Source organism: Rugamonas sp. FW305-51 (assembly GCF_058786935.1).
On record NZ_JBYSZG010000020.1, the window covers coordinates 1 to 57,671 of the forward strand.

Genomic DNA, 57,671 nt, shown 5'->3' on the forward strand with positions numbered 1-57,671 from the left:
CCCCTGCCGCCCCTGCCGCCGGCGCCGGCGCCCCGGCCAGCTGGGTCGCCACCGTGAACTGGAAGGTGGAACCGGCGCCCGGCACCGACTGCACGGTCAGCGTGCCGCCCATCAGCTGCACGAATTCGCGCGAGATGGTCAGGCCCAGGCCCGTACCTTCCTTGGCGCCGGGACCGTCGGCCTGGATGAAGGGCTCGAAGATGCGGGCCTGGTCCGCCTCGGCGATGCCGGGCCCGGTGTCGATGACGGCGAACGTCAGCTCGCAGCACTCGCCCCGCGCCACCCCGCGCGCGCGCAGCGTCACCTTGCCCCGGCTGGTGAACTTGACGGCGTTCGACATCAGGTTCAGCAGCACCTGGCGCAGCTTGGTACCGTCCACCCGGGCCGCCGTCGGCAGGCCGGCGCTGTCGAGCACCAGCGCCACCCCGCGCTGGCCGGCGCGCATGCTGACCATGTCCATCACTTCCTGCAGCATGTCCTGCGGGTTGAGCAGCTCGGTCTGCAGCACGGCCCGCCCGGCCTCGATCTTGGACAGTTCGAGGATGTCGTTGATCAGCGTGAGCAGGTGCTCGCCCGAGCGGTGGATGATGGCCAGGTTGCGTTTTTCCTCCGGCAGCATGTGCTTGGAGTCGGCCATCAGGCGCGAGAAGCCGATCACCGAGTGCAGCGGCGTGCGCAGCTCGTGGCTCATGTTGGCCAGGAAGGTGCTTTTGGCCTGGTTGGCCGCCTGCGCCTGCAGCACGGCCACCGACAGCGCCGCCGTGCGTTCGGCCACCAGCTCCTCGAGGTGGATGCGGTGGCGCCGCAGCTCCTGCTGGGCCACCTTGTGGGCCGTGATGTCGTAGTTGACGCCCACCATGCGGGCCGGCCGCCCTTCGGCGTCGCGGAACACCATGGCGTCGCCCTTGATGTGGTGCACGCTGGCGTCGGCCCACACGATGCGGAATTCGGCATCGAACTCGCCGCTGCCCTGCAAGGCCTGGTCCAGCAGCGCCTGCACCGGCAGCGCGTCGTCCGGATGGAGCATCCGGGTCCACTGCGCCATGGGCAGGCCGCCACGCCCCCCTTCCATGCCGTGCAGGCGGAACATCTGTTCGTCCCACACCACGTCGCCGGTGAGGATGTTCCAGTCCCAGATGCCGATGGCCGCCGCGCTGCTGGCGATCTGCAGCCGTTCCTCGGACGCGTGCATGGCCACGTAGCGGCTGTCGAGCAGGGTCACCATGTCGCGGATGGCCGCGTTCAGCGTATCGAGTTCGCCGAAGAACCAGTCGCTGGGCGGAATGGCGCCCGGGTTCATGCCGGCCTTGACGTTGACGGCGTAGCGTCCGATCGAACTTAAAGGCTTGAGGATCAAATGCCACAGCAGCAGGTACAGGCTGAACACGAGCGTGGCGTCGAGCACGATGATCATGCCGATGATGGTGATCAGGCGCTGGCGCAGTTGTTCCAGCATCAGGGCCGGCGTGGCATACACGCTGATGGTGCCGATGTTCTGGCCATTGGCCATGATGGGCCGCGTTGCCACCAGCTGTTCCGGCTGGGTCGGCAGCTTGGCGGCCGGCCGCAGCAGGCCGCCCGGTCCGCGCACCAGGATGTAAGGGTGGTTGCTGGCGACCGGAGTGACGGCGCTGGCATACAGGTCGCGGTTGCTCAAGCCGCTCTTCATGATGGTGAGGATCTGGTTCTCGTCGAAGTTCCAGGCCGGCAGGGAAACGGCCGCCGCCAGTTCGTCGGCGCTGGTGGCCACTGTCTGGTGCAGCTGCTCGTGGCGCTGCGCCTTCTCGGCCTGATAAAAGTACCAGGCAAAGGCCGTCAGGACCGCCGTCACCACGGCCGTCATCGCCACGCTGACAAACAGCGCGATCGACACGCGTCCCGTACGGCTGACCAACTTGCGCAACATCGTGAGCTCCCCGGGCTGTAAAAAGTGCAGGAAAAACATCCTGCCGCCTGCCGCATCATAGGGGCTAACGCCCGTCGCGTCCAACCATTTATTGCTTTGAAGGATGATTTTGGCCCGCTTCAGGGGGCCGTTTGCGGGCCGGCCAGGCACTCCCAGGCCATGGCCATGCTGAGGAACAGCTGCCCGTTGAGCTGCTCCAGCAGGTCGCTGCGGCGCAAGCGGTCCAGCACCGGCCCCTTGACCTCGGCCAGGTGCAAGCCTATGCCCTGGCGGCCCAGCATCTGGTTCAGTTCGGCCAGTGTGAACAGGGCCGTGGTGTCGATCGAACTGACGGCCGTCATCACCAGCACCAGGTGGCGCACGCCGGGACGGCCGCGCAGCTCATCCTCGATGCGGGTGGTGACCGCTTCCACGTTGCCGAAGAACAGATTGGCGTCGATGCGCAGCGCCAGCAGGCCGGGCCGGGTCTCGCCCGGATAGCGCTCGATATTGCGGAAATGCTCGGTGCCGGCGATCCGCCCCAGCACGGCGATGTGGGGCCGGCTGGCGCGCCAGATCAGCGTGCCCAGCGACAGCACCACGCCCAGCATGACGCCGGCCTGCACCCCCAGCGCCAGCACGCCGGCCGCCGTGGCCAGCCAGGCCAGCGCGTCGCTGCGGTCGTAGCGCCAGGCCGTGCGCAGCGACCCCAGTTCCAGCATGCCCAGCACGGCCACGATGATGGTGGCCGCCAGCGTGGGCAGCGGCAGCAGCGCCAGCCAGCCGGTGGGCGCCGCCAGCGCGCAGGCCAGCAGCGCGGCCGTGATCAGGCTGGCCAGGGGCGTGTGGGCCCCGGCCGCGAAATTGACGGCCGAACGCGACATGCTGCCCGTGACGGGCAGGCCGCCCGACAGGAAACTGGCCACGTTGGCCGCGCCCAGCCCGATCAGCTCATGGTTGCTGACCAGCTTTTCGTTGCGCCGCAGGGCCAGCGACTGGGCCGCCGACATGCTCATCAAGAACACCATGAAGCCGATCAGCATGCCCGGCTGCAGCAAGGGGCCCCAGTGGCCGCGCGAAGTGGCCAGGTTCAGCTGCGGCAGGCCGGCCGGCACGGCGCCCGTCAGGTGCACGCCCTGGGCCGGCAGGCTGGTGGTGGCCATCAGCGCCGTGGCGCCCAGCACCACCAGCATGGGCGCCAGCCGCGCGCCGATCTCGGCCGCCGCCGGGCGCAGCCCGCAGCAGCGCAGCAGCGGCGCCAGGTAGCGCCGCGCCAGCACCAGCGCCAGCAGCGAGGCCCCGCCCAGCGCGGCGCTGGGCAGGTGGGGCCGGCTCACGCTACCGCCCAGCAGCACGGCCAGCTGGTCGCCGGCGATCACCAGGGCCGAGCCCACGGTGAAGCCGGCCATGACGGGACGGGAAAAGAAATTGGCCAGGAAACCCATGCGCAGCGCCCCGCACAGCAGCAGCATCAGCATCAGGCCGGCCACCAGCGCCAGCTGGGCCGCCAGCACGCCGTACAGGCCGGAGCCGGCCGGCGCCATCGGCGCCAGCACGGCGCCCGTCATCAGCGACACGATGGCCATGGGCCCCACCGATTGCGTCATACTGCTGCCGAACAGCGCGTACAGCACGGGCGGCAGGATGCTGGCGTAGATGCCGGCCACCGGCGGCAAGCCGGCCACCAGCGCATAGGCCATGCCCTGCGGGATCATCATCATCGCCACCACCAGTCCGGCGCTGATATCGCCGGCCAGCAGCGCGCGCCGGTACTGCCTTAGCCATTGCAGCATGGTCGGTTCCTGTCGTTGCGTCGCCATCCCGCAGCCTACGGCATGCGGCGCGGGCCGTCCAGCCCGGCGGCGCGCGATGCATTCAGGCCAGCTGCAATTCCCAGTAGCCCACGTCGATCCACTGGCCGAACTTGCGGCCCACGCGCCGGAAGTGGGCGACCTTCTCGAAACCGAGGCGCTCGTGCAGCGCCACGCTGGCCGGGTTGGGCTGGGCGATGCCGCCCAACACCACCTGGATTTCCCTGGCCCGCAGCGCCTCGATCAGCGCGCCGTACAACTGGCTGCCGATGCCCCGGCCGCCGCAATCGGGCGCCACATATACGGACGACTCGACCGAATAGCGGTAGGCGCTGCGCACGCGCCACGGCGTGGCGTAGGCATAGCCGAGCACCTGGCCGTCCGTCTCGTAGACGTACCACGGAAACTGGGCACCGACGGTGGCGATGCGTTGCGCCATCTCGGGCACGGCCACCGGCTGTTCTTCAAACGAGATGGTGGTCGTGGCCACGTAATGGTTGTAAATCGCGGCGATGGCGGCCGCGTCGCTGCTGGTGGCGTGTCGTATCATGGGTAAGCCTGGTGCGGGCCGGCCTTACTGCATCGCCAGTTCCACGCAGTTGCGGCCGGCGCGCTTGGCGCGGTGCAGGGCCGCGTCGAGCCGGTCCAGCACGGAGATGGCGCCCTCGTCCAGCCCGACCTGGGCCACGGCCAGGCTGATGGTGACCATCTCGCAACCCGGCAACGGCGTCCCGGCGATGGTCTCGCGCAGCTTCTCGGCCAGTTTCAAGGCATCCACGGCGCAGGTGTGGGTGGCCACCACCATGAATTCCTCGCCCCGCATGCGGGCCAGCGTGTCGGACCCGCGCAGGCGCGTCTGCACCGTCTCGGCCACGATGCGCAGCGCCTGGTCGCCGATGGGATAGCCGTACAGGTCGTTGACGGAGCGGAAGTTGTCGATGTCAAAGGTAATCAGGGCCAGCGGCAAGGCGTAGCGGCGGGCGCGCCGCATCTCCGTCTCCAGGATATCCTCGCCGCGGCGGCGGTTGACGGCGCCCGTCAAGGCATCGACCGTGCTCATCTGCATCAACTGGCCGGCCAGCGCGTCGTTCTGGTGTTTCAGCTCGCTCATGCCCAGGCCGAAGCTGATGAACTGGGCCAGGCTGGCGAAGCAGGCGAACTGCTCGCGCGAGAACTGCAAGTAGCGGTCGAACATCAGGCAGACGGAACCGAGCACGGGGCCGCCCGCCTCGCTGCGCAGCGGCAGGGCCAGCACCATGCGCACCTCGCGGTCATGCAGGCTCAGGGCCAGCTCCGGGTCGCCCGCCTTTTCCGGCGCGTCGAGCAGCACCAGCTCGCCGTTGCTGACGGCCAGCAGCGGCGGGAAGACGTCGCTCAGCGGCGCCTGCAGCAGATGGTCGCGCCGTTCCAGCAGCCGGCCCAGGTCCAGGTGGTTGCGCGATTCCTGCGCCACCAGCTGCAAATCGCCGCGCTGCTTCATGTGCAGCAGCGCCGTATGGCGCACGCCGGGGAAGCTGCACAGCGCCAGGCAGACCTGCGAGGCCATGGTGGGAATGTCATCCACGCTGCCCAGCGCCCGCTGCAGGCTGCGCTGGATGGTCAGCAGGTCGCGCAATTCCTTTTCCTTGTCCAGCAAGGTTTGCTGGGCTGCCGCGACGGGGTTGGCGGACACCGCCATCGCCTGTTCCACGGCGACCTGTAACTCGTCTTGCAACATGGGCAGGATACGGTATTGCAGGGGGCCGCTGGCCATCAGCTCGGGAATCCAGGCGCTGCACACGTAAGGACACAGCACCAGCACGGGGGCGCCATTGCGGCTGCGGATCAGGGCGCCCATGCCGGCCATGTCGGCCAGGCTGGCAAAGCCGCTCAAATCGAGTACCAGCAGATCGACGCGTTGTCGTCCCACAGCAACGGTGGCCGCGTCAATGTTATCGACCAGCAACAAACGGGAAAATTGTTCGCCGCAACTAGCCTGAAATTCGGCGCGCCGCTCGCCGTTTGTGGTCAAAAACACGCCAACTATGTCTTTTCGGCTATCGATATCCGCCATAATATTCGCCCCCAGCTATTGTCGCTATTATTAGAATTGCTATCCTAACAGTGTGCCATAAAGTTCATAATTAGCAATATTATTTGTAACACAGACTCACAGTTTTTCATCCGTCATGTTAAACAGCGCACGGCCAACGGCCAGCGGCGCCGGCATCATGGGAGGCAACAAGGCCTTGCGGAGGACGCTACCATGGCACGTGCTTTGTGGAAAGGCGCGATCAGTTTCGGGCTGGTCCACATCCCGGTCGAACTCCATGCGGCCGCGCGCCGCGACGAACTGGACCTGACCATGCTCGACCGGCGCGACTTCGCGCCCGTGGGCTACCGCCGCTACAACAAGCGCAGCGGCGAGGAAGTCAGCTGGGACAACATCATCAAAGGCTATGAGTACGAGGACGGCGACTACGTCGTGCTGTCGGACGAGGATTTGCGGCGCGCCAACGTGGCCGCGACCCAGACGATAGAAATCCTGTGCTTCGTCGGCGCCGGCGAGATTCCCCCCACCTTTTACGAGCAGCCCTACTATCTGGCGCCGGTGCGCGGCGGCGCGCGGGTCTACACCCTGCTGCGCGAGACGCTGCGCAAGTCCGGCATGGTGGGCGTGGCGACGGTCGTGATCCGCACCCACCAGCACATGTGCGCCCTGCTCTGCCTGGACGACGCCATCGTCCTCAATACCCTGCGCTACGCGACCGAAGTGCTGGATGCGGGCGAGCTGGCGCTGCCGTCCGCCCATGCGGGCGAAATCAAGCCGAAGGAACTCGATATGGCGCTGGAACTGGTGGAAGGCATGGCCGCACCCTGGCGCCCGCAGCAATACCACGACACCTACCGCGACGACCTGATGGCCCTGGTCGACGAGAAGGTCAAGGCGGGCAAGACCCACACCATCACCCGGCCTTCGCACGCCGAGCGGGAACCGGGCGCGGACAATGTGATCGACCTGGTGGAACTGCTGCAGCGCAGCCTGCGCGGCAAGGATGGCGCGGCCCGCAAGAGTGGTAGCGCTGCCGGGACAGGTGACGGCAGCAAGACGGACAATGCGGCCAAGCCGGACAACGTCCGCAAGACGCACAGCGCGGCCGGCACGGGCAAGACCAGCAGGACGAGCGGCACGGCCGGGACGGCGGCCAAGGCCCGCAAGACGGGCGCCGCGGCCAAGACTGGCGGCAGCCACAAGGCGGAGCGCAGCCGCGGCGCCGGCACCGCACGCAAAGCGGGTGCTGCACGCTCGACGAGGGCTTGACGGTCCGCACCCGGCGCTTCAGGCCTTGCCGTTTTCTGCGCCCGCCCCTTCGTCGCATCCCAGCTGGCGCATGGGTCCGGTCAAGCTGCGTGCGCTGCGCGCGTAATCCTTCCACGGCGTGTTGCCCACGTCGAGCCGCTGGTCCACCGTTAGTACGGTCCAGTGATCGCCACCGCTCAGCCGGTCCAGCTCATCCCATGCCACCGGCACGGAAATGCCCAGCCCCGGCCGCGCGCGCGCCGACCAGGCGCACACGGTGGTGGCGCCGCGCCCGTTGCGCAGGTAATCGATGTAGATCCGGCCGACCCGGTTGCGTTCACCGCTCTTGTCCGCGAAGCGGTCCGGTATCAGGCGCGCCATATGCGCCACCACGGCCTGGGCAAACCCCTTCACGGCGTCCCAGCCGTGCTGCGGCTTGACCGGCACGACCAGGTGCAGGCCGCGCCCGCCACTGGTCTTGAGGAACGCCGGCAAGCCCAGTTCCTCGAGGAAGGCGCGCACCAGCACGGCCGCCTGCTGTACCTGCGCCCAGGCCACGCCTTTGCCCGGATCGAGGTCGAACACCACGCGGTTGGGCCGCTCGTAGGCGCGCGCCAGCGCGTTCTGGGTGTGGATTTCCACCACATTCCACTGCGCCACCGACAGCAACCCTGCCGTCCCCGCGATGGTCAGCATGGGCGGATGGTCCGGGTCCAGCGCCCGGTCCAGCTGATGCACGCCGGCCAGGCGGTTGCCGGCGTGCTTCTGGAAGAACAATTCGCCCTCCACCCCGTCCGGCGCGCGCAGCAGTGCCACCGGCCGTTCCCTCAGGTGGGTTTGCATCAGCGTCCCCACCTGGGCGTAGTAATGCACCAGTCCCAGCTTGGTCGTGCCGCTCTGGCGGTCGATGACGCGCTCGGGATGGGTCACGTGCAGCTGGGCCGGCAGCTTGCTCGTGACGGCGGGCGGATCGGGCGGCGCCATGCGCGCACCGGCGCTGGCCGCGCAGGGCGCCGCCCGGCGCGCCTGCTCGCGCCGCACGCCGCTGGCCGGCTTGTCCGCACGCAGCCCCTGGAACACGGCATGGCGCAGCGAACCGTCCCGTGTCCACTCGCCGAAACTGACCTCGGCCACCAGCGACGGCCGCAGCCAGTGCGGGTGACCGCCGATGCGCCCGTCGGCGTCGAACGGACAGCGGTCCGTGGCCAGCCGCTGCATGCGCGCGCTCAGGTCCTTCAACTCTGCCGTATTGAAACCCGTGCCCACGTTGCCCGCGTACTGCAGGCGCCCCGCCTCGTCGTACACGCCCAGCAGCAGCGAGCCGAACCCGCTGCGCGTCCCTTGGGGATCGGTATAGCCGCCCACGACGAACTCTTGCCGCCGGTCGCATTTGAGCTTGATCCAGTCGCGGGTACGGCGCGACACGTAGCCGGCGTCGGCCCGCTTGCCGATGATGCCCTCCAGCCCAAGATGGCAGGCGGCGGCCACCACTTGCCGCGGCGCCCCATCCAGCGCCTGGCTGAAGCGCACGCGCGGCGACGGCCCGCAGGCGTCCAATATGCGCTCGAGCAGCGCGCGCCGCCCGGCCAGCGTCACCTGGCGCAGGTCGTAGCCGCCACAGTAGGGCAAATCGAACAGGTAGTACACGATGTCGCCCGTATGCTTGCCGTCGAAAGCCGCCTGCAGCAGGCCGAAATCGGGCCGCCCTTGGGCATCGCAGACGACGATCTCGCCGTCATACCAGCCGGCCGGCAAGTGCATGTCGGACAGGGCATGCTGCAGGGGCGCCAGCTTGGCCGTCCAGTCCGCGCCGCTGCGCGTGTACAGGCGCAGGTCGTGCCCGTCCACCCTGGTCAGCAGACGGTAGCCGTCGAATTTCGTTTCCAGTATCCAATCGCCGGCCGTGGCGGCGGCGGGTGGCTCCTCGACCAGCGTGGCCAGTTGCGGCGCCAGGGCGGCCGGCAACGCCGATTTGCGCGCGCCGGCGGGCAAGCCGGCCGGCGTGGGGGAAGCGTCTGTGGCCGAATGGCGATCCGCGCCGGCGGCGGAGACAGGGGGCGAGGCGGCGGCGGCGCCTGTGCGCGTGCCTGTGCGTGTGCCGGTTCCGGTGGCTGCGGTTGTGGCCGAGGCGGCGTGGCGGGAGCGCTTGTCGCGCCGGACGGAGCTGGACTTGAGCACACTGTCGGGCTGCTCGTCAACGACGCTGAATTCGTCCTCGGGCCGGGCATAGTCATCCTTCTCCTTGATCAGCAGCCAGGCAGTCTGGCGCCCCTTGGGCTTCATCCGCACCAGCGCCCATTTCCCCTGCAGCTTATGGCCACGCAATTCAAAGCTGAGATGCCCCTTCGCATAACCGGCATGCGGATCGTCGAGCGGATGCCAGCTGCCCCGGTCCCACACGATGACCTCGCCCGCGCCGTACTCCCCTTCCGGTATCGTGCCCTCGAAGCCGCCGTAGGCCAGCGGGTGGTCCTCCACCTCGATCGCCATGCGCTTGACTTGCGGATCGTAGCTGGGGCCCTTGGGCACGGCCCAGCTCTTCAGCACGCCGTCGAGCTCAAGGCGGAAATCGTAATGGAGACGGCTGGCCCAGTGCTTCTGCACGACGAAGGACAATGCCTCCCCTGCCTCCCCGCCACCGGCCGGTTCCGGCGTGCGGGAAAAGTGGCGCTTCGACTTGTAGGTGTGGAGTGGATCCTGCATAAATGACAGGATAGCGCCCGCGCCGGGCAAGGATAGTTCGCCAACGCACATGCACCGCAAATTGTAAGCAATTGGACCGGCTTGTAAGCGGATGTAATTGTCGTCAACGCTGCCGGCCGGCAAGCCGTTTCTTGCTCACTGACACGGGAATTGTCCCGGCTGTATAAACCACCTGAAGGAATACATCATGACCAAGATTATCGCTACCCTGATCGCCGGCCTGTTCGCAACCGCAGCCTTCGCACAAGCGCCTGCCGCCAGCGCCACTACCGCCAGCACGCCCGCCGCCGTGAAAGCCGAAGCCAAGCCAGCCACGCCTGCCACCCCGGCCAAGCCAGCGGCCAGCGCCAGCGTCAAGGAATCGGCCAGCGCCAGTGCCAGCGCCAAGGCAGAGGAGAAGCCTGCCCCGGTGAAGACCCACAAGAAGGCCAAGAAGGCCAAGGCCCACAAGGAACCGGCCAAGACTGAAACCCCGGCCGCTGCATCGGCCCCCGCCGCTTCCAAGTAAGCCGCTGCCAAGGTAACAGGACAGGGCGCCCAACGGGCGCCCTTTTTTTGGTTCTTCACGGATTACCGGGAACTCCTTTGGGGGCTTGTCAGGTTTCGGCACTCCCGCCCTATGGTCTAATTCGGTCCAGTGCAATCCGCTTGCCGCTAATTCGGCCTGGAATTTCCAAGCGCCAGTCCAAAACCGTCCATGAAATATGGGCCCCGAGTCTAGTCGGGGCGCGTATTTTGATGAAAAAGTCTAAAGCGAACCAACTTCCGGTGCCGCTGTCCAATTTATAGACTCATCTAATTGGAGCGAATCATGACATACGAAGCCAAGCAAGCTGTCTACCTGCCCGTAGCGGATTTCCTGAACCTGGAATTCCATTTGATGGATACGCGCCCCGGCGTCAAACCCGATATCTTCGTGACCGAGCTCGTCAAACGCTGGCTGACAGGCGAAATGAAACGGCGCGCGCCACGTGAAAACGGAGGACTGACGCGCGGCTTTCAATGGAAGAATGTTTTTCTTCCCGACGGAACCTGCTTGAGAACCAGCTACCACCACACCACTGAATTTGCGAAGGTGATCGGCGACCGTATCCTGTCCGACGACGGCCTATCCTTGACGCCTTCGCTGTTTGCCAATCGCCATGCCCAAGGACGCAACGCATGGCGCTTCATCTGGCTACGTTTTCCTGGGGACGATTACTGGATCCGTGCCGCCAATTGCAGGGCGCGGTCTGAGGAAAGACTAAGCAGGCTATAAGTTACCTATGCCTCTCCACATAGGTCTAAGCCGAAGGGCAGAAAAGTCTAAACAACTCCCAGTGTTGCTTTGCGGAGGCGATTACGGTCTACAGAATTTTGCGCCCCGGAAATTCTGGACGCCATTAGCGGGGATTTGCATGGTTTCGACCGAATTAGACAGCTGGGACGAAAACGAAGACCGGTACCTCTAGCCCCGCGCAGTCTCCCGCTAATCCGTGAAGAACCTTTCTTTTGACACCCACTGTAAAAAATGGGGGACGCAACACCGTTTAGCACGGCGCGGCGTCCCCCATCGGGATGCGTGGCGGCGGATCAGGCCAGCTTGGCCGAGTGCTCGCGGGTGGCGTGGAACTTCAGCTTGGGCCAGCGTTCCTCGGTCAGGCGCAGGTTGACCGACGACGTGGCCAGGTAGGCCATGTTGCCGGCGGCGTCGTAGGCCACGTTGTGGCCGAGCGCCGCTTCAAAGTCGGCCAGCGCCTTCTTGTCGTCGCTCGATACCCAGCGCGCGCTGCTGATACTGGTGCCTTCGAACACGGCGTCGACGCCGTATTCGTTCATCAAGCGGCTGGCCACCACTTCGAACTGCAGCACGCCGACCGCGCCCAGCACCAGCTCGCCGCCCTGCACCGGCTTGAACACCTGCACCGCACCCTCCTCGCCCAGCTGCTGCAAGCCCTTGTGCAGCTGCTTGATCTTGAGCGGATTGCGGATGCGTACCGAACGGAAGAAGTCCGGCGCGAAGTAGGGAATGCCGGTGAAGGTCAGCATCTCGCCTTCGGAGAAGCTGTCGCCGATCTGCATGTTGCCGTGGTTGGGCAGGCCGATGATGTCGCCGGCGTAAGCCTCTTCCACCTGCTCGCGCGACGATGCCATGAACGTCACCACCGACGAGACCTTGATCTCGCGTCCCAGGCGCAGGTGCTTGACCTTCATGCCGCGCTCGAAGCGTCCCGAACACACGCGCAGGAAGGCGATGCGGTCGCGGTGGGCCGGGTCCATATTGGCCTGGATCTTGAACACGAAGCCGGTGAACGGCTGCTCGGCCGGTTCCACCACGCGCACGGTGGCGTCGCGCCCGCGCGGGGCCGGCGCCCAGTCCACCAGCGCCGACAGGATCTCGCGTACGCCGAAGTTGTTGATGGCCGAGCCGAAGAACACGGGCGTCTGCACGCCGGACAGGAATTCGTCCAGGTTGAACGGGTGCGAAGCGCCGTTGACCAGTTCCACTTCCATGCGCAGCTGGTCCATCTCGAGCGGGAACATCTCCTGCAGGCGCGGGTTGGCTATGCCCTTGATGACTTCGAAGGCGCCGTCGGCCTTTTCCTCGCCGGCCTTGAACAGCATGATCTCGTCGTTGATCAGGTGGTACACGCCGCGGAAGTTCTTGCCCATGCCGATAGGCCAGGTCACCGGCGCGCACTGGATCTTCAGTACCGATTCCAGCTCGTCCAGCAGCTCCAGCGGATCGCGCGTCTCGCGGTCCATCTTGTTCATGAAGGTGACGATGGGCGTGTTGCGCATGCGGCACACGTCGAGCAGCTTGATGGTCTGCGCTTCCACACCCTTGGCCGCGTCGATCACCATCAGCGCCGAGTCGACGGCCGTCAGCACGCGGTAGGTGTCTTCCGAGAAGTCCTGGTGGCCGGGGGTGTCGAGCAGGTTGATGACGTGGTCGCGGAATTCGAACTGCATCACCGAGGAGGCGACGGAAATGCCGCGCTGCTTCTCGATCTCCATCCAGTCCGAGGTGGCGTGGCGGCCGCTCTTGCGCGCCTTGACCGTGCCGGCCATCTGGATCGCGCCCGAGAACAGCAGCAGCTTTTCGGTCAGCGTGGTCTTACCGGCATCGGGGTGGGAAATGATGCCGAAGGTGCGCCGGCGCTGCACTTCGCGCGCGATCAGGGCGGGGTTTTTGGCGCTGGCCACGGGGGCTGCGTCGTCGATCAGATCTGGTGTTGTGTTTTCGGTATCGTTTGCCATATTGGTGACCATAATATGGCCCCGCAAAAAACCCTCGATTTTACCGGCACTTGGCCTGTTCGTGTGAACTGTTTATGGCTGCGGGGCGGCTGCGGGGCGCCCTTAGCTCCCCGCAGCCGCCCCGCATTGGCCCGCATTGCCCCTTGCACCGCCCTGCGCCGGCCGCTGGCGCCCTTATTCGCCCTTGACCCGGCGCCAGCCGACCCGGTGCGCCGCCGCCGACTTGAGCTCCTGCAGGGAACTGGTCTTGGTTTCGCCGGTGGCCATGGTGCTGATCATCTTCAGCCCGCCCGCCGGCAGGCGCACGATGATGAAGCCGACCACCGTCTCCTTGGCCGACAGCGTGGCGCCGGCCGGGCTGCCCGGGATCGCGTTGCCGGTGCAGACATCGACCTGGTAGGCATTGCTCGAGCCGCCCACCGAACACGATGACGACGACGATGGAATGTTGGTCACCACGTTGGCCACCCCGCTGACGATCTGCGGATCGAGGTTCATCCGTTCGCCGGGATTGAGGCTCCAGTCGAAGTACCAGCCGTTCTTCTGGGTCAGGTCGACCGGATTGCTGGTGATGGCGTAGGTGTTGGCATTGCTGCCCGAGCCCTGCAGGCTCAGTGTCTGCTGCACCATGGTGCTGCCGCGGATATTGCCGATGGTGCTGCCGCTGTCCTTGAGCAGGTACAGGCTCTGGGTGTCCGTGTTGGCAATGTCGGGCAAGTCCAGCAGCCGGCCCGTGCCGTACAGCACCACGCGCTGGGCGCTGGTGGTGGTCGTCGTCACGCCGCCGGTGGTGCTGGTGGTCTGCACTTCGCACAGCGTCACGTCGGGGCGGGTGGTGATGGGCTGGCTGCTGCCGGCGTCGCCCATCTTGAGTACCGTCACCGCGCCGGCGGGATCGGTCAGGTCGAAGCGCCACATCTGGCCCTGGTTGTCGCCGCCGTAGATATAGGTGGTGACGGGATCGGTGTTGGGATCGGTGCTGATCGAGGTGATACGGGCCAGGCCCGAGGGCGTGGTGGTGTCGCCGGCGCCGGTCGAGATCTTCCTGAGCACGGTACCGTTGCTGACGTCGACGATGTACAGATAACCGAGGCCGCTGCCGCCGGCCACGCCGTCCACGCCGGGCACATTGTTGTAGCCGGAGGTGAGGAACACCACCCACTTGCCCTGCCACACGCCAAACTGGGGATTGCCGAAGCTGAGTCCGAGGTCGGGGTCGCTGTGGCTGCACACGGCCGCGTCGGCGCACAGTTCCCACATGGCCTTGGGCGCGTCCGGCGCCGTCACGTCGAGCGCGTAGAAGCCGCGCCCGCCCCCGTTCAGGCCGGCCACCAGCACCGTCTTCCAGGCGCCGCCCGTGTAGACGTCGGCCACTTCAGGCGAACCGTCGGCCGTGTACTGGTGGTTGGTGCCGTAGGTGGTGCTGGCCAGCGCGTACAGCTTCTTCATCGTGATGCGCGGCACATAGGCCCAGCGCTCGTTGCCGTTGGCGGCGTCGAAGGCGTGCAGCATGCCGTCGTTGGCGGCCGTGTAGACGGTGGCGGCGCGGCCGGCGTTGTGGTCCTTGAAGGTGGCGTAGTCGTCGCCCGTGAAGCTCTTGCGTGGATCGCGCACATAGGCCGGCTTGGACGAGGCGATATCGCCCAGCACGATGGGCACCGGCCCGCTGGCGCCGGCCGGGACGTTGCTGGTCATGGTGTAGGCCCGGAAGTGGGTGTCGTCGGCGTACTGCTGCTGGCCGCGCAGGTAGTTGACCAGGTTGACGCCGCTGTTGACGATGCTGCGGTCGGCCGCCGCCAGCAGCGTGCACTGGGCCAGCGCGGTGCACTTGTTGTCGAACCACGCCAGCTGGGTCGCCGACATGTTGCTGCCATACTGGAACGGCACCAGGCTGGTATTGGACTGGTCCAGCATCAGGATGTTGCGGCTGTCGGCGCTGGGGCCCACCTTCTGGCCCACCGTATCGGAACTGATCCAGGTGACGGCGGTGCCGACGTTGCCGGTGGTCGGATCGATCTTCTTGTCCGACAGCTCGCCGTACCATTTGACGGTGGTGAAGGTGTCCGAGAAGATGTCGTTGTCCTGCAGCGAGATGTTGGGGGTGGAGGTAGCCGCGGCGGCGGCGGCGCCCACCCGCACCTGCATGTTGGCCAGCGCCTCGCTCAGGCCCTGCACCACTTCCTTCGGTTCGGACGCGCTGAAATACTTGCCGTGGCCGTTGATGGCCGCGTGCCACAGGTCGTCCACCCGCTCCTGCACGGTGCTGGCGGTATTGCTCACGTCGGGATTGGGCCACACGTAGGCGCCGCCGCCATTCCAGGGGCAGCCGGCGCTGGCGCGGGTGATCAGGTTGTAGAAGTCGCCGCCCGCCTTGGGCGCCGTGTCGTAGTCCGGCTCGTACGTCATCACCCCGTCCACGCCCAGTCCGAGCGTGTAGGTATTCATGTGCAGGTGAGTATTCTCGCCGGCCGGCGCCGGCACCGTGCCCGGCTTGCTCATGTCCGGCTCCAGCGACGGGCGCAGCGACACGGTGCCCGTGCTCGAGCCGCCGTTATACCAGTGCAGCGAGACGTCGGAAATCGACGGCTGCGCCTGGCTGCGGGTATCGACGCAGCCGCGCGCATAGGTGCAGAAGCGGCTGGGATTTTCCACGTTGTCGTTGTTGCTCACATTGGCGGTGGAACTGCCGTTCCAGTAGCCGTCCGTGGTCAGTATCATGAAGTTCTGCTGGCAGGGATACTGCACCACTTCGTGACCGGCCGCGTAGTCATAGGGCGACAGGTTGGCGAACATGCGGCCCACATTGTCCATCGCGGTGCGGATCGGGGTCGAGCCGGTGGTGGTGGTGTTGTACAGCGTGGTGTACCAGCTGGAACGCGACGTGCCGGTGAAGTCGGCCGGCACCATGTCGATGGTGCCGCCGGCGCCGGCCACCGACAGCCGGACATAACCCACCTTGTAATTGGCCGTGATGGCGGAGAACGCGATGCCGACCGAGGTCTTCATCATTTGCAGGCGGGTCTTGTAGTACACATACCAGTTGGCGAAGTTGGTCATTTCCTCGTCGTAGGTGCACAGGCCGAGGCTGCTCACGCAATCGGAGCGGTCCGGCCCCTTGGCGTAGGTCTGGCCGGACACCAGGTTGACGCGGTTGAAGGTGCTGGGCGCGCTCGCGCCGGCCGACAGCGCCGCCGTCGTGGTGGGGATGGCGTCCGGCGCGCTGCTGGCCGCGGTGGCGACGAACGACACGCCGCTGGGGGCGCCGGCGCCCGCGGTGGCGCCGTTGGTGGTGGCTGCCGTGTTGACCAGGCACAGGGTATCGGCCGTCGCCGCGCCGCAGATGGCGGTCACGCTGTTGCCGCCGATGTAGGCGCGCACGGTGCCCGTGGTGCCGATGGCGGCCTGCATCTTGGCCACGGTATTGACGGCCGATACGTTGTTGCCGATCACCACATTGGTGGCCAGGGCCGCCCCGCCCAGCGTGATGCTGGTCACCGTGGGCGTGCCTGTGCCGGAGGTGGTGCCGCTCGCCTTGAGCAAGGCCGTCGGCGGCACCCCGGCCGCGACCGGGGTGGGGATGACCGCCGGCGCGGTGACGGTGATGCCCCAGCCGGCGCGGGAATTGTCCGTCACCGGTACGCAGTTGCTGAGCGTCTTGGTGCTGCCCGAGCATGTCACCGGCACCACGGCCACCACGTTGTCGGCCGTCAGCGTAATGTTGAAGGCGCTGGCGCAGGCCGGCACGGCCGGACTGGTGCTGGCCGTCTTGACGCAAGCATAGTACTGGTTGGCCAGGCCCGTCTTGGCGATGATGCTGGCCGCCAGCGACACGGCCAGCGCCTGCTGCCTGGCTGGTGTATTGGTGCCGGCGGCGGCCGTCACGGCGCCGTTGGTGATGGTGCGCGCCGTCGTCGGATCCGGGATGGTGACGGCGCTGATGGTCATCGGCGCCGCCGACTGCGAGGCGCCGATGGCGATGGTGCCGTAGGCGTTGACGGAACTGTTGGCGACCGAGTAGTTGGGATAGATGAAGGCCCCCACCCGCTTGCCTTGGCAGCTGGTGAGGGCGGTGCTGTTGCACCAGCGCACCTTCACCGCCACCGGATAGCCGGCCGGCGCCGCCGCCCCCACCGAGGTGGAGGTGCAGCTGGTCATATTGGCGTCGGTGCAGTATTGCGCCACGCCGATGGTGTAATAATACGGGCCCGTGTTGACGGCCTGGGCGCTCGTGTAGGTGTTGTCCGGATAGGTGTAGCTGGCCGTATTGCTACGGCACACGCTGGTGTTATTGGGGTCGCACCACTTGAGGTCGGGGAAGCCGCTGACCAGGTTGATGGCGCTCGAATTGTTGCCATACAAATCGGTCTTGTGGGCATTGAAGCCGTCGCCGCTGACCACGGTCCAGTTGCTGGTATTGGCCGCCGTCTGCTCCGGATAATAGCTGCCGTCGGCCCGGATCGGCGGCTGGTAGCGGATCTTGGGGTTGTAGTACTGCTTGTTGAAGTCCGGGCTCATGAACGGCGGATGGCCCACGTTGCAGGCCGTCACGCCGGACGACAGCTTGGCTTTGGAACGGCACAGGTTGTCGTTCACATAGTCGGGCGTGTAAGCCTGGTCCATCGAGCCGGAATTGTCGAACAACAGCATCAGATTGGGTTTGACGGTGCCCGTGCCCGTCATGTTCAGCAACGGCACCTGGGCGATCTGGGTCTGTCCGGCCAGCACGGCGAACGGGGCCAGCAGGCAGGCGCCGAAGGCGGCCTGGCGCAGAATGGCGGAGAGCGAAGGTTTCATGGTCATTCCAATCCAAAAAAAAACGGCCTGGCGGGTGACGCGCCGCGCTGCCTGGCATGTGGCAAGCGGCAGCGGGCAGCCCACCCTGCGGTGCGGGCCGGGAAGCCGGCGCCGGCTGTGCTGTCGAATGCGCGAAGTGCGCCTTATGGCCCCATCATCACCACGCCCTGGGTGATGACGTTGCCGCCGCGGGGACCGGCGATGCGCGCCGTCACCACGTAATGCAGTTGCGGCTGGCCCTGGTAGGATGGCGCGTTCGACGCCAGGCTGGAGCCGACCGGGGTGGGCGCGGCCACGTTGGACTTGGCCGAACTGAGCATGCAGCGGTTCTGGGGCGGGCCGACGTCGTTGTACAGCCCGGCAAAGTCGCACATGCGGTGGATTACGTATTCGACCTGGTTGCCGGCCGTGTCGGCCACGATCCGCGAACCGAGCCAGAACTGGGGCGAGCTGACGGTCCAGGCCCCGTTCAGGGTCGCCACATAGCCTTGCGCGGGCACATCGTTGAGCAGCACCGACTTGCTGGGCAGTCCCTTGAGCCAGGCAAAGGCCGTATGCACGCCCAGGTCGGCCGCCTTGCTCAGCGAGGAGTCATAGGCCAGGTTGGCGGTGGTCAAGGTGGTCGAGGTACTGGACTTGAGCAGGTAGATACTGCCCACCAGCATCACGGCCAGCATGATCAGCATGACGGGCAAGGCCACGCCGGCCTGGCGCCGGCGGCGCTGTGTGCGATCCATCACGGCCTCCATTCCGAGTTGCGCAGCGAAACGATGGTTTCGAACACGCGGTAGCGGTAGCACTTCCAGTCGATCGGGTCGCCGGCCACGGCCACATTGACGGAGACCGGCACGGCCGTCACGCCGGGCGGCGCGACACTGTCGAACACTTGCGGCAAGACCGTGGTGGCGCTGCAGTGGCCGGCCCCGTCGGGCCGCTCCGGGTTCTTGCTGCGTGCCACCACGGCGATGCGTACGGCCACGATGCGCTGGAAGTCGCCGGCGCTGCCCGTGACGGCGTCGCCGTCGGCATTGACGATGTCACTGCTCCACTGGCCGATCTGGACCCCGTCCGCATCGGGCGCCGGGTCGTAGTTGGGCAACACACGGGTATCGAAGCCATACTGGGCCTTGATGGAGACGATGTTGTCGATCACCGACACCGGCTGCGCCTCGGCGCCGGCCAGTTCGGTGGCGTTCAGCAGCAGGATGCCGTTGTTGACCGACCAGCTGTGGAAGGCCAGCTTGTCGCCCCGCCCCAGGTCGAAGATGCGGGCCTGGCCGGCGCCGAAATTGGCGCCCAGGCCGGCGGCCGTGTTGAAGCGGAACGAGGCGCCTGGACTGAAATCGATGGTGTCGTCGTTGGGCGCGGGGGCGATGGCCGTCACCTGGGCCAGCGCGCACTGGCCGGTCCCGGCCGGTTCCGGCGCCACCAGCAGCACGTCGCCCGGATTGAAATTGTAGGGCGGGCGCGAGGTGGTGCGTAGCGTGCTGCCGCCCGTATAGGCGATGCTGGTCTTGACGGAACCGACGGCCGCCGCCGAGTTGCCGGTATAGAAGGTGATGCGGTCCGGATCGGCCCCGTGGGGCTCGATGATCACGGCCGCCATCGGCGTGATGGTGGCGCCGCCGCGCAGGGCCGGCGCCAGCGTATAGCCGTTGGCGTCGGTAAATACGGTGTCGCAGCCGGCCACCAGCGTGTCGTTCAAGCCCCAGCCGGCGGCGGCCGCGTCATTGTTGATGGAAAACAGCGCCAGCATGCCGTTCTGCATGGAGTCCGAACCGCCCAGCGAAGCGTTGCGGTTCTGCTCGGCGCTGGTGATCAGGCGGGTGGCGAACAGCAGCGCCAGCATGCCGACCACCACGCTGACCATCAGCTCGACCAGCGAAAAGCCGGCGCGCCGGCGTGTAGTGTACGTGGGTGTCATATTTAATAGCCGATGTAGGAAGTGACCTGGTGCACGTTCTCGGCGCCACCGGCCTTGCGCGTCCAGCGCACCGCGATATCGACCTGATAGCGCCGGTCCTGGCCGGCCACGGCGACCGTGATCCGGGCCCCGGGAATATCGTTGCGGGTCTGCGCCACCCACGGCGCCAGCACCGCACTGGGCGCGCTGGCGCCGGTATAGACATAGTTGCCGGCCGCGACGTTGGCGAGGTCGGCGTTCATCACGCCCAAAAGTCTTTCCGTGGCGATGGTGGCCTCGGCCCGCATGCTGGCGTCGGACAGGGCCGCATAGGCACGCGCCTGCAAGCCTATGGTGCCCAGCAAGCCTACGCCCAGCAACAGCACGGCCAGCATCACTTCCAGCAGGGCGACGCCGCCCTGGCGGCGCAAGGGAATGCGTTTCATCAGATTTGTTCCGAGAAACCTCGTCCTTCAGGGCGAGGAGTGAAAGGAACCGACTCCGCAGGAGTCGATGCGCGGGCAGCAGTCACGGAACTCGTGCGTTCCGTATTGGTCAAACATATATGAAACTGGTCTACCGATATCGCGTCAAATCGTTGACTGGCTTGCTGAACCGGCAAGCGCGGGCGGTCAATTTCGTCTGGAACTACTGCAACGACCGGCAGAAGGATGCCTTGCGTTTCGGCCGGCGCTGGCATACGGGCTTCGACCTGATCAAGTTGACGACGGGGTGCAGTAAAGAGCTCGGACTGCATTCCGGCACGGTCAACGACGTCTGCCAGCAATACGCAAAGTCGCGCGCCCTGTCCCGTCGTCCCTACCTGCGTTATCGCGGCAGGAAGTCCCTGCCCTGGGTACCGCTGAAGGGACGGGAACTCAAGCGCGAGGGGGATGCCTTCCGGTTTGCCGGCAACACGTTTCGCGTTTTTCATTCCCGGCCTCTGCCTGAAGGCAAGATCCTTGACGGTACCAATTTTTCGTGTGATCGGCGCGGCAACTGGTATCTCAATATTGTTGTCGAAGTCGCGGCGGCTCCGCCCCGGGCGCCGACACGCGGCATCGGCATCGACTTGGGCTTGAAGGAATTGGCCACGCTGAGCGACGGCAGCACCATCGCCGCGCCCCATCTCTACCGCAACGCCGAGGCGGCGCTGGCCGTGGCGCAGCGTGCGCGCAAGAAGCGGCGCATCCAGGCCATCCATGCCAAGGTCGCCAACCAGCGGCTCAATTACTTGCATGCCCGCACCAGCGCGCTCATTGCCGCCTTCGATTACATCGTGGTGGGCAACGTCAACGCCAGTGTGCTCGCCAGAACCAGCATGGCGAAGTCCGTCTACGACATTGGCTGGTCGTCCTTTCGTAGTCAACTGGCGTACAAGGCTGTTAAGCATGGCGCCTGGTTTGAGGAAGTGGACGAGCGTTTCACCACCCAGGTCTGCTCGCATTGCGGCGCCATGCCCGATACGAGGCCCAACGGTATCGTAGACCTTGGAATAAGAGTGTGGACTTGCAGTGATTGCGGTGTGGTACATGATCGTGATCGTAATGCAGCGATAAACATACTCCGTCGCGGACGTGCGACGCCAGTTGTGGGAATCTCCTTCCTTTAGGGCGGAGAGGACGTCAAGGCGGACAGGCCCGGGAATCGCCGGCCGCCACGGTCGGATCGCACTTGCTGGCCATGCCGGCCAGCGTGACCACCACCGCCACGGTCGGTACTGCGTTGGCATAGCGGGCGGCCGGCGCCAGCGCGATGCGGTTCAGGTTATTGAGGACGCTGGTATCGACCCAGCCCAGCGCCGTGTAGTACACGCTGGTGGCGCCGTCCGGCAGGTAGGCCGGCGCCACCACGGCCGACGGCGGCAGCGCGTCGGCCGCGCGAAACACGGACTTGTAGCCATTGGCGCCCTCGGGATCGTTGCCCGCCACCGTGGTCGGGCTGGACCAGCTGCCGGCCGTATCGTTGCACGGCGCGCCCGGTTGCGGGAAGCAGATATCGACCTGCCAATCCATCTGGCCACTGGTGGCGTTGGGGGTCAGCACGATGCGGCTGGCCGCATTGTGGCTGACCGCCTGGCGCCGGGCCATGCTGAAGCCGTCCAGGTAGAATTCGTGGGCCGAGCGCGCCTTGCTGGTAAGTACCCAGGTGCTCATGGCGGGGATGCCCACCGCCAGCATCACGGAGAAGACGGTCAGCGTGATGAGCGCCTCGATCAGCGTGAACCCCTTGTTCAGTTGGAACATGATCCGCCCTTGTGATCGACCCAGCAGGCGGTGCTGGTGCCCCAGCCGCTCGGGCTGGCCGTGGTGGCGCGGGTGCCGTTCTGGTCTATCGTGTAGACGAAGCCGGCCATCTTGCCGACCCCGGTGGCCGTCAGCGTGTAGGCCGAGACGGTCGCCCCGCTGAGCGCATAAGTGAAGTTGGCCGTGGCGGGCGGGAAATTGACGGCGCCGTCAAAACCGACATAGGTGCGCTGGTTGGACCAGAACTGCTCGGCCGCCGGCTGCGCCGTGCCCAGCGCCGAGAACGCCTCGGTGAGGCGGCCCCGTATCACATAATCGTTGTAGGCAGGCAGCGCCACCGCCGTCAGAATGCCGACGATGGCCACCGTGACCAGCATTTCCACCAGGGTAAAGCCGTTGTTGATGCGTTTCATGCGCTGTGCTCCGTGGCTGTCGCTGGCCGGCAAATTGCCGCACAGCAAGTTTCATGTCGGGTATGGTAGCGCGCCAAGCTTGCAATTCCCTGAGGAAATGCTGACAAAATACTGACAGCGCGGCAAATACTGGGGCAGCGCAAAAACATTGTCGATGAGATAATTTGTGAGATTTCCCGCGCACGGGGTGGGCGACAATGCTTGCCTTGCCCATCGCCCGGAGCCCGACCATGTTGCGATCCTTGCTGCTGATCCTCGCGCTGACCGCAGGCGGCGCCCTGCCCGCGCTGGCGGCCCCGCCCGCGTGCGCGGCCGCGCCCGGCGAGGCGCCCCGGGTGCGGGTGGGCCAGCCGTTCCAGCTGCGGCTCGGTGCGCCGTGCGACTGCAATGCCCTGCCGGCACTGGCCCAGGTGGACTTGCTGGTCAAGGGCCTGGATACGGGCTTGCATCCGCTCAGCTGCGATCCGGCCGGCGCCACCGTGACCTTCATCCTCAACCGCAACGCCAGCGCCACGGCCGGCCCGTCGGGCATGGCGGCCTGGGAAGCGATGCTGGGCGACTTTTGGAGCGGCAACGGCGCCGACGGCACGCGCCAGCTGGCCTACAGCCTGGTGCAGCAAGGCACCCTGCTCGGCGCCGGCACCATCGCGCTGCAAACCTGGAGCAGCGTTTCCCTGCTGATGGGCACGCTCATGCTGATGGCGGTGTGGGCCGGGCTGATCGTGCTGGGCAAGTACAGCGGCATGCTGCGCGACCCCGGCGGCGCCACCACCGCCCACTGCGCCCGTAGCTACAGCCTGGGCCGGGTACAGATGGCGTGGTGGTTCGCCATCGTCATCGGCGCCTACATCTTCCTGTGGACGCTGACGGGGCAGATGCCCGTGCTGAGCACCCAGGCGCTGGCGCTGGCCGGGTTGTCGAGCGTCACGGGCCTGACGGCGGCCGCCCTCGACGCCGGCCAGCAAAAGCCGGGCACCTGCAGCAGCGGCCTGCTGCTGCGCGACTTGCTGACCGATGCCGAAGGCGTGACCATCTACCGCTTCCAGCTGCTGGTATCGAACGTCCTGTTCGGGCTGTTCTTCCTGGTGGGCGTGGTGCGCGACCTGGCCATGCCCGAGCTCGACACCAGCGTGCTGACCCTGCTGGGCATGAGCGCGGCCACCTACACGGGCTTCAAGATCCCCGAACGGCAAGGCCCGCCGCCCGGCGCCACGCCGGCGCTGGCCTCAGCTCCTGCACCTACTTCAGCTCCAGCTCCTGCTCCAGCGCCAACTCTGGTTCCCGCTCCTGCGTCCGCCTATTCCGCCGACGCCATCGCGGCGCCTTCGCCAGCGCCCGCGCCAGGCGCGGATATGGGCATGGACGCGGCGGCAACCGGCAGCTGACGGTTGCGGTTGCGGTTGCGGTTGCGGTTGCGGTTGCGGTTGCGGTTGCGGCCAACACCGCCTCAGGCAGGAAAGCGTACCTCGAAACGGGCGCCCTGGCCGTGGGCGCCCGCGTCCAGCGTAATGGCGGCCCCATGGGCCAGCGCGATGTCGCGCACGATGGCCAGGCCCAGGCCGCTGCCGTGGGTCTTGTCGTCCAGCCGCACGTAGCGGCTGAATACCTGGTCGCGCTTGGCCGGCGGGATGCCGGGGCCGGAATCCTCCACCGCCAGCATGCCGCCGCCGTCGGCCGGGCGGCAGCTGACGGTGACCGTGCCATGGGCCGGCGTGTAGCGAATGGCGTTGTCGATCAGGTTGTCGATCAGGTCGCGCAGCAGGAAGCGGTCGCCCTGCACGGGCGTGGGCTGCAAGTCGAAGCCCAGGTCGATCTGCTTGAGGGCGGCCTGTTCGACGAAATGCTGGATCGCCTCCTCCACCAGGGTATCGAGCGCGACCGGCTCGAGCCGGGTCTTCTCGAAATGGCTGGGTTCGGCGCGCGCCAGCGCCAGCAGCTGGTTGGTCTGCCGTATCATGCGCTCGGTGGACGACAGCATCAGCCGCACCGACTGGGCCGTCTCCGGTTCGCCGTGGCGCTGGGCCAACCATTCGAGCTGGGTCTTGAGGCCGGCCAGCGGCGTGCGCAACTGGTGCGCCACATTGGCCAGGAAATCGTGCTGGGCGCGGGCGCCGTCGCTGACCCGGTCCAGCAAGCCGTTAAAGGCCAGCACCACGGGCCCCAGCTCGAACGGCACACCGGCCCCGTTGATGGGCGACAGGTCGTCGCCGGCCCGCGCGTTGAGGTCGGCCCGCATGCGGTTCAGCGGCTGCAGGCCGTTACTGACGGAAAACCAGATCAGGCCCACGGAGGCGAGCGTGAACGCCGCCTCCAGCAGGATCAGCACGCGCACGATGGCGGCCCGGATCTGGCCCCGCTTGCGCAGCGTCTTGGCCACGGCGATCACGGGGCCGCCGGCGGCCGGCCGCAGGGCCACAGCGCGCACGGCTTCGCCCCGCAGCACCGTATCGTAGGCGGCCGTCGGACCGGCGCCGGCGGCGGCCGGCGCCGGGAAATCGGCGTCGCCGGCGATCAGGGCGCCGGCGCCGTCGCGCACGGCGAAATAGACGGCGTCCGTATTATCGTTGCGCAGCACCTGCTCGGCCTGGTGCGGCAGATCGATCTGCCAGCGGCCGTCGCGCTGGGCCAGCCGCGCGCCCAATGCACCGGCCGCGTCGGACAAGGCCTGGTCGAACGCGATCTGGGCCGGCATCCACGCCAGCAGATAGGTCAGCGCCCCGCCGGCCAGGTTGAGCAGCAGGATGGGCCCGATCAGCCAGCGCAGCAGGCGCAGCCGGATGCTGGTGTGGTGTTGCACGTCGCACTCCGCTTATGCGCCAGGCACGGCGCCGCTCGCTTCGAGCATGTAGCCAAAGCCGCGGATGGTGCGGATGGTGATGCCGGCGTCGGCAATCTTCAGGCGCAGGCGCGAGATGTAGACTTCCACCGCATTGAGCGTCACGTCCTCGCCCCAGGGCAGGATGGCGTCGATGATCTGCTGTTTGGACACCACCCGCGAGCCATGCTGCAGCAGGTATTCCAGCACGGCCCACTCGCGCACGGACAGCTCGATCACGCGCTCGCCGATGCGGGCCCGCTTGGCCGTCGTGTCGAGCGTGAGGGCACCCAGTGCCAGCACGGTGGGCTTGGGCGCGTTGCGCCGCGCCAGCGCCCGCACCCGCGCCACCAGTTCGGCCGTGGCGAAAGGCTTGACCAGGTAGTCGTCGGCGCCCAGCTCCAGGCCGCGCACCCGGTCTTCGATGGCGTCGCGCGCCGTCAGCAACAGCACGGGGATGGCGCTGCCGCGCAGGCGCAGCCGGCGCACCACTTCGAAGCCGTCGATGCCGGGCAAGCCGATGTCGAGCACCACCACGTCGGCCGCCCCGGCCCGCTGCAACAACAGGTCGGCCTGGTCGCCGTGGCTCACCACATCGACCGCCATGCCGTGCCCGGCCAGCGCGCGCGTCAGGCCGTCGGCCAGCACGGCATCGTCTTCCACTACTAGTACGTGCATGCTCGGGAAAATTGAAAGATTGGAAAAAAGGCAGGCGCCCGCTGCACGCATTATGCGGCATTTGTTGTACAGGCCCCAAGCAAAACGACAGGGAGCGGAGCTGCATGAGGCAAATTCATCATGCTGTCACATTTGCCGTGCATTATTGCATTACGGAAATACCAATTCTATTATGGAAAATACATGACTGCCCTTCTCCAGCCTGCCATCGCCCTGATGCAGCGCCTGCGCCTGCTGCCCAAATTCACCCTGATCTGCCTCGTGTTCCTGTTGCCGCTGCTGCTGGTGACGGCCATGCTGATGCAGGAATTGCACAAATCCATCGCCCGCACGGAACAGGAACAGCGCGGCGTGGCCTACATCGGCCAGTTGCAGGAAATCACGCGCCTGACCCAGCAGCTGCGGGCCCAGGAACACCTGCGCCGGGCCAGCCCGGCCAACGCGGCGCCGGCGCCCCAGCGCGACGCCATCACCCAGCGCATGCGCCAGCTCGACACGTTCCAGGCCGACGCCGGCAGCGTGGCCGCCCTGCCCGAGTGGCAGGCGCTGCGCAAGCAGTGGGACACCCTGCTGCAACGCCAGGGCACGCTGGACGCCAGGGACAGCTTCGCCCTGCACAGCGCGCTGGTGGCCGACATGGCGCGCCTGACGACGCTGGTGGCCGACCGCTCCAACCTGAGCCTGGACCCGGAAGTGCAGACCTACTACCTGATCGCGTCGTTCCTGAAAACCTTCCCCGACATCGCCGAAAGCTTGTCCGTGATCGCCGGCCGCGGCGCCGCCTTCATCGACACCGGCCTGCTCGAAGGCAACGAGGACCAGTTGCTCAACGCCACCGCCATGATCGCCCGCCACGACCTGGAGCGGGTGCCGGCCCAGTTCGACGCCGTGTTCCGCAACACGCCCCAGCTCAAGCCCGCCCTGCAGGCCCAGCTGAGCGCCGTGCCGGCCGCGCTGGCCTTCCTGGAGCGGGCCAAGAATGAAGTGACCAATTCCTACAACCAGAGCTCGGGCAAGGAATTCAATGGGGCCGGCAACCAGGCCATCGACGGCCTGTACGGCTTCTCGTCGGCCTCGGCCAAGGTACTGGACCAGCTGCTGGCCGAGCGCATCGCGCGCGACGGCCTGCGCCGCAACCTGATGCTGGCCGCCGTGCTGGCCGTGGCGGCGCTGGCCGCCTACCTGTTCGCCGGCTTCTACCGCTCGTTCGCGCGCGACATCGGCCACCTGCGGCGCGCCGTGCAAAGCGCGGCCGCCGGCGACCTGACCCAGCGCATCAGCTCGCGCAGCTCGGACGAGATCGGCGGCCTGGTCAACGCCTTCGGCGCCATGACGGCGGCGCTGGCCACGCTGGTGGCGGAAATCCGCAGCGGCGCCGGCGCCATCGCCGGCGCCACCGATGCCCTGGCCGAAGGCAACGCCACCCTGTCGCACCACACCAGCAGCCAGGCCGCGGCCCTGGCCGACACGGTCGCCTCCATGCAGCAGCTGACGACCACCGTCCAGCGCGGCGCGGCCCACGCCCAGCGCGGCCACGAACTGATCGTATCAGCCTCCGGGCTGGCCCAGCGCGGCGGCCAGACGGTGGGCGCCGTGGTCGACACCATGGCCTCCATCCGCAGCAGTTCCAGCCGCATCGTCGACATCATCGGCGTCATCAACGGCATCGCCTTCCAGACCAATATCCTGGCCCTGAACGCGGCCGTGGAAGCGGCCCGGGCCGGCGAACAGGGGCGCGGCTTCGCCGTCGTGGCCGGCGAAGTGCGCAACCTGGCCCAGCGCTCGGCGGCCGCCGCGCTGGAAATCAAGCAGCTGATCGGCGACTCGGTGGCCCAGGTGGAAGCGGGCAGCGCGCTGGTCAACGTGGCCGGCAGCACCATGGACGAGGTGGTGCAGGCCGTGCACGAGGCGGCCGCCGTGATCGAACAGATCAGCGCCGCCGAAGCGGGACAAAGCGCCGACATCGCCCAGGTGGGCACGGCCCTGGCCCGCATCGACCAGATGACGGGCCAGAACGCGGCCCTGGTGCAGCAGGCCAGCGACGGCTCGCGGCGCCTGCATGCGGAAACGGCCCAGCTGGAACAGGCCGTCAGCCGCTTCCGCCTGGAGCGGGACGATGGCACGCCGGCCCAGGCCGCCATGGGATACGCAGCCTACCCGGCCGCCGCGCCGCTGCCCACGGTGGCGCCGCCGGGCGCCTGGTCGGCCAACAAGCCGCGCCTGGCGCCACGCCAGCCGGCCCGCCAGCGCCGTGCCTGAGATCGCAAGGCAGGGCCGGGTCTGGCTCTGCAGTAGGACTAGGCTGACAAAGCTGCATGTTGCAAGCCTACAGGGGGGCGACTAGTCCTCTTATGTTCGCTATCTAACTTAGCGCTTAAAGTGACTGCAACGCGCAAGGCTCGCTTAGTGTCGGGAAAACAACCGGCCCGCCAGACCTTGCATGACACCTGTACTTTAAGCTTGTGAGGAAGAAAATGAACAACACCCAACTTGTTGCCACCGTCAAAGCGCCGCGCGCCACCAGCGCGGCCGTCAAATCGCGGGAACTCAAGCTTGTGCCACGGCCGGTTGTCAGCCACAGCGGCACCCAGCAGAACGAATTGCTGGCGGCCCTCCCGCGCGAAGTGCTGGAATCCTTGTTCGAACATCTGGAGCTGGTGCAATTACCATTCGGCAAGGAACTGTTTACCTATGGCGCCACACTCGACAACGTCTATTTCCCCACCACGGCCATCGTCTCGCTGCTGTATGTGATGGCGGACGGCGCCACCACGGAAATCGCCGTGGTCGGCCATGAAGGGGTGGCCGGCGTATCGCTGTTTCCCGGTGAGCGGGCCATGTGCAGCGCCGTGGTGCAGAGCGCCGGTTACGGCTACCGCCTGAAAGCCCAGCAGCTGCGCGACGCCTTCAACCAGGGCGGCGCCCTGCCCCAGCTGTTGATGCGCTACAACACGGCCCTGTTCGCCCAGATGGCGCAGAACGCGGTGGGCGGCATGCACAGCTCGATCGAACAGAAACTGTGCCGCTGGCTGCTCGACCGCCTCGACCGTTCGCCGTCCAACGAATTGAAGGTGACCCAGGAAATGATTTCCATCATGCTCGGCGTGCGGCGCGAAAGCATCACGGCCGCCGCCGGCAAGCTGCAGGACGAAGGTATGATCACCTATCGCCGCGGTAACATCACGGTACTCGATCGTCCAGGTCTGGAACAGTATGCGGGCGAGTGCTACAAGGTGGCGAAGACGGAATATGATCGTCTGCTGCTGGACGTGGCACGCTGCTGACGGCCATGGCCGCCAGTTCCGGCGGCTGTTCCACCCCGGCCGCCGGCTTGCGGCGCAAGGGAATATGCACTTCGATACAGGTACCCGCATCGTTACGGCCGCGCCGTATATTGAGCGTACCGCCCAGCAGCAAGGCCCGTTCCCGCATCCCCAGGATGCCGTGCGACATGGGCTTGGCCAGCGTATTGGCCGCGATGCCCACCCCGTCGTCGATCACGCGCAGCACCAGCCCGTCGACCGTGCGGCGCAGCATGACGGACACCCGGCTGGCCTTGGCATACTTGCGGATATTGGTCAGCGATTCCTGCACGATGCGGAACAGGGCGATCGACAGGTCGCCCGAGCGGTTCGCGTCTTTTTCCAGCTCGGCCGCGATGTCGACGTCGCAGCGGACGTGGGCCAGGCGGCTGAACTCGTCGCAATAACTTTCGATGGCGGCGCACAGGCCCAGGTTGTCGAGCAGGCTGGGGCGCAGGTCCTCGACGATGCGGCGCTTCATTTCCACCGTTTCCACCAGCGTGGCCCGGGCCCGGCGCAGCTGGGTGGCCAGTTCCGGCGCCGTCTTTTGCAGCTGCTGGGTGACGGCCGCGATATCCATGCCGATCGAGGTCAGGTTGGCCCCCATTTCGTCGTGCAGTTCGCGCGACAGCCGCACTTTCTCCTCTTCGCTGATGCTGATCAGGTGGCGCGACAGCACCGACAGCTGCTCGGTGCGCTGGGCCACGGTCGTCTCCAGGTTCTCGTTGGCGCTTTGCAGCGCGTGTTCGACGGCGGCCCGGTTCTGGAAGCTGCGCCGCACCAGCTGGTAGAACATGATGAGCACGATGATGGCCACGGCATTGATGCCCATGCCCAGCAGCACGGCCTTCTGGTACTCGTGGTAGAACACGGCGCTGCGGGCGGCCAGCGTCTCGTTCTGCTCCTGCTCCATGATGACCACCTGCAGCCGGATCTCGTCCATGCTGGAGCGGCCGTCGCTGACCTTGGCGATCTTGACGATCTCGTCCAGGCCGCCTTCGCGGTAGACGTCGATCGACTGGTTCAGCAGGGCCAGCTTGCGCCGCACCAGCGTGTGCAGCTGGGCCAGGTTCCTGAGCTGGGACGGGCTGTCGGCCAGCAGCTTCTCCAGTTCCTTGAATTCGCTTTCCGTCTCCGTCACGGCCGTGCGGGCCGGCCCCAGGTACGATTCGCGCCCGGAAATGAAATAGCCGCGCATGCTGCTTTCCGCATCCAATACCAGCACGTTCAGGTATTGCAGGCGGTCGGCCACGCGCGAGGTCTGGCTTTGCAGGAAGTTGGCGCCCTTGAGCGATTGCAAATTGTGGAACAGGCTGAATCCATTGACGATCAGAATCAGCACGCAAGTCACGCACAAGATGGTCTTATACAGCGGCAGACGGTGCAGGGGTGCCGCGGAGGCGGTGAAATACATCCTGATAGACATCCTTCGAGAGGTTCGGCGGGCGGCTGAGATGCGCCGGGCCACCCCATTATAGTCCGGGTGGCCGCCCGCCGCAGCGCGCCAGCCCTACAGTGCGCGCCCCCTGTCGATCAACTACTTTCAGTCAAGCAAGTTATTTTTCATGGCGTAATAGGTCAGGTCACTGTTCGACTGCATGCCCATCTTTTCCATGATGCGGGTGCGGTAAGTGCTGACGGTCTTGATGCTCAGCGACAAGGCCACCCCGATGTCGCTCACGGTGGCGCCCCGCGCCAGCCGCAGGAACACCTGGAACTCGCGGTCCGACAGCTCCGTGTGGGGCGCCGTGTTGGGGTCGCGGTCGAAACTCTGGGCCAACAACTCGCCCACGGTGGCGCTCACATAGCGCCGCCCCTGGAACACGGTGCGCACGGCCGTCATCAGCTCGTCGGCCTCGCATTCCTTGTTCAGGTAGCCGTTGGCCCCCATCTTGAACAGGTTGAGCGCGTACTGCTGGGCCGGATAGCCCGACAGTATCAGCACCGGCAAGTCCGGCTGGCCCTGGCGGATGGTGCGCAGCGTGTCGATGCCGCTCTGGTCCGGCATGGCGATGTCGAGCAGCAGCACGTCGCAGATCTCGCGCCGGGCGATGTCGAGCGCCTCCCGGCCGCTGCCGGCCTCGGCCACCACGTCGAAATCGTCGGACGACGAAAAAATCTGCTTGAAGCCCGCGCGGACTATCTGATGGTCGTCACATATGGCAACGCGTATCATTGTTCCCCCTCGTTGCGTCCGGACCAGCCAGGGCGGATCCGGACTTCACGCCACCTCCGCCCGCGCGGCTCAGCCGCACTGACGAAAAACTTAACATTAGCATTATAACACTACCGATTTAACATTCGATGGAAATCCGATTTGACATTTTCGCCGGCGGGGTAACGGCGGGGGGACGAAAAAAAAGACGCCTTGTGCGCGCCTTTTCTTTCCGCTGCGCCCACTCATTGGAGCAGGGACAGTATCGCCAACAATTCCTTGCGTATCCGCTCCCGGTCCAGGGCAGGCACGGCGGCTGGCGGCGCGCTGCCGTTCAAGCCGGACGCACCATCATACTCCCCTTGGCCGGAATCGTACGTCCGGCTGTCCAGTTTATTGCGCGCCCCGCTGATGGTGAAGCCCTGCTCGTACAGCAGCTCGCGGATGCGCCGTATCAGCAGCACCTCGTGGTGCTGGTAATAGCGCCGGTTGCCGCGCCGCTTGACGGGTTTGAGCTGGGTGAATTCCTGCTCCCAGTAGCGCAGCACATGGGGCTTGACGCCGCACAGCTCGCTCACCTCGCCGATGGTGAAGTAGCGCTTGGCCGGAATGGGCGGCAACACCGCAAGTTCGGATTTGGCGAGGCGGTCGTTCATCGCGGGTCAGTCCCTGTCAGGCGGCGGCGCGCGCCGCGGTCGGATTGCTCTCCTCGACCATGCCCTTGAGCTTCTGGCTGGCGTGGAAGGTCACGACGCGGCGCGCCGTGATGGGTATCTCTTCGCCCGTCTTCGGGTTGCGGCCCGGCCGCTGCGGCTTGTCGCGCAGCTGGAAGTTGCCGAAGCCGGACAGCTTGACGGCCTCGCCCCGCTCAAGCGCGTTGCGGATCTCGTCGAAGAAGGTCTCGACCATGTCCTTCGCTTCCCGCTTGTTCAGGCCGACCTGCTCGAACAGCAGCTCGGCCAGCTCCGCCTTGGTCAGCGTCGGCAAATCCTTTTCCGCTTCCTGGCGTACCTTGGCAACCTGCATGGCCCGATGCAAATCGGCCGCCAGTGCGGATTGAAGGACGGCGGAATCCACGTCGTTGTTATTAATTTTACAGCCCTGCCTTATCAAAGTATGCGCAAAGAATGGGGAATCCGGACCGGGCCGGACTCCCTGCACTGCCACGGCGCGGCACGCTAGCGACCGCCCCCCGGGCACTCAGGCACGCAAGCGTGCGCCCTGCTTTTGCTTGACCGCCTCGGCCAGCGCGGCCATCACGGCGTCGACCACATCGTCCTGCAGGGTGTTTTGAGTATCTTGCAAGCTAAAGCGGAAAGCAAGCGATTTTTCGTCCGCCTCCAGCCCCTTGCCGCGATATTCATCAAACAAAACAATGGCTTGCACTATATTGCCATGCGGAATTTCTTTCGCCACAGCATTAAACGTATCGAGCAGATCCTGGGCCGGCACGCCTTGCTTGACCACGGCGGCCAAGTCGCGGGTGGCGCCGGGGAACTTGGAGATTTCCGCATAGACGGGCAGCGAACGTTGCTCAAGAGCAACAGCATCCACTTCGAACACCACGGGCGCCTGCGGCAGGTCGTACTTCTGCATCCAGCGCGGGTGCAGTTCGCCCAGGTAGCCCACGGTCTTGCCGTCGAGCTCGATGCGGGCCGAACGGCCCGGATGCAGGGCCGGATGGCCGGCCTTGACGAAGCGGGCCACGGCCGGCGCGAACAGTTGCTCGAGGTCGGCCTTGACGTCGAAGAAGTCGACGTTGCGGCTCGCCTGGCCCCACTGCTCGTCGGCCACGGGACCGTAAGCCATGGCGGCCACGCGCTTGGGCTGGCGGTAGCCGGCCACGGTCAGCGGGCCGTCGGCCACGCTGGCGTCGCGCAGGTAGACGGCGCCCGTCTCGAACACGCGCACCCGGCTGGCCTTGCGGTTCAGGTTGTAGCGCACATTGGCCACCAGGCTGCCGATCAGCGAGCTGCGCATCACGCTGAGCTGGCTGGCGATGGGGTTCTGCAGCTTGATGGGCTGCTCGTTGGCGCAGAAGTCCTGCTCCCACGCCGCTTCCACGAAGCTCATGTTGATCACTTCCTGATAACCGAGGTCGGCCAGCTGGTGGCGCACGGCGAACAGCGAGCGCGTGTCTTCCGGCGCGATAATCATGGTATTGGCGGCCACCGGCGCCACGGTCGGGATGTTCTCGAAGCCGTACACGCGGGCCACTTCCTCGATCAGGTCTTCCTCGATCTCGATGTCGAAGCGGTAGCTGGGCGCCGTCACGCTGAACACGCCGTCGGCCAGCGTGAACGGCAGGGCCAGCCGGGTGAAGATGTCGGCGATGGCCGCGTCGTCCAGCGCCACCCCGATCACCTTCTGGGCGCGGGCCGTGCGCATGGTCACGGGCTGGCGCTGCGGCAGGTTGACCACGTGGTCATCCACCGGGCCGACCAGGGTTTGCTGGGTGCCGCAGATTTCCAGGATCAGCGACGTGATGCGCTCGATGTGCTCGACCGTGGTGGCGTAATCCACGCCGCGCTCGAAGCGGTGGGCGGCGTCGGTCGAGAAGTTGTAGCGGCGGGCGCGGCCCTGGATGGCGGCCGGATGCCAGAACGCCGCTTCCAGGTAGATGCTGTCCGTGTCCAGCGACACGGCCGTGGCGTCGCCGCCCATGATGCCGGCCAGCGATTCGAGTTCCTTGTCGTCGGCGATCACGCCCACCCATTCGTCGACGCTGATGGTGTTACCGTTGAGCAGCTTGATGGTTTCGCCGGCCTTGCCCCAGCGCACGTCCAGGCCGCCATGGATCTTGGCCAGGTCGAACACGTGGGACGGACGGCCCAGTTCCAGCATGACGTAGTTGGAAATGTCGACCAGGGCCGACACGGGACGCTGGCCGCTGCGCTCGAGGCGCTGCTTCATCCAGTCCGGCGTGCTGGCCCGGGCGTTCAAGTGGCGGATCACGCGGCCCGAGAAGCGGCCGCACAGGTCGGGCGCCGACACCTTGACCGGCAGCACTTCGGTGCTGTTGACGGTGGCCGTGCGGAACTGGGGCACGTTCAGCGCCACGCCCGTCAGGGCCGACACTTCACGCGCCACGCCCAGCACGGACAGGCAGTCGGCCTTGTTCGGGGTCAGCTTGATGGTGAACTTGAGGTCGTTGAGCGCGTAGTAGTCGCGGAAGTTCTGGCCCACGGGCGCGTCGTCGGGCAGTTCCATCAGGCCGGAACCCTCTTCCGACAGCTTCAGTTCCCTGGCCGAGCACAGCATGCCCTGCGACTCGACGCCGCGCAGCTGGCCCACCTTGATTTCGAACGGCTTGCCGTCCGCGCCGGGCGGCAGCACGGCGCCGGCCATGGCGCACACCACCTTCAGGCCGGGGCGCACATTGGGCGCGCCGCACACGATGTTGAGCAGGGTGCCGGTGCCCACGTCCACCTGGCACACGTTGAGGCGGTCGGCGTTGGGGTGCTTCATCATCTCGCGCACGTGGCCCACGACCACGTTCGAGAACGGCGGCGCCACCGCTGCCACTTCTTCTACTTCCAGGCCGGACATCGTCAGCAGATGGGCCAGTTCGTCCGACGTCATCTTCGGATCGACCATGGTACGGAGCCAGTTTTCGGAAAATTGCATATTCGAGCTTTCAGCCGCAAAGATTGTTCAGAAAGCGGGAGCGCGACGGCGCTCGACCGCTGTTGGTATAAACCGTTTAGACGATTAGTTGAACTGCTTGAGGAAACGCAGGTCGCCTTCGTAGAACAGGCGCAGGTCGTTGATCCCGTAGCGCAGCATCGTCAGGCGCTCGAGGCCGGAGCCGAACGCGAAGCCGATGTACTTTTCCGGGTCCAGCCCGAAGTTGCGCACCACCGTGGGATGGACCTGGCCCGAACCGGACACTTCCAGCCAGCGGCCCTTCAAGGGACCGGAGCCGAAGGCGATGTCGATCTCGGCCGACGGTTCCGTGAACGGGAAGTAGGACGGACGGAAGCGCACCTGCAGGTCGTCGGTCTCGAAGAAGGCCTTGACGAAGTTCAGGTACACGCCCTTCAGGTCGGCGAAGCTGATGTTCTCGGCGATCCACAGGCCTTCGACCTGGTGGAACATGGGCGAGTGGGTGGCGTCGCTGTCGACGCGGTAGGTGCGGCCCGGGGCGATCACCTTGATCGGCGGCGTGTGGCTGCGCGCGTAGCGCACCTGCATCGGGCTGGTGTGGGTGCGCAGCAGCAGCGGCTTGCCTTCGCTGTCGTTGCCTTCGATGTAGAAGGTGTCCTGCATGGAACGCGCAGGATGGTTTTCCGGGCTGTTGAGGGCCGTGAAGTTGGTCCAGTCGTTCTCGATCTCGGGGCCGTCGGCCACGTCGAAACCGATGGAGCGGAAGATCGCTTCCACCCGTTCCCAGGTGCGCATCACGGGATGGATGCCGCCGCCGGCGCGGCCGCGGCCTGGCAGCGAGACGTCGATCGCCTCGGCATTCAAACGGGTTTGCATCTGGGCGTCGGCCAGCGCGTCGCGCCGGGCCGTCAGGGCCGCTTCGATCTGTCCCTTGGCGGCGTTGATCAGGGCGCCTTGCGCCTTGCGCTGCTCGGGGTCCAGCTTGCCCAGGCCCTTCATCAATTCGGTAATCTGGCCGGTCTTGCCCAGGTATTTGGCTTTGGCGTTTTCCAGTGCGGCGGCGTCATCTTGCGCGGCCGTGAAATCCTGTACCGCGGAGGCGACGAGTTGTTCCAGGGAGTCCATGCTTTTCGTTTTCCTCAATCAAAAACGGGGCACAGGTATACACCTCTGCCCCGTTCTTTTGGTCGCCACCCCTGGGGTGGCGCTGACAAATCATTGCTTACGCAGCGATTTTTGCTTTCACAACGTTGACAATCGCAGCGAATGCTGGCTTGTCCATCACAGCCATGTCGGCCAGGACTTTACGGTCCAGTTCGATCGAAGCTTTCTTCAGACCGTTCATGAATACGCTGTACGTCACGCCATGCTCACGGGAAGCGGCGTTGATACGGGCGATCCACAGGCGGCGGAAGACGCGCTTCTTGTTACGACGGTCGCGGTAGGCGTACTGGCCAGCGCGCATCACTGCTTGCTTGGCAATACGGTAAACCTTGCTGCGACGACCGCGGTAACCCTTGGCCAGGTTCAGTACTTTTTTATGACGGGCACGAGCTGTAACCCCACGTTTTACTCTAGGCATAGTAACTCCTTAAATTGAGTGTGAGATTAAGCAGTCGGCATCATACGCATGACGGACGTGACGTCCGAAGCGTTGATGTTGCGGGTACCGCGCAGCTGACGTTTGTTTTTGGTGGTCTTCTTGGTCAGAATGTGGCGCTTGAACGCCATACCCGATTTAACAGTACCACCTGGACGCACGCGAAAACGTTTTTTCGCGGAGCTTTTGGTCTTCATTTTTGGCATAGCAATCTGTCCTCTTACGGACAGCTCCATATCAACAGGATTGCAGGTGGCAACACTACGTTGCGCTTAGATGCCTGCTTTCACTTGTTATTGCAGCAGATGCGAGTCCGCCACATTACAACAGCCGGCCATTATAGACCAACTGCCGCAATCGTGCACGGGAATTGCAGCCGGCACCCTGGCGGGGCCGGCCGGTTCAACACGCCGTGTTATTTCTTCTTCTTGGGAGAGAGCACCATGATCATCTGACGGCCTTCCATCTTCGGGAACTGCTCGACCTGGCCGTACGGCTCCAGGTCCGCCTTCAGACGTTCCAGCATGCGGAAGCCAATATCCTGGTGCGCCATCTCACGGCCGCGGAAGCGCAGCGTGATCTTGGTCTTGTCGCCTTCATCGAGGAACTTGATGAGGTTGCGCAGCTTGATATTGTAATCGCCGTCATCGGTACCGGGACGGAACTTGACTTCCTTCACGGCGATGATCTTCTGCTTCAATTTCGCTTCGTGAGCCTTCTTCTGCTCCGAATACTTGAATTTGCCGTAGTCCATCAAACGGCACACTGGTGGTTGCGCGGTCGGCGCGATTTCCACCAGGTCGACGTTTGCCTCTTCCGCCAGGCGGAAGGCTTCGGCCAAAGTCACGATACCGAGAGGCTCGTTATCGACCCCGCTTAAACGCATTTCAGGGGCAGTGATTTCGCCATTGATGCGATGCGACTTGTCAGTAGCTATGGTGTTTCCTTTTAATGTCTGATGTATCGGCCGCGCTGCGAGTTGCCTCGTCAGGCTTTGTGTGCGACATCTTGCTGGAGTCGTTCAACCAGGGCATCGACGGACATGACACCCAGGTCGACGTTGCCCCGTGCCCGCACGGCCACGGTATGGGCATCCCGCTCTTTATCGCCGACTACAAGGATGTAGGGCAGTTTTTGGACGGAATGTTCGCGTATTTTATACGTTATCTTCTCGTTCCGCAAATCGGTCTGCACCCGGAACCCGCACTGGCGCAGCTTTTCAGCCACTTGTTGCACATATTCGGCCTGCGCGTCGGAGATGTTGAGCACCGACACTTGCACCGGCGCCAGCCACATCGGCAAGGCGCCCGCGTAGTTCTCGATCAGGATGCCGATGAAGCGCTCCATCGAGCCGACGATGGCCCGGTGCAGCATGACGGGCACCTGGCGGCTGTTGTCGGCCGCCACGTATTCGGCACCGAGGCGCTCGGGCATGAAGAAGTCGACCTGCATGGTGCCGACCTGCCATGGGCGGCCCAGCGAATCCTTCAGGTGATACTCGATCTTGGGGCCGTAGAAGGCGCCCTCGCCCGGCAGCTCGGTCCAGGTCACGCCGCAGGCGCGCAGGCCCGAGCGCAGCGCGTCTTCCGCCTCATCCCACACCTCGTCGGTGCCGATGCGGTTGTCGGGGCGCAGCGCCAGCTTGACTTCGATGTTATCGAAATGGAAGTCACGGTAGACTTCCATGGCCTGGGTGTGGAAGGCCACCACTTCCGGCTCGATCTGCTCTTCGGTGCAGAAGATGTGACCGTCGTCCTGGGTGAAGCCGCGCACGCGCATGATGCCGTGCAGCGCGCCGGACGGCTCGTTGCGGTGGCACTGGCCGAACTCGCCGTAGCGCAGCGGCAGGTCGCGGTAGCTGCGCATGTTGCTGTTGAAGATCTGCACGTGGCCGGGGCAGTTCATCGGCTTCAGCGCGTACGAGCGGTTTTCCGACTCGGTGACGAACATGTTCTCGCGGTAGTTGTCCCAGTGGCCGGTCTTGCCCCACAGGCTGGAATCGAGAATCTGCGGCGCCTTCACTTCCTGGTAGCCGTTGACCTGGTATTTGTGGCGCATGTATTGCTCGACCTGCTGCCAGATGGTCCAGCCCTTGGGATGCCAGAACACCAGGCCCGGCGCTTCGTCCTGGAAGTGGAAGAAGTCGAGCTGCTTGCCCAGCTTGCGGTGGTCGCGCTTTTCCGCCTCTTCCAGCTGGAACAGGTACTGCTCCTGGTCTTCCTTCTTGGTCCAGGCCGTGCCGTACACGCGCTGCAGCATCTCGTTCTTGCTGTCACCGCGCCAGTAGGCGCCGGCCAGCTTCATCAGCTTGAACACCTTGAGCTTGCCCGTCGAGGGCACGTGGGGGCCGCGGCACAGGTCGGTGAACTTGCCTTCCGTGTAGAGCGACACTTCCTGGTCGGCGGGAATGGCTTCGATCAATTCGGCCTTGTAGGCTTCGCCGATGGACTTGAAATAGGCAATGGCTTCGTCGCGCGGCAGCACCTTGCGGCTGACGGGCTCATCCTTCTTGGCCAGCTCGGCCATTTTCTTTTCGATCGCCACCAGGTCGTCCGGGGTGAACGGGCGCTTGTAGGCGAAGTCGTAATAGAAACCGTTTTCAATCACGGGGCCGATGGTGACTTGCGCGTCGGGGAACAACTCCTTGACGGCATAGGCCAGCAGGTGGGCCGTCGAGTGGCGTATCACTTCCAGGCCGTCCGCATCCTTGTCGGTGACAATGGCCAGGTCCGCATCTTTTTCGATCAGGAAGGAAGTGTCGACCAGCTTGCCGTCCACCTTGCCGGCCAGCGCGGCCTTGGCCAGGCCAGTACCGATGCTGGCCGCCACTTGAGCTACGGTGACAGGGCCGTCGAATTGACGGGCCGAACCATCTGGGAGGCGGACTGAAAGCATATTGATCTCCAAAGCGGCTTGCGCCGAAAAATACTGCAAAAAGATTAATTGTAAAAATAAGGACGAAAAAAAACGCGGACTAGCCGCGTTTTTTCTTTTTTTGAGCAAAAGAATCCCGTTCGACTAGCGTCACTCCCCATGCCTGGTAGTAGTTCGCGGTGTCATAACCGGATTGCCTTTCTCGCTCTTACATGTTCTGGTGGGCGGTGCAGAATTCGAATCTGCGACCCCTTGGATGTCGACCAAGTATTCTAACCAGCTGAACTAACCGCCCGAAGACCAGCATTATAGAGAGCCATCCGCAGAATGACAAGGGCTTTCAAAAGGAAATATTGTAGGAAAGAATTACCTGCCCTGCCCGGCACCATCCGGGCCGGCGCCAGGCCCCAAACATGACGTGAGCACGGCTATCCGCAAAACAGTTGCTGGTATGCTGGTTCCAGTCTGGCGGCCACGGCAAGGCCGCGTCACGGGAGAGTGGTCATGAAGCTGCTGCTGGTCGAAGATGATGCCGCCCTGTCGGGCCGCCTGCGCGACGACCTGGCGCGGCGCGGCTATGCGGTGGACGTGGCCGACAATGGCGTGGACGCGCAATACCTGGCCACGGAATGGGCCTACGACGCCGTCATCCTCGACCTGGGCCTGCCGCGCCAGTCGGGCCTGGACACGCTGCGCCACTGGCGCGCGCGCGCCAACACCGTGCCCGTGCTGATCCTGACGGCGCGCGACTCCTGGCGCGAAAAGGTCGACGGCTTCCAGGCCGGGGCCGACGACTACCTGGCCAAGCCCTTCCACACGGAAGAACTGGTGGCGCGCCTGAGCGCCCTGATCCGGCGCAGCCACGCCCAGCCCGGCGGCGCCATGCAGGCGGCCGGCCTGACGCTGGACGAAACCCGCCAGTGCGTCCTGCTCGACAACCGCAGCATCGCCCTGTCGGGCACCGAATTTCGCCTGCTGCGCTACTTCATGCTCCACCCGGGCCAGATCCTGTCCAAGACCCATTTGACGGAACACCTGTACGACAACGACAGCGAGCACGACAGCAACGTCATCGAAGTCCACGTCAACCGCCTGCGCAACAAGCTGGGCGCCGGCCGCATCGCCACCCGCCGCGGCCAGGGTTATGTGTTCGGAGCGCCGGACTGATGCGCTCGCTGCTGGCCGCCCTGGTGCTGGGCCTGATGCTCAGCCTGGCCGCCATGTACGCGGTGCAGCGCGCGGTGGTGGGCGCCACCTTGCAAACGGTCATGACCGACTATATCGCCGGGGAACTGGCGCAGGACGCCGATGAACTGCGCGCCGGCCTGACGGCCCTGCCCGGCCAGCCGATCAGCCTGGCCATCGCCCACTTCGATCCCGCGTTCCTGTCGCCGGCGTCGGGCCGCTATTTCCAGATCATGGCCGGCGCCACGCCGCTGATACGGTCGCCGTCGCTGTCCGGCCAGACCCTGGCCGCCGCGCCCCAGCAACCGGGCCAGCGCACGGTGGCCGTGGTCACCGGCCCGCTGCAACGCGCCACCCTGCTCAGCGCATCGGGCTACGCGTTCGAGGGCCGGCCAGTGACCATCGTCGTCGCCACCGACATGCGCCCCGTCGCCAGCGCGCTGGCGCAGCTGACGGCGCGCCACGCACGCGCCTCCCTGCTCATGTTCGCCCTGCTGCTGGCGGTCCAGGTGGCCATCGTGCGCTGGGCCCTGTCGCCGCTGGCCCGGGTGCGGGCCGACGTGGGCCGGCTGGAGCGGGGCGAGATCGACCAGCTGGGCGAACGGGTGCCGGCCGAAGTGCTGCCCCTGGTGCGCGAACTGAACCGCCTGCTGGCCCTGCTCACGCGGCGCCTGCAGCGCTCGCGCGAAGCGCTGGGCAACCTGGCCCACGCCCTCAAGACGCCGCTGGCCGTGCTGACCCACATGGCCGAACAGGACCGCAGCCGCCAGGACCCCGTGCTGGGCGACGCCATGTTGCAACAGCTGCAGCTGCTGCGCAACCGCATCGACAGCGAGTTGCGGCGGGCCCGGGTGGCCGGCGGCGGTGGCCATGCCGCCACCATCGACCTGGCGGCCGAAATGACGGCCCTGGCCACCACGCTGCGCATGCTGTACCGGGAACGCCAGCTGGCCGTCCGCTGCGAGGCCCAGGAGGGCTTGCAGCTGCAATGCGACCGTGAAGACGCGCTGGAACTGGCCGGCAACCTGCTCGACAACGCCTGCAAATGGGCCCGCTCCCAGGTGCTGCTGCGCGTCTACCGGGATGGGCCGGCCGGGGCCGTCGTGCTGCAGGTGGAGGATGACGGCCCCGGCTGCCCCGAGGCCGACCTGGCCCGCCTGGCCCGGCGCGGCGTCCGGCTCGACGAGGCGACGGCCGGCCACGGCCTGGGGCTGGCCATTGCGGCCGGCATCGCCGCCTCCTACGACACTGCCATCACATTCGGGCGCTCGCCCACCCTGGGCGGCTTTCTGGCCGCCGTCCGCTTCCCTGTCCCGGCCGCCGGCCCGCACGATTGACAGAACGACATCAAACCCTTCAGCTTGGCTACAGCTCGCCTGCGTATAGTCCTCCGATGATACGGCGCGCCCCGGCACGCCAGAGCGCATAACGCCAGCCCGACACGAAAACTGAAGAGGATGACACCATGGCCACGTTTACCCCCTACACCAGCAGCACCGCCACCGCACTCACCAGCGCCCTGCTGGCCCCCAGCTCCGGCATCGCCATCGTCGACGGCTCGGTCGTGCTGCAAGCCTCCGGCCCCGACGCCGTCAACCTGTACGACGGTTCGCTGGGCGCGCTGGGCATAGGCGCCGGCCTGCTGCTCACGTCCGGCACCACGCCCGGCACCAGCAACACGATGCCCTGGTTCGGCACCGACAACGGCGGCGCCGGCGACGCCGACATCGACGCCGTCGTCAACACCGTGTTCCAGACCCAGTCCTATGACGCCACCACGCTGTCGTTCGACTTCAACGTCACCGATCCCAACGCCACCTCGGTCAGCTTCGACATCGTGTTCGGTTCCGACGAATTCCCGGAATGGGTGGACCAGTTCGTCGATTCGGCCGTGGTGATGGTCAACGGCGTCAACTACGCCCTGTTCAACCACGACCCCAACCATCCGCTCAGCGTGGTCAGCGGCAACCTGGCGGCCGGCTACTTCCAGGACAACGCGGGCAATACCCTGCCCATCGAATACGACGGCGTGAGCCATGTGCTCAAGATCGTGGCCCCCATCAATGCCGGCATGACCAACCACATCAAGATCGGCATTGCCGATACGGGCGACCACATCTACGACAGCGGCCTGTTCCTGTCCAACCTGACGGCCGGCACCATCCCCGGCTCGGGCGTGGTGGCCACCTCCGGCGGCGGCACGGCTGGCAGCGACCTCATCACCGGCAGCGTCAAGGATGAATATTTTGACCTGCAGGCCGGCGACGACACCGTCTACGCCGGCGGCGGCGACGACATCGTGGTGGCCGGCAGCGGCAACGACACCGTCTACGGCGGCAGCGGCGCCGACCAGCTCAAGGGTGACGCGGGCAACGACAGCCTGGACGGCGGCGCCGACAGCGACACGGCCGTCTATGCCGGCAACCAGGCCGACTACACCATCAGCTTCGACGCGGCCAGCGGCAGCTACACGGTAGCCTCCGCGGCCGACGGCAGCGACACCCTCAAATCGGTGGAATACGCCCAGTTCGCGGACGGCAAATGGAGCCTGGGCGCGGACGGCACGGTCAGCCAGGCCGGCAGCGGCAATCCGCCCCCGCCTCCGGCCAACACGCCCGGCATGGTCTTCCTAAGCGGCATAGGGGCACAGGGCGAGACGCTGACGGCCAAGGTGTCCGACAGCGACGGCGTGCCCACCGGCGGCGTCAGCTATACCTGGTACGCGGACGGCGTGGACCTGGGCGTGAGCGGCAGCCAGTTGGTGGTGGGCGCCGACCTGGTGGGCCAGAACATCACCGTCAGCGCCGGCTATGTGGACCTGGCCGGCCAGGCGGAGAGCGTGGACAGCGCCGCCAAGCTGATCGCCGCGCCCGGCAATGGCGACTTCACCATCACCATGCTCAACCTGAGCGCGCCGCTGGGCGCCAGCGTGGAAAACCCGCTGACGACCCTGGTGCAGAACGCCGTATCGCTGGGCATGAGCACCAGCGAAGCGGCCCTCGTCATCAAGCAGGCGCTGGGCATCGCGCCCACCGTCGACCTGCTGCACGACGACAGCTGGGCCGCCCTGCAAGCCAACCCGGCCGACGCCGCCGCCCTCACGCTGGAAAAGACGCTGGTGCAGGTGGCCGTCATGACCTCGCTCGGCAGCGACGAGACGGGCATGGCGCTGACCCAGGCCATCCTGCTGGCCGACAGCACCGGGACCACGCTCGACCTGGGCAACCAGGCCACCATCGCCACCATCCTCGGCCTGGACCCGGCCGGCGCGCTGGCGCATGAAATCTGGGACCGCAACGACACCATCGGCTCCGCCTCCAGCGTGGCCGCCGTCGAATCGATCTGGCACGACCTGCAAAGCGGGCTCGATATCGTGCTGTCGGACTCGATCGGCACGCTCAGCGTGCACCTCAACCAGGCGCCCGTCGGCAGCGCCAGCGCCGCCCTGGCGGAAGGGACGCAGGGAATGGATTACCAGATCGCGGCGGCCACGCTGCTGCAAGGCTACAGCGATCCGGACGGCGATGAGCTGCACATCGCCAACCTGGCCGCCGACGCCGGCGGCACGCTGCAACTGAACGCCGACGGCGTCAGCTGGACCTTCACGCCCGACGCCCAGTACACCGGCCCGGTGGAACTGAGCTATGACGTGGTCGACAGCAACGGCGCCAGCGCCACGGCCAGCCAGCTGTTCGTGGTGGCCGCGGCGACGCCCGTCAACGCCGCGCCCACGGGCGAGGTGCTGGTCGCCGGCACGGCCACCCAGGGCCAGACCCTCAGCGCCAGCAACACGCTGGCCGATGCGGACGGCCTGGGCGCCATCGGCTACCAGTGGCTGGCCGACGGCAACGTCATCGCCGGCGCCACCGGCGCCAGCCTGACGCTGGCCGAGGCGCAAGTGGGTCACGCCATCAGCGTCATCGCCAGCTACACGGACGGCCATGGCACGCAAGAGCAAATGAGCAGCGCCGCGACGGCGGCCGTGCTCAACGTGAACGACGGCCCCACCGGCAGCCTGGCCATCGCCGGCAGCGCCCAGCAGGGACAGACCTTGACGGCCACCAGCACCCTGGCCGATGCGGACGGCATGGGCCAGCTGGCCTACCAGTGGCTGGCCGACGGCAGCACGATCGCCGGCGCCACCGGCGCCAGCCTGCTGCTGGGCAGCGCCCTGGTCGGCAAGGCCATCAGCGTGCATGCCAGCTACACGGACGGCCATGGCACGGCCGAAGCCGTGACCAGCGGCGCCACTGGCGCCGTCACCGGCTACCAGGTCGGTACGGCCGGCAACGACAGCCTGACCGGCACCGCCTATGCGGACAGCTTGAACGGTCTGGGCGGCAACGACACCCTGAGCGGCGGCGCCGGCAACGACCGGCTCGACGGCGGCAGCGGCGCCGATACCCTGCTGGGCGGGGCCGGCAACGACAGCTACGTGGTCGACAATGCCTCCGACAAGGTACTGGAGACCACGACGGCCACCAGCAAGATCGATGCGGGCGGCGTGGATACGGTAGAAGCGAGCGTCAGCTGGACCTTGGGCAATTTCCTCGAGAACCTGACGCTGACGGGCGGCGCCGCGCTGAACGGCACCGGCAACGCGCTGGCCAACTTCCTGACCGGCAATGACGGCGCCAACACGCTGTCCGGCCTGGCCGGCAACGACACGCTGATTGGGGGCGCCAGCACCGACCTGCTGATCGGCGGCGCGGGCAACGACGTGCTGACGGGCGGCGCCGGGGCCGACGTGTTCCGTTTCGAGTCGGCCCCGAGCGCCAGCAGCAATCTCGACAGCATTACGGACTTCCAGTCCGGCCTGGATGTGATCCAGCTGGAAAATGCCGTGTTCAAGAAGCTGATGACCACCGGCCCGCTGGCCGCCGCCAACTTCGTGGCCAGCGCCACCGGCACGGCGCTGGACAGCAACGACTACGTGCTGTTCAACACCACCACGGGCGCCCTCAGCTATGACGCGGACGGCAGCGGCAAGGGCGCGGCCATCCAGTTTGCCACGCTGGTGGGCGTACATGCGCTGTCGGCGGCCGACCTGATCGTAACGTAAGGGGAGGAATGGGCGGGCGCATGGCTGCGGCCAGTCCCGCCCCGGCCCGTGCGCTGCCGGTGGCAGACGCGCGGGCCGAAGCCGGAGCCGGGGCCCGCCTGGCGCGCGGCGGGTCCGCCGCCCGGCCGACGCGGGATCAGGCGCGCCGCGCCTCCAGCACGCCGCCCACTTCCGCAATGGCCAGCAAGGCCTTTTGCAGCTGCGCCGTGGCGCCGATTTCGGCCGTGAACGTCATGCGGGCCTGGCCCTTGGCGGACTGGGTGTTGACGCCGATCACGTTGATCTTCTCGCGCGAGAAAATCTCCGAAATGTCGCGCAACAGGCCCTGGCGGTCGCCGGCCAGGATGAAGATGTCGACCGGGTACACGGTGTCGGAACTGGTGCGGCCCCAGTCCGTCACGATCACCCGTTCCGGCGCCTTGGCCCGCATCTCGGCGAAGTTCTTGCACGTGGCGCGGTGGATGGACACGCCCTTGCCGCGCGTGACGAAGCCGACGATGCTGTCCGGCGGCGCCGGCTTGCAGCACTTGGCCAGTTGCGTCATCAGGCCGTCCGTGCCCACCACCAGCACGCCCGACTTGGCGCCCTGCTCCACGCTCGAGGCGCGGCTCTTGCCCAGCACCACGGCGTCTTCCGGCGCGGCCGGCTCGCCCTGGTCGTGCAGCGCGTTTTCCACATGGCGCAGGCTGAATTCTTCCTTGCCCACGGACAGGAACAGGTCGTCCACCTTGGCAAAGCCCAGCTTTTGCGCCAGCGCTTCCAGGTTGACGGCCGTCTTGCCTTCGCGCTGCAGCGACTTTTCCACCAGCGCGCGGCCGTTGGACAGCGTCTCCTGGATGTCGATGGCATGGAACCAGGCCCGGATCTTGGAGCGCGTGCGGCTGCTGACCGTGTAGTCCACGTTAAGCCAGTCGCGCGACGGACCGGCCGTGCCGGGCGCGCCCTTGGCCGTGATGATTTCGCAGGTCTGGCCGTTCTTCAGCGGCGTGTTGAGCGGCACCATCACCCCGTCCACGCGGGCGCCGCGGCAGCGGTGGCCCACGTCGCTGTGCAGGTGGTAGGCAAAGTCGATCGGTGTCGCGCCCACGGGCAGCTCCAGCACCCGCGCCTGCGGCGTGAGCACGAAGATGCGGTCGTCCAGCGCGGCCGCCTTGAGTTTTTCCACCCACTCGCGCTGGGTCTCTTCCTGGCCCACGACGGCGTCGGCCACGTCCGTCTTCCACGCCAGCAGCTGGCGCAGCCAGGCGATCTTCTCGTCGTATTTCTGGCCGGCGAAGTTGGAACCGCCCTCCTCCTTGTAGCGCCAGTGGGCCGCCACGCCGTACTCGGCGAAGTTGTGCATTTCCTGGGTGCGGATCTGCACTTCCAGCGGCCGGCCATCCTCGGCCGTCACCACCGTGTGCAGCGACTGGTAGCCGTTGGGCTTGGGACGGGAAATGTAGTCGTCGAATTCCTTGGGGATCGGGGTCCAGATATTGTGCACCACGCCCAGCACCGTGTAGCAAGTCTTGACGTCGGCCACGATCACGCGGAAGGCCCGTACGTCGTACAGGTCGGTGAAGTCGAGTTCCTTGCCGCGCATCTTGTTCCAGATGCTGTAGATGTGCTTGGGCCGGCCGAACACTTCGGCCTGGATCCCGGCCGCCGCCATTTCCGACTGCAGGCGGGCGATGGCCGAGGTGACGAAGCCTTCGCGCATCATGCGCTTTTCTTCCAGCATCTTGGCGATGCGCTTGTACGTGTCCGGCTCGATGAAGCGGAACGACAAGTCCTCCAGCTCCCACTTCAGTTGCCAGATACCGAGCCGGTTGGCCAGCGGCGCGTACAGGTCCAGCGTCTCGCGGCCGTAGGCGCGCGTGGCATCGTTGAACAGCTTGATGTCGGCGAAGTAGCGCAGCGTCGTCACGCATGACGCCAGCCGCACCAGCACCACGCGCATGTCGGTGGCCATGGCCAGCAGCATCTTGCGCAGCGTTTCCACCTGGGCCACGGCCAGCTGGGCCGCGTTCTTGCCGCGGCCGCCTGCGTCCTTCTGGCCCCGGGTCAGTTCGCGCAGCCGTATCAGCTGGCGCACGCCGGACACCAGGTCGCACACTTCCTTGCCGAAGCGCGGCTCGATGGTGGGCGCCTGGGTGGGGTCGAGCAGGGTCAGCTCGAACATCAGGCCGGCGATGCGGGTTTCCGCATCGGTGCGCAGGAAGGCCAGGGTGCCGGCCACGCCGACGGAAAAATCGAATGCCGGCTGGCCGCAGCCGCACAGCTTGTCGCCATAGGCCGCGCTGGCCTGGTCGAGGGCGGCCAGCACGCGTGCGCCATCCTCGGCCGACAGGCCCTGCACCAGCTGGTCCGACGTTGCGCTGTTGAGCGCCGCAATGGAAACCATATGCGACCTAACGTAAAGCGGCGGTGACGACGATCTCCACCAGCCAGGCCGGATCGGCCAGTTGCGCCTGCACGGTGGCGCGCGGCGGCGTGTGGCCGTGCGGCACCCAGGCATCCCACTCCTCGTTCATGCCGGCGAAATGGACCATGTCGGACAGATAGATCTGGCAGTTCAGGATGCAGCTCTTGTCGCTGCCGGCCTCGTCGAGCAGGCGGTCGATGTGGCCCAGCACTTCGCGCATCTGGCCGTTGATGTCCTGGCTCTTGTCGTCGGCGACCTGGCCGGCCAGGTAGACGGTGTTGTTGTGGATCGCCACTTCGGACAGGCGCTTACCTACATGCAGTCGTTTGATTTCCATACTCGTGTTCTCGTTCTTGTTGCTGTTGATATGCTGCCGTTTATTGGTTCAGTAAGAATCGCTTGACGATGGCGATCTGGTCGTCGTGCACGAAGGTGGGGGCATGGCCCACGCCCGGCACTTCCACCAGCGTGGCCCGTGGCCCGCGCTCGGTCATGCTCCGCGCCGTGTCGCGCGACAGCAGGTCCGACTCGCTGCCGCGGATCAGCAGCGTGGGGCAGGTGATGGCGTCGTACGAGTGCCACAAGGCCGCCTGGTCGGCCGCCACCGATTCCGGCGTGGCCGAACGGAACGGCTGGGCCAGGCCCATGTCGTAATGGCGCACCCACATGCCGTCCTTGTCCTGGCGCAGCACGTCGGCGGCCAGCTTGTGCCACTCCGCTTCCGTGTGCGGGCCGAAGGTGAGCGAGACGTCGCGGATGAAGCGCGCGCCCTCCTCGAACGTGGGGAAGCGCAAATCCTGGCCGATGTAGTCGCCGATGCGCTGCAGGGCCGCCGCTTCCAGCGACGGCCCGATGTCGTTCAGGATCAGGCGCGCGATGGGATTGCCCGGCAGCGAGGCCAGGCCCAGGCCGATCAGGCCGCCCATCGAGGTGCCGAACCAGTCCACGCTCTGGCGCTCGTTGTCAGCCAGTACCCGCGCCAGCAGCGCGACCATGTCGCTCACGTACTGGGGAATGACGTACAGCTGGGGATTGCGCAGCCGGCCGGAACGGCCGCGGCCCACGACGTCGGGGCAGATCACGCGATAGTCGGCGGCCAGCGCGCGCGCCATGGCGTCGAAATCGTCCGACACCCGCGTCACGCCATGCACACACACCAGCACGTTCGGATTGTCGGCCGCGCCCCATTCCTTGTACGCCATATGATGCAGGCCGGCCATGGACAGGCACTGAACAGACTTTATTTTTGCTTCGAACATGCCACTTCCTTGTCAGATGCGGTTTCGTCACCAACTACCGCAGGTGGATTTTTATGTAATGATGACCGGAGATCACATTTTACCGGGCGTTGCGCTTAAAATCTTACCGCAGTGTAGCGCAGCACGCTCCATACCACCAACCCGCGATCTTTTATCACAGAGGACAACATGGCAAGCACTATTCTGGCAGGCAAAACGGCACTGGTTACCGGCTCCACTTCCGGCATCGGTCTGGGCATGGCGCGCGCGCTGGCCGCCGAAGGGGCCAACATCGTGTTCAACGGTTTCGGCGACGCGGCCGAGATCGACAAACTGCAGGCCGACGTGGCCCGCGAATTCAAGGTCCAGACGGCCTATCACAACGCCGACATGTCCAAGCCGGCCGAAATCGAAGCGATGATGAAATTTATCGCCGACAAGTTCGGCGGCGTGGACGTGCTGGTCAACAACGCCGGCATCCAGCACGTGGCCAGCGTCGAGGATTTCCCGGTCGACAAATGGGACGCCATCATCGCCATCAACCTGACCTCGGCCTTCCACACCATGCGCCTGGCCCTGCCCGGCATGCGCGCCAAGAACTGGGGCCGCATCATCAACCTGGCCTCCGTGCACGGCCTGGTGGGCTCGGCCCAGAAATCGGCCTACGTGGCGGCCAAGCACGGCCTGCTGGGGCTGACCAAGGTGGCCGCGCTGGAGACGGCGCAGACGGGCGTGACGGTCAACGCCATCTGCCCCGGCTTCGTGCTCACGCCGCTGGTGCAAAAGCAGGTGGACGCGCGCGCGGCCAAGGATGGCAGCAGCAACGAGGACGCCAAGCGCGCCCTGCTGGCCGACAAGCAGCCCTCCGGCGAGTTCGTCACGCCGGAGGAACTGGGCGCGATGGCCGTGTTCCTGTGCAGCGACGCGGCGCGCCAGGTGCGCGGCGCGACGTGGAACATGGATGGCGGCTGGGTCGCCCAGTAAGCTGCGATTGCGTGAAACGACCGCGGCCGGACACTGCAGTCCGGCCGCCAACCAGGGGCAACGGCCTTGGATGATCCCCGCTCCGGGGCAAGTTCCCTGCCAGGCCCAGCCCCCGGTGACGGGCCGGCGGGCGCAGCGCCTGCAACCCAATATAGCCCGGCACCCGTGGCGGATACGCCACAGGCCGCCCTCCCCCAGTTATCACCGCGCTGATTTGCGGTTAACCACAATGGTGATAACTGAACCTTTCATCCATCATGAACTCCTCAAATTACCCGCCACGAGGAGTCACCGTGAAAAAGCCGTTCTATAAAATACTATACGTGCAGGTGCTGTTTGCGATCGCCTGCGGCGTATTGCTGGGCTATTTCCTGCCCGCCAACGCCGTCGCCATGAAGCCGCTGGGAGACGGTTTCATCAAGCTGATCAAGATGATCATCGCCCCCGTGATCTTCTGCACCGTCGTGTCGGGGATCGCCGGCATGCAGGACATCAAGAAAGTCGGCCGCGTGGGCGGCAAGGCCCTGCTCTATTTCGAAGTGGTGTCCACCTTCGCGCTCGTGATCGGCCTGTTCGTGGCCAACATCCTGCGCCCCGGCGCCGGCTTCAACGCCGACCCGGCCACGCTCGACACCAAGGCCATCGCCGAATTCACCACCAAGGCCAAGTCGCAGTCGACGATCGACTTCGTCATGAACATCATCCCCAACACCATGGTCGATGCGTTCGCCAAGGGTGAAATCCTGCAAGTGCTGCTGGTGGCCATCCTGTTCGGCTTCGCCCTGTCCATCATGGGCGAGAAGGGCAAGCCCGTGACGCGCCTGATCGACGAGATCGCCGGCGCCATCTTCGGCATGGTCAACATCATCATGAAAGTGGCTCCCCTGGGTGCGTTCGGCGCCATGGCCTTCACCATCGGCAAATACGGCATCGCCTCGCTGCTGCCGCTGGCCAAGCTGATGGGCTCGTTCTACCTGACCTGCGCCCTGTTCGTCTTCATCGTGCTGGGCACGGTGGCCAAGCTGACCGGCTTCTCCATCGGCCGCTTCATCCTCTACATCAAGGAAGAACTGCTGATCGTGCTGGGGACGAGCTCGTCTGAAAGCGCCCTGCCCTCGCTGATGACCAAGCTGGAAAAGCTCGGCTGCTCCAAGTCCGTCGTCGGCCTGGTGGTGCCCACCGGCTACTCGTTCAACCTGGACGGCACCAACATCTACATGACGATGGCGGCCCTGTTCGTGGCCCAGGCCACCAACACCGACCTGACGCTGGCGCAGGAACTGACCATCCTCGGCGTGGCCATGCTGACCTCGAAAGGCGCGTCCGGCATCACCGGCGCCGGCTTCATCACGCTGGCCGCCACCCTGGCCGTGGTGCCCACCATTCCCGTGGCCGGCATGGCGCTGATCCTCGGCATCGACCGCTTCATGAGCGAATGCCGCGCCCTGACCAACTTCGTGGGCAACGGCGTGGCCGCCGTGGTCGTGTCGAACTGGGAAAAGGAACTGGACCACGACCGCCTGAAAATGGAGCTGGCCAACCCCGGCTCCGCTTCCAGCCCGGCCTACGGCGAGGAAGGCTTGAAAGTGGCCCAGCACTAAGCCTGCCCCGCTCCACCGGCACGGCCCCGCACTGCACAGTGCGGGGCCGTTTGCTTTGGCGGCGGCCAGTCCGCGACAGGTGGCTTCGCGAACCTGTTCCGTCGGCCGGCTGCGGCCGGCTAGTCGAACTTGTCCAATGCCCGCTTGTAGTTGATGTTTTTCATGAGCGACGCATATGCCCTGCCGTTGTCGACCGTCTTGATCGCTTCCGCCAGGCTCAGCAAATCGTCCAGGCTGGCGATGCTCATTACCTGGTCAAAGATGATGCCTTGGACCTTGGTCCAATCCCGATTCGCAACCGCCCATACCAGCTCAGGTATCGTCGCCAGCAGGCCGAACTTGCCTTTGACGATGCCGGCGACCACGCTATAGCCGGCGGAAGCGACGTCGGGCAACTGGATATTTGCGGTCGATTCCTTCATCGCCTGCACGAGAGCGATGGTCAGATTGGCCGCTTGCGTTGCCGTCAGTTGCGGCGGATTACCGAACGGCACAAAAGGTTGTGGCGAGCTCATCAATATGCTCCTGGTGGGGTGGCGCGGCGCGGGGATCGCCATGCAGGGACTGCCATACCACTATAGCAGTCGATTATCTAAACGACCATTTTAATTATCAGGCAGCTTGCATATGGCAAGCGCGGGGCGCTAATGGCAAGCAGCAGCGGCCGCACAGCGACGGCCCATGCAAATACGCTGGTGGGTAATAGTCCAGACTTGAACTGACAACATCGGCCAGATGAGTTAGAGTCGTCATGGGCCACTACCGGCCAGTAGCAGTCGGTTGCCATGCCGTGCCCTCCCGTTTGATCATCCAGCCTGCGCGCTGCGGCCCGGCACGATACTGGCATATGCTAATGCGCAGGCGCCGCACCAAGACATGAAGATCGTAAAAATCACATTTTCCCTGCTGCTGGCCATGTGCGCGTTTGTCTGCGCGCAAGCAGCCCAGCCGATCGTGGCGTCGTTAGCGCGCATGCCGGTCCACGCGCCAAGCAAATCTGAAGGCATACAAGTCAGGCTGGTCCAAGCCTTGGCCAAGGCATCCGGGACCGACATCCGCTACGATATCTATCCATTCGCCCGCTCCGTCACCAACGTGGAGTCCAGCCTGGCCGACTTTCACATTCCGCTTATCCGCAATACGGTGGTTTCCGAAAATGACCTCAAGTTTTTCTATTCCAGGGAGACCATTTTTCACGTCAATTTCGTACTCTATACGCGCAAGGGCAGCGGTGTGACGCTGGACAATCTGGCGAACCACGTCATTGCGTCCGACCGCGCGCATGTGGACTATTTCCCGTTCCATGTCATTCCATCGAACAGCATAGAATTAAGTCTCAAGATGCTCAGTTTGGGGAGAATCGACGGCTATATTTTTGCTGATTCCGCGGCCGATCCCGTCCTGAAGGCGCTTGAACTGTCCAATATCCATAGAAGTTTTTATCATCGCTTCGATGTGAAAATCATCTATCCGCGCACCGAGCGCGGTTATCAGGTGGCCGCCATCTTATCCAAGGCGCTGGAAAAACTGAAAGACAGTGGCGAACTGGCGGAAATAGAAGGACCGGTGGACCTGCCCTACAGTAACTGGCAACCGTAGGGAGAGCAGAAATGCAAAACGGCGCACCCAAGGCGCGCCGTCTCCAGTTCAACATCTGCGACGATTTATACGGCCGACATGTCCAGCTCGACACCCGTAGCAGCCTGCACCTGCTCCTTGCTGACGCCGGGCGCCAGTTCGATCAGCTTCAAGCCCTTGCCCGTCACTTCCATCACGCCCAGGTCGGTGATGATCAAGTCCACCACGCCCACGCCCGTCAGCGGCAAATCGCAATGCTTGAGCAGCTTATGCGAAGTGCTGCCGTCCTTGGCCGTGGCCACGTGCTCCATCAGCACCACCACGCGCTTGACGCCGGCCACCAGGTCCATGGCGCCGCCCATGCCCTTGACCATCTTGCCCGGAATCATCCAGTTGGCCAGGTCGCCATGTTCCGACACCTGCATCGCGCCCAGGATGGCCAGGTTGATCTTGCCGCCGCGGATCATGCCGAACGAGTCGGCCGAGCTGAAGTAGGCCGAACCGGGCAGCGCCGTCACGGTCTGCTTGCCCGCATTGATCAGGTCCGCATCCACTTCCGCTTCCGTCGGGAACGGGCCGATGCCCAGCAAGCCGTTTTCCGACTGCAGGAACACTTCGATATCGCTGGGCACGTAGTTGGCCACCAGCGTGGGCAAGCCTATGCCCAGGTTCACATAAAAACCGTCCTGCAATTCCTTCGCCGCGCGCGCGGCCATTTCGTCACGAGTCCATGCCATAGTAATCTCCGTCTTGTTTTGGTGGCGCAAGCCTCAGTTGGCGCGCACGGTGCGCTGTTCGATGCGTTTTTCCGGCGTGGCGTTGACCACGATGCGGTGCACGAAAATGCTGGGCAGGTGCACCTGGTCCGGATCGATCTCGCCCGTCTCGACCAGCTGCTCCACTTCCACCACCGTAATCTTGCCGGCCATGGCCACGTTGGGATTGAAGTTGCGCGCCGTCTTGCGGAATATCAGGTTGCCGGCCTTGTCGGCCTTCCAGGCCTTGACCAGCGACACGTCGGCCACCAGGCTGCGCTCCATCACGTATGCTTCGCCGTCGAATTCACGGATTTCCTTGCCTTCGGCCACGATCGTGCCCACGCCCGTCTTGGTGAAGAAGGCCGGGATGCCGGCGCCGCCGGCGCGCAGCTTTTCGGCCAGCGTGCCCTGGGGCGTGAATTCCAGTTCCAGTTCACCGGCCAGGTATTGGCGCGCGAATTCCTTGTTCTCGCCCACGTAGGACGAAATCATCTTGCGGATCTGGCGCGTCTCGAGCAGCTGGCCCAGGCCGAAACCATCGACGCCGGCGTTGTTGGATATGGCCGTCAGGCCTTTGACGCCGGAATCGCGCAGGGCGGCGATCAGGGCTTCGGGAATGCCGCACAGGCCGAAGCCGCCGACGGCGATGGTTTGACCATCCTGGACGATACCGGCCAGGGCGGCGGCGGCATCGGGATAAACTTTATTCATACGTGTCCCTTTTCTTTTGATAAGCTGTGTCGCTCGCGTTATTCGGCGAAGAGCGTATGAGCATAGAATACGCACATTAAAAGCACAATACCGTAGAACTACCGGCGCGCCGCCCTCCTTTTTACCCTGTTTGCCTGTCACCCGAGTTGATTTCGCCCTACATGAACGCACCGTCCGACATCGATTACGAATCCATCTTCCTGCATGCGCCGGTAGGCATGTGCATTTCCGAAAACCGCGTGATCCAGGCTTGCAACGAAGCATTGGCGGCCATGTTCGGCTACACGCGCGAGGCGCTGCAGGGCCTGTCGTTCCGCGCCCTGTACCCCACCATGGACGAATTCCTGCGCACGGGCGACCGCATCATTCCCATCATGAACGCCAAGGGCCGTTATTCGGACGAGCGCATCATGCGCCGCGCCAACGACGAACTGTTCTGGTGCCACGTGACGGGCCATGCGCTCAAGGCCAACGAACCGCTGGGGCCGGGCATCTGGACTTTCGAGGACGTGAGCGAGAAGCGCCCCGTCACGGCCGAACTGACGCCGCGCGAACGGGAAATCGCCGCCCTGCTGGTGGAAGGCAAGACCAGCAAGGTGATCGCACGCCAGGTCGACCTGAGCCCGCGCACGGTGGAAATGCATCGCGCCAAGCTGATGCGCAAATTCAACGCCGGCACGTCTTCCGAACTGGTGCACAAGCTGGTGGGCCTGCATCAGCTGTAACCGTCAGGCAACAGCCTGACGGTTCCGCATCGAGGTGCAAGGGGCCAGGCGCCGCGGCACGCTGCCGCCATGCCAACGGGCCCCTGTTGCGCTCGCCCGTTACATGGCCAGCATGCCGTCGTCGGCCGAAATGATGGCGCCGTTGATGAAATGCGACTCGTCGCCGGCCAGCAGCAGCATCAGGCCGTCCAGGTCTTCCGGCTTACCGGGCCGCTTGCGCGGCAGCATCTCGACCAGCTTCTGGCCCTGCTCGCTGGCAAAATAATCCTCGTTGATTTCCGTGGAAATATAGCCGGGGCAGATGGCGTTGGTGTTGATGCCATACTTGCCCCACTCCACCGCCATGGCCTTGGTCATCTGCACCACGCCCGCCTTGCTCATGCAATAGACGCCGATCTGGGGCAGCACCCGCAAGCCGGCCACGGAGGCGATGTTGATGATGCGGTGTTGTTTTTTGGGATCACCCTTGGCGCGCGCGATCATGCGCTTGGCCGTCTGCTGGGCCACGAAAAAGGCGCCGCGCAAATTGGTATCCATGATGAAGCTGTAGTCTTCCGGCGTCACGTCCACCAGGCGCTGGGTGGTCGACACGCCGGAGTTGTTGACCAGGATGTCGATCGGTCCCGCTTCCGTCTCGGCGTGGGCGATGGCCGACTTGATGCTGGCGAAATCCGTCACGTCCAGGCTGACCACGTGGGCCGCGCCGCCGTCGGCCTCGATCTCGGCCCGCAGTTCCTTCAGACGCTCGGTACGGCGCGAAGCGAGCACGACCTGGGCGCCGGCCTGGGCCAGCACTTTGGCAAAACGGGCTCCCAGACCGCTGGAGGCGCCGGTGATCAGCGCAATTTTTCCCTCAAAGTTGACTTCTATACCCACGAGCTACTCCCTGTATTTTTGATGGCAGACCCACTGATGCAGTCCAACGTAATGATTACACAAATTGCCAGTATTAGATTGCAGCATCTAATAATGTGCCGCAAAATGTCGCCGGCGTTGCATTCGGCAGCAAAAAGAAGCACACTCGTGCTAAAATTTTTCTCTCCTCCTCATAAGAACACACCATGACACAGCCCAATAACCTAGTTGAACAGTACGGCCCACGCGATGCGATGGAGTATGACGTCGTGATCGTCGGCGGCGGCCCTGCCGGCTTGTCGGCCGCCATCAAGATCAAGCAGATGGCCGCCGACAAAGGCCAGGAAGTGTCCGTCGTCGTGTTGGAAAAAGGCGGCGAGCTGGGCGCGCACATCCTGTCGGGCGCCGTGATGGACCCCAAGGCGCTCACCGAGCTGATTCCGAACTGGAAGGAACTGGGCGCGCCCCTCAACACCGAGGTGACGGAAGACCGCGTGCTGTTCCTGACCGAAACCAAAGCCTACAAGACGCCTAACTTCGCGCTGCCGGCCTGTTTCGAAAACCATGGCAACTACGTCATTTCGCTCGGTAACGTGGTGCGCTGGCTGGGCCAGCAGGCCGAAGCGCTGGGGGTGGAAATCTTCCCCGGCTTCCCGGCCGCCGAAATCCTGTACAACGACGACGGCTCCGTCAAGGGCGTGGCCACCGGCAACATGGGCGTGGACCGCGAAGGCAACGCCGGCCCCAATTTCCAGCTGGGCATGGAACTGCACGGCAAGTACACGCTGTTCGCCGAAGGCGCGCGTGGCCACCTGGGCAAGCAGCTGATGGCCAAGTACGACCTGAACAAGGGCAAGGACCCGCAGTCGTACGGCATCGGCATCAAGGAACTGTGGGAAATCGACCCGGCCAAGCATCAGCCTGGCCTGGTGATCCACACCACCGGCTGGCCGCTGGACTCCAAGACCTATGGCGGCTCCTTCCTGTATCACCTGGAAAACAACCAGGTCATGGTGGGCTATGTGGTCGGCCTGAACTATGAGAACCCCTACCTGTCGCCGTACGAGGAATTCCAGCGCTACAAGACCCACCCGGCCATCCGCACCTTCTTCGAAGGCGCCAAGCGCATCTCCTACGGCGCCCGCGCCATCACGGCCGGCGGCCTGCAATCGTTGCCCAAGCTAGTATTCCCGGGCGGCGCCCTGATCGGCTGCGACGCCGGCTTCCTCAACATGAGCCGCATCAAGGGCAGCCACGCCGCCATC

46 protein-coding genes and 1 tRNA gene (1 of these 47 running past the window's edge) are annotated in these 57,671 nt (G+C 65.4%); 15 read left to right on the top strand and 32 right to left on the bottom strand.

The genetic code is table 11. The features are described 5' to 3' along the window. The 4 genes from AC3WOS_RS15130 to AC3WOS_RS15145 all read right to left on the bottom strand — a co-directional run. A partial coding sequence (locus AC3WOS_RS15130) for a sensor histidine kinase (RefSeq protein ID WP_492716845.1) occupies positions 1-1,906 on the bottom strand: 1,906 nt, incomplete at its 3' end. Positions 1,907-2,025: 119 nt separating this feature from the next. Further along, entirely contained in the window at positions 2,026-3,678 is a 1,653-nt protein-coding gene (locus AC3WOS_RS15135) for a SulP family inorganic anion transporter (protein ID WP_492716934.1), read from the bottom strand. An 82-nt stretch (positions 3,679-3,760) separates the two neighbouring features. Then, on the bottom strand, positions 3,761-4,246 hold the full coding sequence (locus AC3WOS_RS15140) for an arsinothricin resistance N-acetyltransferase ArsN1 family B (protein WP_492716846.1): 486 nt from the start codon (positions 4,244-4,246) through the stop codon (positions 3,761-3,763). Between the two features lie 24 nt (positions 4,247-4,270). Further along, positions 4,271-5,713 carry a GGDEF domain-containing protein gene (locus AC3WOS_RS15145; RefSeq protein ID WP_492716847.1) on the bottom strand — a complete coding sequence of 481 codons (1,443 nt, stop codon included), beginning with the start codon at positions 5,711-5,713 and terminating at the stop codon, positions 4,271-4,273. Between the two features lie 228 nt (positions 5,714-5,941). On the opposite strand from AC3WOS_RS15145, the gene ku reads away from it, so the two are divergent. After that, positions 5,942-6,997 (top strand): non-homologous end joining protein Ku, encoded by a 1,056-nt coding sequence (ku, locus tag AC3WOS_RS15150; protein WP_492716848.1) that lies wholly within the window; start codon positions 5,942-5,944, stop codon positions 6,995-6,997. An 18-nt stretch (positions 6,998-7,015) separates the two neighbouring features. Here the strand turns inward: ku and ligD are convergent, their stop codons facing one another. Further along, positions 7,016-9,679 carry a DNA ligase D gene (gene ligD, locus AC3WOS_RS15155; protein ID WP_492716849.1) on the bottom strand — a complete coding sequence of 888 codons (2,664 nt, stop codon included), beginning with the start codon at positions 9,677-9,679 and terminating at the stop codon, positions 7,016-7,018. A 187-nt stretch (positions 9,680-9,866) separates the two neighbouring features. On the opposite strand from ligD, the gene AC3WOS_RS15160 reads away from it, so the two are divergent. Together AC3WOS_RS15160 and AC3WOS_RS15165 are read left to right on the top strand one after the other, a co-directional pair. Next, on the top strand, positions 9,867-10,187 hold the full coding sequence (locus tag AC3WOS_RS15160) for a hypothetical protein (protein ID WP_492716850.1): 321 nt from the start codon (positions 9,867-9,869) through the stop codon (positions 10,185-10,187). Positions 10,188-10,490: 303 nt separating this feature from the next. After that, entirely contained in the window at positions 10,491-10,937 is a 447-nt protein-coding gene (locus tag AC3WOS_RS15165; RefSeq protein WP_492716851.1) for a hypothetical protein, read from the top strand. Positions 10,938-11,251: 314 nt separating this feature from the next. Here the strand turns inward: AC3WOS_RS15165 and AC3WOS_RS15170 are convergent, their stop codons facing one another. From AC3WOS_RS15170 to AC3WOS_RS15190, 5 genes are all read right to left on the bottom strand, one after another. Beyond that, positions 11,252-12,919, bottom strand: a complete 1,668-nt coding sequence (locus tag AC3WOS_RS15170; RefSeq protein WP_492716852.1) for a peptide chain release factor 3 — start codon at positions 12,917-12,919, stop codon at positions 11,252-11,254. A gap of 174 nt (positions 12,920-13,093) precedes the next feature. Continuing rightward, positions 13,094-17,713, bottom strand: a complete 4,620-nt coding sequence (locus tag AC3WOS_RS15175; RefSeq protein WP_492716853.1) for a pilus assembly protein — start codon at positions 17,711-17,713, stop codon at positions 13,094-13,096. A gap of 143 nt (positions 17,714-17,856) precedes the next feature. Next, entirely contained in the window at positions 17,857-18,450 is a 594-nt protein-coding gene (locus AC3WOS_RS15180) for a pilus assembly PilX family protein (protein WP_492716854.1), read from the bottom strand. Continuing rightward, positions 18,450-19,637 carry a PilW family protein gene (locus tag AC3WOS_RS15185; protein WP_492716855.1) on the bottom strand — a complete coding sequence of 396 codons (1,188 nt, stop codon included), beginning with the start codon at positions 19,635-19,637 and terminating at the stop codon, positions 18,450-18,452. Before AC3WOS_RS15185 ends, AC3WOS_RS15180 begins: the two co-directional genes overlap by 1 nt. Positions 19,638-19,639: 2 nt before the next feature. Beyond that, a complete protein-coding gene (locus tag AC3WOS_RS15190; RefSeq protein WP_492716856.1) occupies positions 19,640-20,062 on the bottom strand; it encodes a hypothetical protein in 423 nt (140 codons plus the stop codon). A gap of 119 nt (positions 20,063-20,181) precedes the next feature. Between AC3WOS_RS15190 and AC3WOS_RS15195 the strand changes: the two genes are divergently transcribed. After that, positions 20,182-21,228, top strand: coding sequence for an RNA-guided endonuclease InsQ/TnpB family protein (locus tag AC3WOS_RS15195; RefSeq protein WP_492716857.1), 1,047 nt, complete (start codon positions 20,182-20,184; stop codon positions 21,226-21,228). 13 nt (positions 21,229-21,241) lie between these two features. Here AC3WOS_RS15195 and AC3WOS_RS15200 read toward each other — a convergent pair whose 3' ends face one another. Both AC3WOS_RS15200 and AC3WOS_RS15205 read right to left on the bottom strand, forming a co-directional pair. Beyond that, positions 21,242-21,862, bottom strand: a complete 621-nt coding sequence (locus tag AC3WOS_RS15200) for a pilus assembly FimT family protein (RefSeq protein WP_492716858.1) — start codon at positions 21,860-21,862, stop codon at positions 21,242-21,244. Next, positions 21,850-22,275, bottom strand: coding sequence for a type IV pilin protein (locus AC3WOS_RS15205; protein ID WP_492716859.1), 426 nt, complete (start codon positions 22,273-22,275; stop codon positions 21,850-21,852). Before AC3WOS_RS15205 ends, AC3WOS_RS15200 begins: the two co-directional genes overlap by 13 nt. A gap of 230 nt (positions 22,276-22,505) precedes the next feature. On the opposite strand from AC3WOS_RS15205, the gene AC3WOS_RS15210 reads away from it, so the two are divergent. Next, the gene (locus AC3WOS_RS15210; RefSeq protein WP_492716860.1) at positions 22,506-23,660 is read left to right on the top strand and encodes a hypothetical protein; all 1,155 of its coding nucleotides are present in this window, start codon (positions 22,506-22,508) and stop codon (positions 23,658-23,660) included. A gap of 62 nt (positions 23,661-23,722) precedes the next feature. Here the strand turns inward: AC3WOS_RS15210 and AC3WOS_RS15215 are convergent, their stop codons facing one another. After that, entirely contained in the window at positions 23,723-25,072 is a 1,350-nt protein-coding gene (locus AC3WOS_RS15215) for a sensor histidine kinase (protein WP_492716861.1), read from the bottom strand. A gap of 12 nt (positions 25,073-25,084) precedes the next feature. Further along, positions 25,085-25,768 carry a response regulator transcription factor gene (locus tag AC3WOS_RS15220; protein ID WP_492716862.1) on the bottom strand — a complete coding sequence of 228 codons (684 nt, stop codon included), beginning with the start codon at positions 25,766-25,768 and terminating at the stop codon, positions 25,085-25,087. 183 nt (positions 25,769-25,951) lie between these two features. On the opposite strand from AC3WOS_RS15220, the gene AC3WOS_RS15225 reads away from it, so the two are divergent. Together AC3WOS_RS15225 and AC3WOS_RS15230 are read left to right on the top strand one after the other, a co-directional pair. After that, a complete protein-coding gene (locus AC3WOS_RS15225) occupies positions 25,952-28,027 on the top strand; it encodes a methyl-accepting chemotaxis protein (RefSeq protein ID WP_492716863.1) in 2,076 nt (691 codons plus the stop codon). A 215-nt stretch (positions 28,028-28,242) separates the two neighbouring features. Next, positions 28,243-29,052, top strand: a complete 810-nt coding sequence (locus AC3WOS_RS15230) for a Crp/Fnr family transcriptional regulator (RefSeq protein WP_492716864.1) — start codon at positions 28,243-28,245, stop codon at positions 29,050-29,052. Here AC3WOS_RS15230 and AC3WOS_RS15235 read toward each other — a convergent pair. The 11 genes from AC3WOS_RS15235 to AC3WOS_RS15285 form a co-directional block, all read right to left on the bottom strand. Further along, positions 28,949-30,484, bottom strand: coding sequence for a CHASE3 domain-containing protein (locus AC3WOS_RS15235; RefSeq protein WP_492716865.1), 1,536 nt, complete (start codon positions 30,482-30,484; stop codon positions 28,949-28,951). The two genes, AC3WOS_RS15230 and AC3WOS_RS15235, sit on opposite strands and share 104 nt — an antisense overlap. A 129-nt stretch (positions 30,485-30,613) precedes the next feature. After that, entirely contained in the window at positions 30,614-31,246 is a 633-nt protein-coding gene (locus tag AC3WOS_RS15240; RefSeq protein WP_492716866.1) for a response regulator, read from the bottom strand. Positions 31,247-31,470: 224 nt separating this feature from the next. Then, positions 31,471-31,881, bottom strand: coding sequence for a MerR family transcriptional regulator (locus AC3WOS_RS15245; protein WP_492716867.1), 411 nt, complete (start codon positions 31,879-31,881; stop codon positions 31,471-31,473). Positions 31,882-31,897: 16 nt separating this feature from the next. Further along, complete coding sequence (locus AC3WOS_RS15250; protein WP_492716868.1) at positions 31,898-32,251, bottom strand: integration host factor subunit alpha; 354 nt, start codon at positions 32,249-32,251, stop codon at positions 31,898-31,900. 174 nt (positions 32,252-32,425) lie between these two features. Beyond that, positions 32,426-34,852: a phenylalanine--tRNA ligase subunit beta gene (gene pheT, locus AC3WOS_RS15255; RefSeq protein ID WP_492716869.1), complete on the bottom strand. Its 2,427-nt coding sequence runs from the start codon at positions 34,850-34,852 to the stop codon at positions 32,426-32,428. Between the two features lie 84 nt (positions 34,853-34,936). Then, positions 34,937-35,956: a phenylalanine--tRNA ligase subunit alpha gene (gene pheS / locus AC3WOS_RS15260; protein ID WP_492716870.1), complete on the bottom strand. Its 1,020-nt coding sequence runs from the start codon at positions 35,954-35,956 to the stop codon at positions 34,937-34,939. A gap of 97 nt (positions 35,957-36,053) precedes the next feature. Next, the gene (rplT, locus tag AC3WOS_RS15265) at positions 36,054-36,413 is read right to left on the bottom strand and encodes a 50S ribosomal protein L20 (RefSeq protein ID WP_182154762.1); all 360 of its coding nucleotides are present in this window, start codon (positions 36,411-36,413) and stop codon (positions 36,054-36,056) included. A gap of 26 nt (positions 36,414-36,439) precedes the next feature. Then, complete coding sequence (gene rpmI, locus AC3WOS_RS15270; protein WP_008449407.1) at positions 36,440-36,637, bottom strand: 50S ribosomal protein L35; 198 nt, start codon at positions 36,635-36,637, stop codon at positions 36,440-36,442. 209 nt (positions 36,638-36,846) lie between these two features. Next, the gene (gene infC, locus AC3WOS_RS15275) at positions 36,847-37,395 is read right to left on the bottom strand and encodes a translation initiation factor IF-3 (RefSeq protein ID WP_492716935.1); all 549 of its coding nucleotides are present in this window, start codon (positions 37,393-37,395) and stop codon (positions 36,847-36,849) included. 23 nt (positions 37,396-37,418) lie between these two features. Further along, positions 37,419-39,326: a threonine--tRNA ligase gene (gene thrS / locus AC3WOS_RS15280; protein ID WP_492716871.1), complete on the bottom strand. Its 1,908-nt coding sequence runs from the start codon at positions 39,324-39,326 to the stop codon at positions 37,419-37,421. 197 nt (positions 39,327-39,523) lie between these two features. Next, positions 39,524-39,600, bottom strand: a tRNA-Val gene (locus AC3WOS_RS15285). Between the two features lie 209 nt (positions 39,601-39,809). Between AC3WOS_RS15285 and AC3WOS_RS15290 the strand changes: the two genes are divergently transcribed. The 3 genes from AC3WOS_RS15290 (at position 39,810) to AC3WOS_RS15300 (ending at position 45,552) form a co-directional block, all read left to right on the top strand. After that, complete coding sequence (locus tag AC3WOS_RS15290) at positions 39,810-40,472, top strand: response regulator transcription factor (protein WP_492716872.1); 663 nt, start codon at positions 39,810-39,812, stop codon at positions 40,470-40,472. Further along, a complete protein-coding gene (locus AC3WOS_RS15295) occupies positions 40,472-41,827 on the top strand; it encodes a sensor histidine kinase (protein ID WP_492716873.1) in 1,356 nt (451 codons plus the stop codon). Before AC3WOS_RS15290 ends, AC3WOS_RS15295 begins: the two co-directional genes overlap by 1 nt. Positions 41,828-41,955: 128 nt before the next feature. Next, on the top strand, positions 41,956-45,552 hold the full coding sequence (locus AC3WOS_RS15300) for a choice-of-anchor L domain-containing protein (protein ID WP_492716874.1): 3,597 nt from the start codon (positions 41,956-41,958) through the stop codon (positions 45,550-45,552). A gap of 136 nt (positions 45,553-45,688) precedes the next feature. Here AC3WOS_RS15300 and AC3WOS_RS15305 read toward each other — a convergent pair whose 3' ends face one another. Genes AC3WOS_RS15305 through AC3WOS_RS15315 form a run of 3 tightly spaced genes read right to left on the bottom strand, consistent with a single transcriptional unit; the run spans position 45,689 to position 49,215 of the window. Further along, positions 45,689-47,935: a RelA/SpoT family protein gene (locus AC3WOS_RS15305; RefSeq protein WP_492716875.1), complete on the bottom strand. Its 2,247-nt coding sequence runs from the start codon at positions 47,933-47,935 to the stop codon at positions 45,689-45,691. A gap of 7 nt (positions 47,936-47,942) precedes the next feature. Beyond that, positions 47,943-48,293, bottom strand: coding sequence for a RidA family protein (locus AC3WOS_RS15310; protein WP_492716876.1), 351 nt, complete (start codon positions 48,291-48,293; stop codon positions 47,943-47,945). A 40-nt stretch (positions 48,294-48,333) separates the two neighbouring features. Further along, complete coding sequence (locus AC3WOS_RS15315; RefSeq protein WP_492716877.1) at positions 48,334-49,215, bottom strand: alpha/beta fold hydrolase; 882 nt, start codon at positions 49,213-49,215, stop codon at positions 48,334-48,336. Positions 49,216-49,383: 168 nt separating this feature from the next. Between AC3WOS_RS15315 and AC3WOS_RS15320 the strand changes: the two genes are divergently transcribed. Then, positions 49,384-50,178 (top strand): 3-hydroxybutyrate dehydrogenase, encoded by a 795-nt coding sequence (locus tag AC3WOS_RS15320; RefSeq protein ID WP_492716878.1) that lies wholly within the window; start codon positions 49,384-49,386, stop codon positions 50,176-50,178. Between the two features lie 293 nt (positions 50,179-50,471). After that, positions 50,472-51,779, top strand: a complete 1,308-nt coding sequence (locus AC3WOS_RS15325; RefSeq protein ID WP_492716879.1) for a dicarboxylate/amino acid:cation symporter — start codon at positions 50,472-50,474, stop codon at positions 51,777-51,779. A 119-nt stretch (positions 51,780-51,898) separates the two neighbouring features. Here the strand turns inward: AC3WOS_RS15325 and AC3WOS_RS15330 are convergent, their stop codons facing one another. Next, positions 51,899-52,294 (bottom strand): hypothetical protein, encoded by a 396-nt coding sequence (locus tag AC3WOS_RS15330; protein ID WP_492716880.1) that lies wholly within the window; start codon positions 52,292-52,294, stop codon positions 51,899-51,901. Positions 52,295-52,655: 361 nt separating this feature from the next. Here AC3WOS_RS15330 and AC3WOS_RS15335 point away from each other — a divergent pair, with 361 nt between their 5' ends. Beyond that, positions 52,656-53,378, top strand: coding sequence for a transporter substrate-binding domain-containing protein (locus AC3WOS_RS15335; protein WP_492716881.1), 723 nt, complete (start codon positions 52,656-52,658; stop codon positions 53,376-53,378). Between the two features lie 65 nt (positions 53,379-53,443). Here AC3WOS_RS15335 and AC3WOS_RS15340 read toward each other — a convergent pair whose 3' ends face one another. Both AC3WOS_RS15340 and AC3WOS_RS15345 read right to left on the bottom strand, forming a co-directional pair. After that, positions 53,444-54,094 (bottom strand): CoA transferase subunit B, encoded by a 651-nt coding sequence (locus AC3WOS_RS15340; protein WP_492716882.1) that lies wholly within the window; start codon positions 54,092-54,094, stop codon positions 53,444-53,446. Positions 54,095-54,127: 33 nt separating this feature from the next. Further along, a complete protein-coding gene (locus tag AC3WOS_RS15345) occupies positions 54,128-54,826 on the bottom strand; it encodes a CoA transferase subunit A (protein ID WP_492716883.1) in 699 nt (232 codons plus the stop codon). Positions 54,827-54,987: 161 nt separating this feature from the next. On the opposite strand from AC3WOS_RS15345, the gene AC3WOS_RS15350 reads away from it, so the two are divergent. Continuing rightward, the gene (locus tag AC3WOS_RS15350) at positions 54,988-55,551 is read left to right on the top strand and encodes a LuxR C-terminal-related transcriptional regulator (protein ID WP_492716884.1); all 564 of its coding nucleotides are present in this window, start codon (positions 54,988-54,990) and stop codon (positions 55,549-55,551) included. A 99-nt stretch (positions 55,552-55,650) separates the two neighbouring features. On the opposite strand, the gene AC3WOS_RS15355 is transcribed toward AC3WOS_RS15350, so the two are convergent. Beyond that, positions 55,651-56,427, bottom strand: coding sequence for an SDR family oxidoreductase (locus AC3WOS_RS15355; protein ID WP_492716885.1), 777 nt, complete (start codon positions 56,425-56,427; stop codon positions 55,651-55,653). Between the two features lie 233 nt (positions 56,428-56,660). Here AC3WOS_RS15355 and AC3WOS_RS15360 point away from each other — a divergent pair, with 233 nt between their 5' ends. Next, on the top strand, positions 56,661-57,671 hold the 5' portion of the coding sequence (locus AC3WOS_RS15360) for an electron transfer flavoprotein-ubiquinone oxidoreductase (protein WP_492716936.1). The gene runs 618 nt beyond the window's last position; only the first 1,011 of its 1,629 coding nucleotides appear in the window; it begins with the start codon at positions 56,661-56,663; its stop codon lies beyond the right edge, outside the window.

Excerpts from the sequence above, each read along its gene's own strand:
- AC3WOS_RS15135 (WP_492716934.1), bottom strand. The coding sequence starts at position 3,678 with ATGCTGCAATGGCTAAGGCAGTACCGGCGCGCGCTGCTGGCCGGCGAT.
- AC3WOS_RS15140 (WP_492716846.1), bottom strand. The coding sequence starts at position 4,246 with ATGATACGACACGCCACCAGCAGCGACGCGGCCGCCATCGCCGCGATT.
- ku (WP_492716848.1), top strand. The coding sequence starts at position 5,942 with ATGGCACGTGCTTTGTGGAAAGGCGCGATCAGTTTCGGGCTGGTCCAC.
- ligD (WP_492716849.1), bottom strand. The coding sequence starts at position 9,679 with ATGCAGGATCCACTCCACACCTACAAGTCGAAGCGCCACTTTTCCCGC.
- AC3WOS_RS15160 (WP_492716850.1), top strand. The coding sequence starts at position 9,867 with ATGACCAAGATTATCGCTACCCTGATCGCCGGCCTGTTCGCAACCGCA.
- AC3WOS_RS15165 (WP_492716851.1), top strand. The coding sequence starts at position 10,491 with ATGACATACGAAGCCAAGCAAGCTGTCTACCTGCCCGTAGCGGATTTC.
- AC3WOS_RS15170 (WP_492716852.1), bottom strand. The coding sequence starts at position 12,919 with ATGGCAAACGATACCGAAAACACAACACCAGATCTGATCGACGACGCA.
- AC3WOS_RS15175 (WP_492716853.1), bottom strand. The coding sequence starts at position 17,713 with ATGAAACCTTCGCTCTCCGCCATTCTGCGCCAGGCCGCCTTCGGCGCC.
- AC3WOS_RS15180 (WP_492716854.1), bottom strand. The coding sequence starts at position 18,450 with ATGGATCGCACACAGCGCCGCCGGCGCCAGGCCGGCGTGGCCTTGCCC.
- AC3WOS_RS15185 (WP_492716855.1), bottom strand. The coding sequence starts at position 19,637 with ATGACACCCACGTACACTACACGCCGGCGCGCCGGCTTTTCGCTGGTC.
- AC3WOS_RS15190 (WP_492716856.1), bottom strand. The coding sequence starts at position 20,062 with ATGAAACGCATTCCCTTGCGCCGCCAGGGCGGCGTCGCCCTGCTGGAA.
- AC3WOS_RS15195 (WP_492716857.1), top strand. The coding sequence starts at position 20,182 with ATGAAACTGGTCTACCGATATCGCGTCAAATCGTTGACTGGCTTGCTG.
- AC3WOS_RS15200 (WP_492716858.1), bottom strand. The coding sequence starts at position 21,862 with ATGTTCCAACTGAACAAGGGGTTCACGCTGATCGAGGCGCTCATCACG.
- AC3WOS_RS15205 (WP_492716859.1), bottom strand. The coding sequence starts at position 22,275 with ATGAAACGCATCAACAACGGCTTTACCCTGGTGGAAATGCTGGTCACG.
- AC3WOS_RS15210 (WP_492716860.1), top strand. The coding sequence starts at position 22,506 with ATGTTGCGATCCTTGCTGCTGATCCTCGCGCTGACCGCAGGCGGCGCC.
- AC3WOS_RS15220 (WP_492716862.1), bottom strand. The coding sequence starts at position 25,768 with ATGCACGTACTAGTAGTGGAAGACGATGCCGTGCTGGCCGACGGCCTG.
- AC3WOS_RS15225 (WP_492716863.1), top strand. The coding sequence starts at position 25,952 with ATGACTGCCCTTCTCCAGCCTGCCATCGCCCTGATGCAGCGCCTGCGC.
- AC3WOS_RS15230 (WP_492716864.1), top strand. The coding sequence starts at position 28,243 with ATGAACAACACCCAACTTGTTGCCACCGTCAAAGCGCCGCGCGCCACC.
- AC3WOS_RS15235 (WP_492716865.1), bottom strand. The coding sequence starts at position 30,484 with ATGTATTTCACCGCCTCCGCGGCACCCCTGCACCGTCTGCCGCTGTAT.
- AC3WOS_RS15240 (WP_492716866.1), bottom strand. The coding sequence starts at position 31,246 with ATGATACGCGTTGCCATATGTGACGACCATCAGATAGTCCGCGCGGGC.
- AC3WOS_RS15245 (WP_492716867.1), bottom strand. The coding sequence starts at position 31,881 with ATGAACGACCGCCTCGCCAAATCCGAACTTGCGGTGTTGCCGCCCATT.
- AC3WOS_RS15250 (WP_492716868.1), bottom strand. The coding sequence starts at position 32,251 with ATGCAGGTTGCCAAGGTACGCCAGGAAGCGGAAAAGGATTTGCCGACG.
- pheT (WP_492716869.1), bottom strand. The coding sequence starts at position 34,852 with ATGCAATTTTCCGAAAACTGGCTCCGTACCATGGTCGATCCGAAGATG.
- pheS (WP_492716870.1), bottom strand. The coding sequence starts at position 35,956 with ATGGACTCCCTGGAACAACTCGTCGCCTCCGCGGTACAGGATTTCACG.
- rplT (WP_182154762.1), bottom strand. The coding sequence starts at position 36,413 with ATGCCTAGAGTAAAACGTGGGGTTACAGCTCGTGCCCGTCATAAAAAA.
- rpmI (WP_008449407.1), bottom strand. The coding sequence starts at position 36,637 with ATGCCAAAAATGAAGACCAAAAGCTCCGCGAAAAAACGTTTTCGCGTG.
- thrS (WP_492716871.1), bottom strand. The coding sequence starts at position 39,326 with ATGCTTTCAGTCCGCCTCCCAGATGGTTCGGCCCGTCAATTCGACGGC.
- AC3WOS_RS15290 (WP_492716872.1), top strand. The coding sequence starts at position 39,810 with ATGAAGCTGCTGCTGGTCGAAGATGATGCCGCCCTGTCGGGCCGCCTG.
- AC3WOS_RS15295 (WP_492716873.1), top strand. The coding sequence starts at position 40,472 with ATGCGCTCGCTGCTGGCCGCCCTGGTGCTGGGCCTGATGCTCAGCCTG.
- AC3WOS_RS15300 (WP_492716874.1), top strand. The coding sequence starts at position 41,956 with ATGGCCACGTTTACCCCCTACACCAGCAGCACCGCCACCGCACTCACC.
- AC3WOS_RS15305 (WP_492716875.1), bottom strand. The coding sequence starts at position 47,935 with ATGGTTTCCATTGCGGCGCTCAACAGCGCAACGTCGGACCAGCTGGTG.
- AC3WOS_RS15310 (WP_492716876.1), bottom strand. The coding sequence starts at position 48,293 with ATGGAAATCAAACGACTGCATGTAGGTAAGCGCCTGTCCGAAGTGGCG.
- AC3WOS_RS15315 (WP_492716877.1), bottom strand. The coding sequence starts at position 49,215 with ATGTTCGAAGCAAAAATAAAGTCTGTTCAGTGCCTGTCCATGGCCGGC.
- AC3WOS_RS15320 (WP_492716878.1), top strand. The coding sequence starts at position 49,384 with ATGGCAAGCACTATTCTGGCAGGCAAAACGGCACTGGTTACCGGCTCC.
- AC3WOS_RS15330 (WP_492716880.1), bottom strand. The coding sequence starts at position 52,294 with ATGAGCTCGCCACAACCTTTTGTGCCGTTCGGTAATCCGCCGCAACTG.
- AC3WOS_RS15335 (WP_492716881.1), top strand. The coding sequence starts at position 52,656 with ATGAAGATCGTAAAAATCACATTTTCCCTGCTGCTGGCCATGTGCGCG.
- AC3WOS_RS15340 (WP_492716882.1), bottom strand. The coding sequence starts at position 54,094 with ATGGCATGGACTCGTGACGAAATGGCCGCGCGCGCGGCGAAGGAATTG.
- AC3WOS_RS15345 (WP_492716883.1), bottom strand. The coding sequence starts at position 54,826 with ATGAATAAAGTTTATCCCGATGCCGCCGCCGCCCTGGCCGGTATCGTC.
- AC3WOS_RS15350 (WP_492716884.1), top strand. The coding sequence starts at position 54,988 with ATGAACGCACCGTCCGACATCGATTACGAATCCATCTTCCTGCATGCG.